The sequence below is a fragment of the Microvirga sp. Mcv34 genome (assembly GCF_024519725.1).
Lineage (GTDB): Bacteria > Pseudomonadota > Alphaproteobacteria > Rhizobiales > Beijerinckiaceae > Microvirga.
Genome location: NZ_JALJRK010000041.1, coordinates 1 through 47,145, shown reverse-complemented (window position 1 = coordinate 47,145; position 47,145 = coordinate 1). Strand labels below are relative to the sequence as shown.

Below are 47,145 nucleotides of genomic sequence, written 5' to 3'. Positions count from 1 at the left end.
TGACGCGGGGTGGAGCAGCCCGGTAGCTCGTCAGGCTCATAACCTGAAGGTCACAGGTTCAAATCCTGTCCCCGCAACCAAGACCACAAGCCCCCGCGAGACACCCTCCGGGGGCTTCGTCATGTCCAAAGCATCCCCGCCACACAACGCACAACGGACCTGCGGGACTCGGCGCTCAACGCCAAACAGCCGCCAGCTTGCGCACAAAGGGACCTCCGCGCCTCGGCATCTCAAGAGGCTGGTCTAGCAAGCTGCAGGCGATGAAAACCCTACATACTCTCACGACAAGGGCCGCGATGCTGCGCAGCCTTTGTCGAGAGAGATAGACGAAGACAATCCGCGCCGCACATTCAGCTGAATGAGTGTGGTCCTATCGACGTTTCTTGAAGTGCAGCTACGATCACATCACCCAACAAAAAGCCCTCGATGCTGCGCGCAAGGAGGGCTGTGTCGATGTGGAAGGGGATTCGGACGCGCCTGCCTTGGCGGGTTAAGCGACCTGACCGACGGGATCCAGATCGGCATTCATGGAGAAGCGCTCGAGCTGTACCGCGTAAGCCGCTTCCAAACCTTTGAGCCGCGTCTCGGGTTCGGGGACGATCCGGCCCACGGCCGAGGTGAGGCGCATGCAGAACCGGTCGGACGCGGAGACCAGGAGACGGAGCGATCTTGCATTGGGAGGATAGCCGGATGAGGCATCGCGCACCAGGGCGGCCGCCGAGGCGTAGAGATCATCCACCGCTGCCTCGATACCGGGATCGCGCTTGAGCAGGCTCATGGTGTTGATCAGGAGCACGCGCAGATCATGCAGGTCGTCTCCCCTGCCCGCCTGCGAGATGAGATTCACGACCTTCTTGACGGCTTCAATTCTCTCTTTGATCGTTTGCGTGATGCTGCTCTCGGCCATGAGCCTTCCCCCTGTCAGGCATGCGTAAAATCCCCGCGGGACTCACAAGAGCGAGAATGCGCCGTCATGGTTAATCAATCCTTACGGACCGATCGGAAAACACCTCGAAATCGTTGTTCTGCAACGCTCTCCGGCTCCCCTGAGGAAAGTTGCCGCTACGGACGTCATGAGCATTGAGATTTGGTCGGAAGCCGACTAAACCTCGCACCACTCTTGATTTGAAACCATCATGCAGCTGCAACTCACCCTCATACGACCGCAATGGTCCTCGTCGCGAAGCCTGGGCTTCGTGAGGGGTTGCAGCACTCTGCACGAGCATGAGCTGCGACCCGATCCGGGGCCATCTCCATGGTTTCCGGCGGCGCGGTCCGTCCCCACCGGCACCGTTCATCAAGTGCCCCTCCACTGCATGTCGGCTTAACGGTTTTCCGTCGCCGGCACGATCCGGCGAATTTCCTTTTTCTCCGCATTCGCTCTTCTTCTCGCGATGCAGATTCGCCGGATCCCAGCCTTGCTGCGAACTTGCTGAGAAAAGGAGAAGCCCTGCAATGAACAGGGTCTGGACTGAAGAAGAACTCGAGATTTTGCGCCGCGACCGGGAAGCCAAAGTCCCCGTTCCCGTCACCGCGGCGAAACTGGGCAGGCCCGTGCCGGCAACTTATGCGCGGGCGCGCCTGATCGGCACTCTCGTCCAACCTCACCAGACCTGGGATGAAGCCAGCGTCGTGCGCTTGCGCGATCTCGTCTCGGCAGACCCGCCGCTGACCGACAAACTGATCGCCGCCGAGCTCGGCCGGACCGTGACCCAGATCCGCTGGAAGATGCAGGATCTCGGCCTGATCGGCGTACGTGATCTCTCCAAACTGGCGAAGATCACCGCTGCGGGAACGGTCCGCCCCAAGTCGACTCACATGCCGTCTGCAAAACCGGTGATGGCGAAGCCCGCCGTACAGAAGCCGCCCCGGCCTCTCGCGCCGGAACGTCATGCTCCTGCCCCTCGGGCCGAGATGTCCGCTCCCTCGGCTGCGCCTGTACAGAGGAGAGTGCTGCCATCGCTCGACGTCCAGACGACGCTCGTCGAGGCCATCAAGGCTCTGGAAGCCTCCATGGCGGAACACCTGAAGACGATCGTTACCGAAACGGAATCGGGGATGATCCGCGCGGCGCGGGCCGCCATCGCCGAGAAGGGGCGCATCGACCAGCGGCTCGTCATTCGGGTCAAGCGCGCGGCCGAGGCCGCCGCCCGTCGCGACGCGGAGGCGAAGAAAGCCGAAGCGGAAGCCAAGCAGCGGCAGATGGAGACGTGGAAGGCAGAGGCCGAAGCCAAGCGGCGGGCCGCCGAGACGGCACGCCAGGCGCGTGAAGAGGCGGCCCGAAGAATTCGCGAAGAAAAGCTTCGTGAAGAAAAGGTGCGAGCCGAGAAGGCCCGCGAGGAAAAGGTGCTTCGTGAAAGGGTGCAGAATACGCCTCCCAGTCCTGCCCAGAAGCTCAAGGAGCCGGAGAAGAAGGCCGTCCTGCCCTCCGTGCAGGGTGTTTCCCAGGTCGCGCCTCTCCGCCCTGCCCCGCAACCCGTCGCACCGAGCACCCCGAAGATCCTCGTGACAGAAGCGCCTGCCGCTCCTCGGACCGAGGAGCCCGAAGCCGCAGGAGGACAGACGTCCGGCCGCGGCGGCTGGAAGTCCGTCCGCAGGGATCCGGCGCGCGCGCTCGCACAGGCCAAGGCGAAGGCGAAGCCCGCCAACCGTGCCGATGCGATCGACCTCGCCCAAGCCGCCCAAGCGGCGATCGAGCGTTTCATCGCGGAACGCGGCGTGACCAAATCCGAGTCGAGCGGCATTCAGTCGGTGGTGTCCCGTCTTCAGGCGCGGGGCTACATCGTGGTGCGCGACGAAACCGGCTGGACCATCGACCAGCGGCATCGCGTCGGAAGCGAATCCGAGCTGTTCGCCTTTGCCGAGGCACGCGGCATCACCTTGAGCGCGGCCGCCTGATCGCAGGCGAAAGCAGCATCCGACAACGACAATCGCGAGGAAAGGCAGGTCCACTTTTCCCCGCGATGCGCTATCTCCATGATCCGCTCCGGATCGGCAGCGGAACATGGAGATAAAGATGGAAAAGCGTCGGCTCGGCCGCTCGGACTTGATGGTTTCCCCCTTGTGCCTCGGCGGCAATGTCTTCGGCTGGACCGCCGATGAGGCGACGTCGTTCAAGGTGCTCGACGCCTATGTCGATGCCGGCCTCAACTTCATCGACACGGCCGACGTGTATTCAACCTGGGTTCCCGGCCACACGGGCGGCGAGTCGGAAACGATCATCGGCAAATGGATGAAGGCCCGCGGCAATCGCAACAATCTGGTGATCGCCACCAAGGTGGGTTCCGAGATGGCGCCGGACCGGAAGGGCCTGTCGAGGAGCTATATCCGCTCTGCCGTGGAGGATTCGCTCCGGCGTCTCCAGACCGACACCATCGATCTCTATCAGTCCCACCGGGACGATCTCGATACGCCCCAGCAGGAGACGCTCGAAGCCTATGACGAGCTGATCCGGGCCGGAAAGGTGCGGGCCATCGGGGCCTCGAATTTCACGGCGGCCCGGCTGAAGGAGGCGCTGGAGATCAGCGCCGCTCGCGGCCTGCCGCGCTACGAAAGTCTGCAGCCGAAATACAACCTGTCGGACCGCGCTGAATATGAATCCGAGCTGGAGCCGCTTTGCCGGAAGGAAGAGGTCGGCGTCATTCCCTATTATGGCCTCGCCAGCGGCTTCCTGACGGGCAAGTACCGGTCGGAAGCGGATTTCGGCAAGAGCGTGCGCGGCGGACGCATGGCGGCTTATCTGGACGATCGGGGCCGGCGAATCCTGGCGGCCCTCGACTGGATCGCCGCCCGGAAGAATGCCACACCGGCCCGGATCGCACTGGCGTGGCTGATGGCACGGCCCGGGCTCACGGCCCCGATCGCGAGCGCCACGAGCGTCGAGCAGGTAGAAGATCTCGTTCAGGCGACGCGGGTGCACCTCGACGACGCGGACATCGCTGAGCTCGACGAGGCCAGCAACCCAGCCTGACATGGTGTTTTCGCCCTGAGATATGGCGTTTTTGCATAGCAGCCTTCCGTTGCGCCACACGGAAGGCTGCTTATCTCGTATCGACCTGTATTTTGGATAATTCCACAGGATGAAACGAGGTTTTCGATGAATCCCGACGCCAATGCATTGTTCCAGCCTTTCACCCTGGGTGACCTGACCCTGCCCAACCGCTTGGTCATGGCTCCCCTCACCCGGAACCGGGCGGCGGAAGGGGATGTGGCTCGCGATATCACGGCGACCTATTACGCCCAGCGCGCCGGCGCCGGTCTCCTGATCTCGGAAGGCTCGCAGATCTCGCATCAGGGCCAGGGCTATCTGCGCACGCCCGGCATCTACTCGCCCGAGCAGATCGCGCATTGGCGCAAGGTGACCGACGCGGTCCACAAGGCTGGAGGCCGGATCTTCATCCAGCTCTGGCACGTGGGACGCGTCTCGCACACGTCGCTCCAGCCGGGCGGCGGTGCGCCCGTCGGTCCCTCGCCTCTCCGTGCTCAAACGAAGACGTTCCTTGAGGAGGGCTTCGCCGACGTGTCCGAGCCGCGCGCGCTCGAGTTGTCAGAGATTCCGGGAATCCTGCGGGATTACGAGAACGCGGCTCGCAACGCCAAGGAGGCGGGATTCGACGGCGTCGAGATCCATGCGGCGAACGGCTATCTGCTCGACCAGTTCATGAAGGACGGCTCCAACAAGCGCACCGACGCCTATGGCGGCTCCATCGAGAACCGGGCCCGCCTGACCATCGAGGCGACGGAGGCCGTGCTCAAGGTCTGGGACAAGGGTCGCGTGGGCATCCGCCTTTCCCCGGCCAAGGTGAATGATGCGGAGGATTCGAATCCGCAGGCGCTGTTCAGCCATGTGGTCGAGAAGCTCGACGGCTTGGGTCTGGCGTACATCCATGTCATCGAAGGGGCCACCCAGGGCGACAGGGATGCCGTGGCGGTGGATTACGAAGGGCTGCGCCGTTCCTTCAGGGGGGCCTACATCGCCAATAACGGCTATAGGCGCGAGATGGCGGCCGAAGCCGTTGCCAAGGGACGCGCCGATCTGGTGGCATTCGGACGTCTCTTCATCGCCAATCCGGACCTCGTCGAGCGGTTCCGGCTCAATGCGCCGCTCAACGAACCTGACCGCGCCACGTTCTATGGCGGCGGCACCGAAGGCTACACGGATTATCCGGCGCTCAACCAGGCCGCCTGAGCGTCAGCAGCCCTGGCAAATCCCCCGTTTGACCCGCTTATCGGCATCCTCGAGGAGCTTCTCCTCGCGGGAGCTGGGAGCGACGGTCGAAGTCTCACCCGGTTGTAGACGATTGCCGCCTGCGACCGTTCCGGTGGTGCCGGGCCCTGATTGGGAGCCGCCGGATCCCGCGGCAGTTCCTCCCGTGCTGCCTTCGTTGCCGGGAGGCGGCACGGTACCCGTCGTCGCCCGGCTCCCCGTTCCCGTATTCCCGGTCGAGCCGCCCATGCGGCTGGAGCTGTTTCCGGGGTCGGCACTCCCCTGCGCCCCCTGCGAGGGCGGCCGGATGGACGATCCTCCTCCAGGCTGGGTGGCGCCACTCGGTGATGCCGAGGAGCCGGTGGACGGGGAGGCCGACGAGCCGCCGGAAGCGCCGCCTGCGCCTCCTCCGCTGGAGCCTCCCGAGGAGCCTTGCGCCCATGCGGCACCGGCAATCAGGCAGCCCGCGAGCAATGCGGTCGAAATGGTGAGGTGACGCATCGGCTTCTCCCTTCGGGTCGCTGTTGCACGTCAACTCCAAGCCAACTCACGAGTCTTGGCGACCGTTCCGCCATATTGTCAGGCTTACCGGCCCCGTAGGATCGAGGATCCGGCGGGCCTCTGGCTTCAATCCATGTTTGGCTAGGATGGCTTCGGCACTCACGCCCTCCTGGCAGTCGGAGAAGACGGGCACGCCGTCAGGAATGAAGGTTCCCTCAGCGCGGGTCAGGTGGAAGGCGTCGTAGCCGATGGCGAGGAAGAGGTCGAAGACCCGACGTCCACCGGGCACAGCCACGCAACCGCCATCCGGCAGGATTGTTCGGATGGCGTGGTTCCATGGAAGCGTCTCGGGATTCCACCACCAGCCGTCCGGCCGCCGCTCAAGTCCAGGCGAGGACGAGGACAGGACCATCCGCAGCCGGCCCTTCGGGTTCGGATTGGCCTCATGGCCCAGGCGGCCCAGCACCGTCACGGCCGATTTGTTGAGTTCGGCCTGGAAATAGGCCCAATCCGCATCGTTGCGGAGCACATCGGGCGTTCGCCCGGACGCATCCGCGATGCAGTCGTTGTCCGACACGATGGCATAGCCGTGAATCTCGACCTTTGGCAAAGACCGGTCCCTTCCGTGATGAATGAGCGATGACGGCTCTGATCAGGATGCCGAGCATCGGCCATTGGCATATGAAGCGGATAAAGGGTAGTCGCCCGGAGCGCTTCATCGATAGGCATAGGGCGCAACCGTGGGGATGGCGACGAGTTCAACCTTGCCAGCCGGGGGCGAACATCCGATGAAACGGATGGGACGAACGAGCGAGAGTGACACGATGCGCATTGCCACCTGGAACGTGAACTCCATCAAGCAGAGGCTGGACCATCTCGCCACTTTCGTGAAGAGCGCGGATCCGGATGTGGTCTGCCTCCAGGAGCTGAAATGCGTGGACGAGGCTTTTCCCCGCGCCGAAGTGGAGGCCCTTGGCTACAACGTCGCCACCCACGGCCAGAAGGCCTATAACGGCGTCGCGATCCTGTCCAAGCGCCCGCTGGAGGACGTGCGTCGCGGCCTGCCGGGCGACGACAGCGACGAGCAGGCCCGCTACCTGGAAGGCGTGATCTCGACCTCGCACGGCGCCGTGCGTGTCGCCTCCATCTATCTCCCCAACGGCAATCCCATCGGCACGCCCAAATTCGACTACAAGCTCGCCTGGATGGACCGTCTCCGCGCCCATGCGAAGAACCTCCTCCTGCTCGAGGAGCCGCTGGTCCTGTGCGGCGACTACAACGTCATCCCCGAACCCAAGGACGCCATGGATCCGGCGGCCTGGGTCAACGACGCCCTGTTCCAGCCCGAGAGCCGGGCCAAGTTCCGGGAGCTGGTCAATCTCGGCTTCCTCGATGCCGTCCGCGCCTGCAACGACCAGCCCGGCCTCTATTCGTTCTGGGATTATCAGGCGGGCGCGTTCCAGCGGAACAACGGCATCCGCATCGACCACCTGCTGCTCTCGGCCCAGGCACAGGACAAGCTCAGGACGGCCTCGATCCGGAAGGAAGTACGCGGCTGGGACAAGCCTTCGGACCATGTGCCGGTGATGGTCGATCTCGATATCGAGTGACTGCGCCTTTCGAAGGGGCAAGTGGACGTCATGGCCAGCCTTGTGCCGGCCATCCCGTTAAGGCGAGGCTAGACATTTCATAAATCGAGATCACCGGCACGCGGCCGGTGATGACGTGGAGGGTATTCGCCAGCCCGCCTTACCGGCGCGACTGGATGTATTGCTCGAGCAGCGCCAGCGCCAACTTGCGGTCGCTCTCGTCCGCAGCCGCGAAGGCATCGTCATAGAGGGAGACGATCCACTGATCCTTCGGGCCCTCCGTGGAGGCCTCCCGCGCCAGGGTCAGCCACATGAGGCCCTTCGCCCGCTGGCGCGGAACGCCCTGGCCGGTCATGAGCAGATGCCCCAGCAGCGCCTGGGACGCGGTGTGGCCCTTCTCGGCCGCCAGGTTGAACCAGCGGGCCGCGTGGCGGGCGTCCTTCCGGACCCCGGTGCCCTCGAGATAGAGACGGGCGAGGTTGTACTGGGCGTTGGAGTCGCTGAAATACGTCGCCGCGTAGCTGAACATCTCGACCGCACGGGACGGATTGGCCGCCACATAGCTGTCCTTGATGCCGTCCAGGAAATAGCCGCCGAGGGCTACGAAGGCGCTGGACACGACCGACGCGTTAGGTGAATCGGGGCTCTCGTCCGCGTGCTGATCGGCGAGTTGGGAGAAATACTCGAACGCCTTCAGGTCATCGTGCTCGACGCCGTCGCCATCCGCATACATGCGCCCAAGCTTCCAAAGCGCGAGCGAATGCCCCTGCCCCGCCGCATATTCGAGCGCATGCACGGCTCCGATCTTGTCGCCGGCATAATAGTCGCGCATGCCGCTGCGCAGGGCATCGCGCGCCGAGCCGTACTTGATGCCCGGAGCGAGCGCCGGAGCCAGGGCAGGCGTGAGCGGTTGCGGACGCGGCGCGGCATCGAGCGCATAGGCGGCGCCGGCGCCGAGGGTAGCCACCCACAACGTGGCTGCGATGAGTTTAAACGTCCGCATAGGTTTCTTTTTCTGCAGCTCCGCCGGGATGGGTCACAGCCCCGTCCCGTGCCGGACCCACGGTTTGCGAATATTTCCAGAGATAGCCCGAGGTGGCGCTCGTCTCCCGCGGCTTCCATTCGGAGCGGCGCTGCGCCAGTTCCTCGTCCAAGAGTTCCACATCGATCGTGCCCTTGACGGCATCGATGGCGATGACGTCGCCGTCCTCGATCAGCCCGATGGGCCCGCCCACCGCCGCCTCCGGCCCCACATGGCCGATGCAGAAGCCGCGGGTCGCGCCCGAGAAGCGGCCGTCGGTGATAAGAGCCACCTTGTCGCCCATGCCCTGGCCGTAGAGCGCCGCCGTCGTGGAGAGCATCTCACGCATGCCGGGACCGCCGCGCGGCCCCTCGTAGCGGATCACCAGGACCTCGCCTTCCTTGTACTGGCGCTTGGAGACCGCCTCGAAGCAGGCCTCCTCTCCGTCGAAGCACCGGGCCGGGCCACGGAACGTCTGCTTTTCAGCCGGCATGCCGGCCACCTTCACGATGGCTCCTTCGGGAGCGAGATTACCCTTCAGTCCGACGACGCCGCCCGTGGGCGTGATCGGCCTGTCGGCCGGATAGACCACGTCCTGATCGTCGTTCCATTTCACGGAAGCTAGGTTCTCGGCCATGGTGCGGCCGGTCACGGTCATGCAGTCGCCGTGCATGTAGCCGTGGTCGAGCAGTGTCTTCATGAGCAGCGGGATGCCGCCGACCTCGAACAGGTCTTTGGCGACGTACCGCCCGCCCGGCTTCAAGTCGGCGATGTAGGGCGTCCGCCTGAAAATCTCGGCCACGTCGAACAGGTCGAATTTGATTCCCGCCTCATGCGCGATAGCGGGAAGATGCAGCGCCGCATTGGTCGAGCCGCCGGAAGCCGCCACGACCGTCGCGGCGTTCTCCAGGGATTTGCGGGTCACGATATCGCGCGGACGGATGTTCCTGGCGATCAGGTCCATGATCTGCTCGCCGGCGGCGGCGCAGAACCGGTCGCGAATCTCGTAAGGCGCCGGAGCGCCCGCCGAATACGGCAGGGCAAGCCCCATGGCCTCGGAAACGGTCGCCATGGTGTTGGCGGTGAACTGCGCCCCGCAGGCGCCGGCCGAGGGACAAGCGACCTGCTCGAGCTCGGTGAGATCTTCATCCGACATCTCGCCGACCGAGTACTTGCCGACGGCCTCGAAGAGATCCTGCACGGTCACCTGACGGCCGCGGAAGGAGCCCGGGAGAATCGAACCGCCATAGATGAAGATCGACGGCACGTTGAGGCGCACCATGGCCATCATCATGCCCGGCAGAGACTTGTCGCAGCCCGCCATGCCGACGAGCGCATCATAGGAATGGCCGCGCATGGTCAGCTCGACCGAATCGGCGATCACCTCGCGGGACGGAAGCGACGCCTTCATACCCTGATGGCCCATGGCGATGCCGTCGGTCACCGTAATCGTGCAGAACTCGCGCGGCGTGCCCTGGGCGGCCGCCACGCCCTTCTTCACCGCCTGGGCTTGGCGCATGAGAGAGATGTTGCAGGGAGCGGCCTCGTTCCAGCAGGTGGCGACGCCGACGAGCGGCTGCGCAATCTGCTCCTTGGTCAGTCCCATGGCATAGAGATAGGAGCGATGCGGCGCGCGAGCGGGCCCCTCCGTCACGTGACGGCTCGGCAGCTTCGACTTGTCGATCAACCGCGCATCCATGGTCCGCACTCTTCTTCCAACCGGTTCCCACGCGGAGATCCAAGTCCTTTGGAACTCTCGTGATCTGCCATGTGCTACGCCACCGATGCAATGACCCTTAGGAAGGATCAACTGAACAGCCTTAACCCGTATTCTGCCCCTGGCGTCACTACGTAAAGCTTTGGTTTTGCAGCACTTTAGCCTGCACCAGGTGTAGCGCTCCGTTTATGGCGGGATCGCGGCGGAGCTTGGGCCAAGAGAGGCAGGATGTTGAAGGTTTGAAGGTGTTGCTCCACCGCAACATTTTTGGGACAGGATTCCCCTTGCCGACGAAGGATCGAGCCCTATTGACGAAGCCGATCAGCCACGATCGCGCCCGCTTCGATCCTCCGGTTCGACGGACGAGAACCACACGTCGTCATAGACCGCGACGGCGCTGGAATCAGGCTGGCGATCGCTCCTGATCCAGACGGATCGGACCAAAGCCAGATCGGCTTCGGTCGGAACGCGGCTGATGGAAATCTTCTCGGTCGCTCCGCTGCAGGAGATGAAACCGACGCGCATCAGCGATTGCACGTCGAACCCTCGTGAACGCCGCGTCACCAAGAGCGCAGGCCCCCAGCCCTTGTGCGGCTGCCAGGGGAAGATCAGGCGCCCAGATGGATTGAGCGCCCGCAGCCATTCCACATCCGGCGCCAGAACGCCCGCATTGACATAGACGATGTCGCCCTTCGGCAATGCCCGGCCGAAGGCCGACGCAGCATGGACGGTCACGTTGGCGTAGGCACCCAGGTTCCGCTCCGCCTGGGCCGCGAGGTCGGCCTCGTACTCGAAGGCTTCGACACGCCCGTCCGGCTGGACGAGCAGAGCCAGGATGGCCGTGTAATAGCCCGTGCCCGCGCCCACATGGATAACCGTCTCGCCCGGCTGCGGGTCGATCGCATCGATCCAGGCCGCATGAAGGGCGGGCTCGCCGTTGTTGATTCCGCGGTCAAGATCGATGGCGACGAGGACGTTGTCGTAGATGTCGGCAATGTCGGAGGTTTGTGTGGCCATGCCCCTGCTGATCACGGTCCACGGCGGCGGCGGCAGAAATGTTTCCCGTGGAACAGACGCGAAGGCCTGCTTGAGGCGTCCATTCCGAACCTCCGCCAGACGCACGATCTGCCTGGCATAGGCACGACGATAATTGTCGGATCCTTCCTGCGGCATGCTTTGAAAGCGCCTTCGGGCCGCAAGAGTTCCACGCCCCGGACAGGCGGATCCGCTACATCCTGAACACGCCGAACTTCGTCTCGGGAACTGGCGCGTTCAACGCGGCCGAGAAGGCTAAGGCGAGCACGCGGCGAGTTTCGGAGGGCAGGATGATGCCGTCGTCCCAAAGGCGGGCGGTGGCGTAATAAGGCGAGCCTTCCTTTTCGTACTTGTCGCGGATCGGCGCCTTGAAGCCCTCCTCCTCGTCCGCGCTCCAGGCCTTGCCCTCGGCCTCGATGTTGTCGCGCCGCACGGTGGCGAGAACGCTCGCCGCCTGCTCGCCCCCCATCACCGAGATGCGCGAGTTCGGCCAGGTGAACAGGAAGCGCGGAGAATAGGCGCGGCCGCACATGCCGTAATTGCCGGCACCGAACGAGCCGCCGACCAGCAGCGTGACCTTCGGCACCTGGGCGCAGGCGACCGCGGTGACGAGCTTGGCGCCGTCCTTGGCGATGCCGCCCGCCTCGTACTGGCGGCCGACCATGAAGCCGGAGATGTTCTGCAGGAAAAGCAGCGGGATGCGCCGCTGGCAGCATAGTTCGATGAAATGCGCGCCTTTCTGCGCGCTTTCCGAGAACAGGATGCCGTTATTGGCGACGATGCCGACCGGCATGCCCCAGATCCGGGCGAAGCCGGTGACGAGGGTCGTGCCGTAGAGGCGCTTGAACTCGTCGAACTCCGAGCCGTCGACCAGGCGGGCGATCACCTCGCGGATGTCGTATTGCTTCTTGAGGTCGGTGGGAACGATCGCGTCGAGATCCTGGATCGCGTATTTCGGCTCCACCGGCTCCGCGATGTCGATATCGATGCTTTTGCGCGAGTTCAGCGTGCCGACGATGCGACGCACGATGGCGAGCGCGTGCACGTCGTCGGTGGCGTAGTGGTCGGCCACGCCGGAGAGGCGGGCATGGACCTCCGCTCCACCGAGATCCTCGGCCGACACCACCTCACCGGTCGCCGCCTTCACCAGGGGCGGACCTCCGAGGAAGATCGTGCCCTGGCGGCGCACAATGATCGTCTCGTCCGACATGGCCGGCACATAGGCGCCGCCCGCCGTGCAGGAGCCCATCACGCAGGCGATCTGGGGAATGCCGAGCGAGGACAGGGTCGCCTGGTTGTAGAAGATGCGCCCGAAATGCTCCCGGTCCGGGAAGACCTCGGTCTGGTGCGGCAGGTTCGCGCCGCCCGAATCGACTAGGTAGATGCAGGGCAGACGGTTCTCGCGCGCCACTTCCTGGGCGCGCAGATGCTTCTTCACCGTCATGGGGTAGTAGGTGCCGCCCTTGATCGTCGAATCGTTGCAGACGATCATGACCTCACGCCCTTCGACGCGCCCGATGCCGGTGATGATCCCAGCGCCGTGAATCGCGTCGTCGTACATGCCGTGGGCGGCGAGCGAGCCGAGTTCCAGAAACGGAGCGCCCGGATCGAGGAGCCGCATCACGCGCTCGCGCGGCAGGAGCTTGCCGCGGGCCAGGTGCCTCTCCCGCGCCTTGGCGGGGCCACCCTCAGCCACGTCCTGACGCTTGGCCTGGAGCTCATCGGCGAGTTCGGCCCAGGCGGCACGGTTCGCCCGCGCGGAATCCGATGTCAGATCGGCGGAGGTGGCGATGACGGGCACAGCGGCTTTCTCCCTCGTTCTTGGTCTCGGCTCCTTCACGGCTAAACGCCGGAGGGCCGTCCACGTCAGTACCTAGAACAAGGGAGCCGATGCAACCGGCTTCGGTCGCCTCGCGCGTCAGCCTTTGGCACGAATGACGGTTTCCTGGCGCACGACGCCCGAGCCGCAGCGATAGGCGATGCCGCGCACGAGCGACCAGTCATCGGATACCTTCTGCATGTAGAGATGCGTGCCGCCGAGCGCGACAGTCGACTGCAGCATGTCCTCGGTGGCGTAGCCGAAGCTCGAGTTGCCGAGAGTCGTGCCGAACCCGATATAGACGGGCCTGGCCGTTCCGGGTGTGGTCGGGGTCACGGGGCTGACTTCGCCCAGGCGGGTGCAGACCCGCACGTCCGCTGGCGAATCGACGATCTTGACGAGTTCCGTCGGCTCGGGCCGGTAGGCGCAGGCTGAGGCAGCCAGGGCGACGAGGGAAGCGAGTAAGGCACGTTGCATGGAAGTTCCGCCAATGATCAGCCGTTTGCTCCAGCTTAGAGCATGAAGCGGCGTTGGGGAGAAGCCTCGCCGTATCCTCTGTGAAAAACCTAGGCGCCGTGGCTCAAGAGCAACGGTCCCTCCGCCCTTTCGGTCGGCCCGAAAATCTCCTCGAAGGCCCTGCGCATCGCCGCATCGACCTCCGGCATCGTAACCGGGATTCCGAGATCGACGAGGCTGGTGACCCCATGCTGGGTTACGCCGCAGGGAACGATGCCAGTGAAATGCGAGAGATCGGGCTCCACGTTGAGGCTGATGCCGTGGAATGTCGCCCAGCGGCGGACGCGGATGCCGATGGCGGCGATCTTGTCCTCGGCGGCCTCGCCCTTGTCCGGCCGCCGCACCCACACGCCGACCCGGTCCTCCCGCCTTTCGCCACGAATGTTGAAGGCATCCAGGCTCGCGATGAGCCAGGCTTCGAGCGCCGTCACATAGCGGCGCAGATCGGGTGCGCGCCGCTTGAGGTCGAGCATCACATAGGCGACCCGCTGACCGGGACCATGATAGGTGTATTGCCCTCCCCGGCCCGTCTGATGGACCGGGAAGCGGTCCGGATCCACGAGGTCTTCCGGCTTGGCGGAGGTACCGGCCGTGTAGAGCGGCGGATGCTCCACGAGCCACACCAGCTCCCGCGCCTCCCCGGCGGCGATGGCCTCGGCCCTCGCCTCCATGAATGCGACGGCCTCCTCGTAGGGCACGAGGCCGTCCGTGATGGCCCATTCCACGGGAGGAGAGCCGCTCTCGGGCTGGAACTGAACGGCCAGGCTGTCTCGCAGGTTCGACACCGATTCACCTTGAAGCCAGGCGGGAGACAGGGCGGAATTGTCCTGCCCCCGAAAGAGCCGGAGGCATCCCCGGCGCGCCCTGGAACTTCCGCCTATATAGTGGTTGCAGCCGCTTATCGCCTAGACCGTGGCCGACAGGCGAGGCATTCGCTCACGTCAATTGGCGGATCCGATACGGAAGGGGTTGCAGCCCCCCGGTCGATCTGCTAGAGCGGCCTCCTCTTCAGGAGAAACCCACTCCTGGAACCGAGTTCGCGGTCATGGCGGAATTGGTAGACGCACTACCTTGAGGTGGTAGCGGGGAGACCCGTGGAGGTTCGAGTCCTCTTGACCGCACCAACTTTGGCACTTCGGTGCCGAAGACGAAAAGGCCCCTTTCGGGGCCTTTTTTGTTGACTGTCTCTGCCGATCCGGGAGCCAGGGCCCAGCACTCGGGCGCCTGCACCGGTCCGGCGAAAAACGACCACCGACCGATTCTTCGAAAAGTCTTTAGGGCGCATTGCGCGGGCCTGCCCCCGTGCCTAAAAGGCGACAACCCACCTCAGAGGACGGCTGATGCTGGAAGTCGAAGACAAGACGCCGCTTCCGAAGCCCGATGAGCCCGAAGCCAACGCCCTGGCCTTCAGGGACGAGGAGGGCGAGCTCAATCCGGAATTTCTGGCCGCCGCTGCCGATGCCATCGAGGCCTCGGAGGTCGAGCGCCTGCAGCAGCTCGTCGAAGGCTTCCACGAATCCGAGCTCGGCGACCTGCTCGAAGCCCTCGAACCGGACCAGCGCCCTCGTCTCATCGAACTTCTCGGCCGGTCCTTCGACTTCGCCGCCCTGACCGAGGTGGACGAAGCGGTCCGCGAGGAGATTCTCGAGGAGCTCGAAACCTCGACCGTCGCCGAGGGTGTCCGTGACCTTGATTCCGACGACGCCATCACGATTCTCGAAAGCCTTCCCGAAGAGGAGAAGGCGGAGGTTCTCGATCAGCTTCCGGCCATCGAGCGCGTCGCGCTCCAGCGCTCCCTCGATTACCCCGAGGACAGCGCCGGACGGCGCATGCAGACAGAGTTCATCGCCGTGCCTCCGTTCTGGACGGTGGGGCAGACGATCGACTTCATGCGCGAGACGGCGGACCTGCCGGAGACCTTCTACGAGATTTTCGTCATCGATCCGGCGGGCCACCTGCTCGGAGCCGTGGCGCTGGACCGGCTCCTGCGCTCGAAGCGCCCGGTCACGATCCAGGAGATCATGGACGACGAGCCGGACCGGGTGAAGGCGACCGAGCACCAGGAGGAGGTGGCGCGCCTGTTCGAGCGCTACAACCTCGTGTCCGCGGCCGTGGTGGACGAAGCGGGCCGCCTCGTCGGCGTCATCCTCGTCGACGACATCGTGGACGTGCTCGAAGAGGAGGCCGACGCCGACATCAAGCAACTCGGCGGCGTGAAATCCGACGAAGAGCTGTCGGACACGGTTCTCTATACCCAGAGAAGCCGCTTCCCCTGGCTCTTCGCCAATATGTGCACCGCCTTCCTGGCCGCGGGCGTGATCCGCGTCTTCGAAGAATCCCTGGAGCGGATGGTGGCACTCGCCATCCTGATGCCCATCGTAGCCTCCATGGGCGGAAATGCCGGCACCCAGACCATGACAGTGGCCGTCCGGGCGCTGGCCACCCGCGAACTCGGTCGCGCCAACGCCTGGCGCATCATCCGCCGCGAGGCGGCGGTCGGCATCCTCAATGGGCTGGTCTTCGCGGTTATCCTCGGGACGGTCGCGAGCCTGTGGTTTCAATCGCCCCAGATCGGCCTCGTGATCGGCCTCGCGCTCATCTCGGTCCTGCTCTTCGCGGCACTCGGAGGCATCTTCGTCCCCTTGACCCTCAACAGGTTCGGCGTCGACCCTGCGGTATCGTCCGGCCCCTTCGTCACGAGCATCACGGACATCGTCGGCTTCTTCTCCTTTTTGGGTATCGCAACACTCTGGTTTCGTCTGTAGTCTCGCTTCGCGCCACGCTCGTAAGGGCCTGTTAACGCTCTTCGGGCATCTCTGGTGCGATCCCGTTTTGCGTACAATACAGTTGAACCGATGAAGACTCGCCGCCGCTCCCCCAGCCGCTCCAAGAGTTCCGGCCTGACGACTTTCGTACGGGCTGCCCGGTTCAGCGCGCTCGCTGCAATCGCCTTGGGTCTCGCCTCCTGCGCCATCATGCCTTCGTCGAGCCGTTATCCGACGAAGGGCGACGTCAGGCCTCACGAAGGCGTCGCATCCGCTCACCAGCTCCCGATCCACGGGATCGACATCTCCAAATGGCAGGGCGATGTCGACTGGGCTTCCCTGCGCCAAGCCGGAACCCAGTTCGCCTTCATCAAGGCGACCGAGGGCGGCGACCACATCGACAGCAAATTCCACGAAAACTGGCAGGAGGCCAAGCGGGCGGGCGTTCCGCGCGGGGCCTACCACTTCGTCTACTGGTGCCGCCCGGCGCACGAGCAGGCGGCCTGGTTCAAGAGGAACGTGCCCCAGGATCCGGACGCCCTCCCGCCGGTTCTCGATGTGGAGTGGAACGGCCAGTCGGTGAACTGCCCCAAGAAGGTCCCGCGCGAGCAGGCGCTCGCCATGATCGACGTGATGCTGCGCGAGATGGAAGCCCATACCGGGAAGCGCCCGATCATCTACACCGACATCACCTTCCACAAGGAAATTCTGGAAGGCGAGTTCAACGACTATCCTTACTGGATCCGCAGCACGGCGGCCGAGCCGCATGTGCGCTACAACAACCGCCGCTGGACCTTCTGGCAGTTCACGACCACGGGCCGCGTCCCGGGCGTGAAGGGCGACGTGGACCGCAACACGTTCTACGGCACGGAAAACCAATGGCGCATGTTCGTCCAGAGCGCCTGCGATCCACGCGACCATCGTCGCCTGAGTGCACAAGGCGTCTGCCGCGACATGGATCCCGTCCAAACCGCCAGCATCGGCGAGTAGACGGGTCGACCGGCGCGAACGCTCAGGCTCCCTCACCCAAGGTGAGGGGGCTTTTCTTTATTGCATAAGACCAATTGCCCGGCCCGGGGACAGCTCCACCTCTCCTTTTGCGAACGATCCGCCCTTGATAAGGGCAGCAATGCTGACCAAAATGGCGCGATCAGAAAAGCCATCCATCGCTTCCTGCGACCATGGGAAGGCGAATGGAACCGGGAGGAACAGATGCTGCAGAATGCCGCCAAGGGCTTCAATTTCGATCTCGGCGAGACCGCTGATGCCATCCGCGAGACCGTTCGCGACTTCGCTCAGGAGAAGATCGCGCCACGCGCCGAGGAGATCGACCGGACGAACCAGTTCCCGCGGGATCTCTGGCCCCAGATGGGCGAGCTCGGCCTGCATGGGATCACGGTCGAGGAGGAATATGGCGGGGCCGGGCTCGGCTATCTCGAGCACGTCATCGCCATGGAGGAGATTTCCCGCGCCTCCGCGTCGGTCGGTCTGTCCTACGGCGCCCACTCGAACCTCTGCGTCAACCAGATCCGCCGCAACGGCAATGAGGACCAGAAGCGCCGCTACCTGCCGAAGCTGATCTCCGGCGAGCATCTCGGGGCGCTCGCCATGTCCGAGCCCGGCTCCGGCTCCGACGTGGTATCCATGCGCACCCGCGCGGAGAAGCGGGGCGACCACTACGTCCTCAATGGCAACAAGATGTGGATCACGAACGGCCCGACGGCCGATACGCTGGTGGTCTATGCCAAGACCGATCCGGCGGCCGGCCCGCGCGGCATGACGGCCTTCCTGATCGAAAAGGGCTTCAAGGGCTTCTCCACCCACCAGAAGCTCGACAAGCTCGGGATGCGCGGCTCCGACACCTGCGAGCTGGTGTTCGAGGATTGCGAGGTGCCGGAAGAAAACGTGCTCGGCGAAGTCGGCCGGGGCGTGAACGTGCTCATGTCCGGCCTCGATTACGAGCGGGCCGTGCTGGCGGCCGGCTCCACGGGCATCATGCAGGCCTGCATGGACGTGGTCCTGCCCTACATTCACGAGCGCAAGCAGTTCGGTCAGGCCATCGGCGAGTTCCAGCTCGTGCAGGGCAAGGTCGCCGACATGTACGTGACCATGAATGCCGCGAAAGCCTATGTTTATGCGGTGGCCAAGGCCTGCGACCGGGGCGAGACCACCCGGGAGGACGCAGCCGGCGCCATCCTTTACGCGGCCGAGAATGCCACCAAGTTGGCGCTCGACGCGATCCAGCTCCTCGGCGGCAACGGCTATATCAATGATTACCCGACGGGCCGCCTGCTCCGCGACGCCAAGCTCTATGAGATCGGCGCCGGTACGAGCGAGATCCGCCGCATGCTGATCGGGCGCGAGCTGTTCGCCAAGACGGCTTAGAACATCGGACCCAAAAGTGGGAACCGACTTTGGGTGAAATGATGCCGAAGACCCAGATCTTGAAGCAGCGGACGTGAACCCGAATCCACGTCCGACGCCTTAGGAATCCTTCCGGACCTTGTAGAGCTGGAACCCGCGCCCGTTATGCACGATCTTCAGGAGATCGGGCGCGGGGTTCGCCGTCTCGTCCGTATCAGTGCCAAGCACGATCAGGTAATCGTAAAACTCCGTCCAGCCGTCCCAGTAGTGGGGGCCGTCGGCGGGCGCCCCTTCGTCCTCCGCCGCCACAATGACCTGACTGATGCGCGGCGTGTCCCCGTCCTCCGTATCAACATGGCTGCGATATTCCTTCCGCGTGTGAAGGATCTGCTTCCCGGGCACGACGAACAGGCGTGAAACGAGTGCTGAACGCTCGATCACCGCAAGGTTCGGTGCATGGGACAGGGCGGCGTCGATAGCCCCCTCGGCAGGATCATCCGCCTGGGTGACGAGGAGCCGTGAACCCGAAGGCATGAGACGCAATGAGCTTTTCAGCTCCTGCAGCGGTTGAGAGATGGCCACCCAGTGGGCCGAGACGTCGACGACGCGAAAGGCGATCGCAACAAGGCAGACCGCGAAAAAAGCATTGTGGTTCTCGAGTCTTTTCAGATCGACCGAGATGAAGCCGAGCGTCATGAAGAAGATGCCCACAACGATGCGCTGATCGGCCATCCACGAGCCGAAAGCCATGCGCGGCATGACCAGGAAGGCCAGCGTCAGCACGCCGGCCACGATCAGGCCGGCCGGATGGAAGCTGACCAGGCCGCGCTTCACGGCGATTCCGATGGCAACGGCGATCAGGATCAGGAACGGAATATCGGTCACGTCCGAGTAGACCGAGAGGAACAGCGTGACGGCTTCGAACTTGCCCTGCGACTCCCAGACGATGTCGTGGGATAGTCCCCATGTCGGGCTAGTGACCAGCAGATAGAGGAAAGGAAGGAAAGGCACTCCGAGTGCGACGGCGCTCCTGACGAGAGGAGCGGGTTTCCAGGCCTTCTGGGTCCAGAGCCGCCAGAATTCGAAACTGGCGATGCCGAGGCCATAGAGGCCGAGGGCCGACAGGTGGCAAACATACAGCACCGTACAGAAGGCCAGGCTCGCCACGGCGCGGACGATGACAGGTTTCCCGCAGAGCCTGATCCAGACGGACAGTCCCAGCACCGCGGCCCCAACGCCGAACAGGTAGTTCATCAGACCCGTGAACAGGAAGCCGTTATAGACGAACAGCCCGCCTACGAGAGGCCAGGCCGACCAGCGCCCGTCGAGAGTGCGGTGCAGCAGCATCGGCCCGATGAGCATCAGGAGCAGCGTCAGGCCCACGAAAATCCGGCCGGCAGAATAGACCCCGAAGAACGGAACCAGAGGCGGGACGATCAGGTCCATGATGAGGTTGGGGATCGGCGCCCAGGCGACCTCGTAGAACCGGGACAGCGACTCGTTGCCCGGAATGCCCGCGAGCGCCTGCATCCGCGCCAGATGGTTAGGATAATCCTCGAGCGGCGGCACGACCGTGTAGAACAGAGGCAGCAGGATCAGGGCGGCCACGAGCAATGTCTGCTTGAGGACGACCCAAGGGCGCTCGATGCTCCGGTCGAGAGCGGCAGAGGCCGACAAGCCGCGATTCTGATACTCGGACATCCCCACCCCCGCATCCGCCTGGTTCATGGACGGCGCGAATCCCGTCTTATCGGACCGCATAAGAGCCTGCGCCCGTTCCAGGTCAACCTCATCTTTCAGAGGGCTCATTGAGAAATGCTAGGAATTCAGGAGATGCGACACTTCGCTCAAATCGTCCATACATCTCGGGTGATGGCTATCAGGGACAGTCCTTGTTTCCCTCGGCGGAAGATCAGGCGTAGGCTTTTCCAGCTTATCGCTGCCGCTTGGCCTTTTCCTCGCATATGCAATTCAACGACGATGCCATCGGGCGCGAAGACGTGGTTGTTGTTGATATCGTTTCCCCGCTGGCGTGGCTCGTTGTAGAGCACCTCGTCCGCCTTACGGTAATCCGCGCTCCATACGAACTCCTCGAAGTAGCGGCGGCAATCGGCCTTGATGGGATCGCCGCTGCCGTCCCACTCGCCCCAACGACGCACCCGCGGATCCGCGGCGCAGTGCTCGACCTCGGCGCGGGACAGGCGCACGTTGCTGCCGTCGATCATCACATAGGGGCTCACGATCAACCCCTTTCTGCCGACGAACGACGCCAGTTTCGTGAAATTCCGTCTTGCCAGAGCGTCCAAGACCTTCGTGACCAGGCCCTGAACGACCTCACGCGCTTCGTCAGGTTTCAGCGGCGCTGCCGAGACCGGCGGGGTAATGATGACAAAGCACAACAGCCAAAGGGCAAGCAAACGTTTCATTCAGCGTAACCAAACATGTAGGCGCGTCGACGCAGCATCCCGACATGAAACATTGATGCAGGGAATGGCAAGGTCTAATGGTGGCATTCGGGGCGGGTGGCCGCTATGAGTAGCTACCCCAACGTCAGGAAATTCTCATGACTCTCGACAAGACGATCGCCGACGCCCTGCGCGCCGCTTCCACCGCCACGATCACCACCGTGTTGCTGAAGAAGGGCGTCCGCCGCTGCTGGATGAAGGGGCCGATGCCGGCCTTCAATGCCAAGGAGAAGATGGTCGGCCGCGCCTTCACCCTGCGCTTCGTGCCGGCCCGCGAGGATCTGGCGACGCCGGAATCCTGGGCCTCCCCGCGCTCAACCCGCGCGGCTATCGAGGACATGCCGGAAGGCTGCATCGCGGTGGTCGATTCCATGGGCGTCACCGATGCGGGCATCTTCGGCGACATTCTCACCGCCCGCATGCAGAAGCGGGGCGTCGCGGCCCTGATCACGGACGGCGTGGTGCGCGATGCGGTCGGCGTCGAAGGTACGAATCTTCCCGTCTGGTGCGCGGGCGTGGCCGCTCCGCCGTCCGTGGCGGGCCTTACCTTCGTCGGCTGGCAGGAGCCCATCGGCTGCGGCGGCGTCGCCGTCTTCCCCGATGACGTGATCGTGGCCGACCGCGATGGCGTCGTGGTGATCCCCGCCGCCATGGTGGAAGAGGTCGCGAGGGCCGCCGTGGAGCAGGAGCGCTATGAGCTCTGGGTCATGCGCGAGGTGGAGAAGGGCGTTCCCCTCCCGGGCCTATACCCGCCGAACGCCGAGACCAAGGCCCGCTACGAGGCCGAGTCGAAGGTTTAATACGTCGAGAAGGATGGCGGGTGTTCTATTACGTCTCGAAAATTGCGTGGTTCTTCGCCACGCCATCCAACATTCTGATCAGCCTCATTTTAATGGGGCTGATCCTGGCTCTCTTCAAGCGGTTCCGGCGTTTTGGCGTCGGCCTGAGTCTCGTCTTCACCCTGTCTACCATCGCCTTGGGGCTTCTCCCTATCGCCAGCTATATCCTGCTCCCGCTGGAGGAGCGTTTCCCGCCCTTCCACGATGATGGGAAACCGGTCGACGGCATCATCCTGCTGGGTGGCTCCGTCGAGGCGGCGGATTCAGCCTCACGGGGCATGATCGTCTCCAATGAGTCGGCCGAGAGGGTGCTCGATACGATCCAGCTCGCCCATCGCTATCCGGGTGCGCGAATCCTGATTTCGGGTGGAGGCGGCACCGTCTTCGGGGACGGAACTGCGGAAGCCCCCATCATCGCGGCTTATTTCCAGAGCATCGGGATCGACGCGGCGCGCATGATGATCGAGGACCGCTCGCGAACGACCTACGAAAACGCCGCCTATTCCATCGAGCTCGCCAAACCTAAGCAGGGCGAGCGCTGGCTGCTCGTCACCTCTGCATGGCATATGCCCCGCGCAGTCGGCGTCTTCGAAAAGGCTGGTTTTGCTGTCGTTGCCTATCCTGTGGACTTCCGTACATCCGGTGGCTCCGGGATCAACCGCCCCTTTGCCTTCATCTCGGAGGGTCTGCGGCGGCTTGACATCGCCACAAAGGAGTGGGCTGGCCTGATCGCTTACTATCTCGCGGGCCGTACTGTAGGGCTGTTGCCACATCCTCACGGGTCTTGGATCGGCGACAGCGCTAACCGATAAGTTCCACTGAAGTCATCGGGATCGACAGGGCGACCCTTGCGGAGGATGACGATGCGTCCTTCCTTCATGAGGCGCACGGCCACCTTCCGAACCGGCTTCATCAAGGGGCCCCAACCCTCCGGCTGGTTGCCGCCGAGGGCCTGGGCCACATCGGCCGGCCCGATGGTCTTGCCGGGGCCGCGCTCCTTTAAGAGCGCCAGCATGGCCGCCTCCAGGTCTTCGGGCGTCGCGTGCTTAGACATCGGTCGACCTCAAGGCTGCATGGTGGGCATCGGACAGGAACTGGCGTCGCCACATGACGAGGAGGACGCCGGCGGTGGCTCCGATGAAGAGATAGGCGCTCACGAACCAGCCGAGATAGGCCAGCGAGAAGAAAAAGGCCCGCTGTCCACGGTTGAAATGCTTGCCGGCAACCGCATTCATCGCCGCGGCCTGGCGGGCGACCGCCAGCGCCTCCTCCCGGCTGTTATCCTTCAGCACGGGAACGGCCCCGACGATGATCGCCATGTAATTGAACAGGCGGTAGGACCAGGCGAACTTGAAGAAGGCATAGACGAAGATCACCGCGAGCCCGATGACCTTCACGTCCCAGCCCAAACGCGTCGGCGGCTCTCCGAACGGTAGATCGGCAAAGAGCGGCAGAACGGAATCCGCCGAGCGCAGGAGAGCCAGCACGCCGCCGATGGCGATCAGGGAGGTCGAGGCGAAGAACGCGGTGCCGTTCATGAGCGACGCCATGATGGTGGTGTCGACGATGCGGTTCTCCCGCACCACCATCTGCTCCATCCAGCGGTAGCGGTACTGGTTCATGATCCTGTTGAGGCTGCCCTGCCCGGCGGGCGTGAGCTCCAGCGCGGCATGATACCCGAGCCACGCGATGAGGAAGAAGGCCAGCGCCCCGTAATCGAGATTGGTGAAACCCAGCACCCGTCGTCTCCAGTTGACTCCGCCGCCATCTTGCCCAGTTTGTCCAAAGCCTCAATGGGGAGCGACCCTTCATGTCTCAGACCATCACCCGCGGCTACAAGGCCTTGCTCGACGAAGCCAACGCGAAGATCAAGACCCTTCCCATCGCCGAGGCGATGGCCCTGCACGGCCGGGACGACGTGGTGTTCGTGGACCTGCGCGATCCGCGCGAGCTCGAACGCGAGGGGCGCGTTCCCGGCGCGGTTCATTGCCCGAGGGGCATGCTGGAATTCTGGATCGATCCGGAAAGCCCCTATCACAAGCCGGTCTTCGCCCAGGACAAGACTTTCGTGTTCTTCTGCGCCGCCGGCTGGCGCTCGGCGCTCTCCACGGCGACGGCCCACGACATGGGCCTGAAGCCGGTCGCCCATGTGGACGGAGGCTTCACCGCCTGGAAGAATGCGGGTGGTCCGGTCGAGATCGGGGCTACCGCGAAGGCTTAAGCCGTTCCGCGAACCTCGAACCGAGTCGATAAATTGTACTCGGGATCGCCCTGGTCGAGGATCTCGACCTTCTCCACGCGCGAGCCGGCGGGTCCCTCGTGGCAGGCCTTCAGCATCACCTCGACGAGGTCTTCAGGCCCCGAGAACACCGCCTCGACCGTCCCATCCCGCCGGTTACGAACCCAGCCCTTGAGCCCGTGCAGTTGCGCCTGATGCTGCGTCCAGGCGCGGAAGCTCACGCCCTGGACGCGCCCGTGGATCAGTATGTGTGACGTTCGATGCGCGGTCATCATGCCCTATCGTGCACTCGGCGGACGCGGTGCAGCGCCTGCCTTCGTTCCATCCGGCGAGTGGATAATGCACCCTGCCCGCCGCAGATCCAGCCTTTCCAGGATTTCGGCGCTCTTCCCTGGCCCTCAGCGGGATCTGCGGATCGTTCCCGACGGAGCGGTCCAAAGCGGGCGGACCTTAGGCGTTTGAGGAACCGGTGCGGTGGCCTGGGTCTTGGGCAACCACGCACCCAGGCTGCGCAGATAATCCTCCGGCAGGCCCGCATCCCGGGCGGCCTCGACCACGCCTTCCATGTAGCCCGGCAACGGTGCGCCCGGCTTGGCGCTCCGCCCGATATAGACGACCGCTCGGCGCGGCCCTTGTTCCGTTACGATGGGCTGGATGACCTTGGTATAGAGACCCGTCGCGAGGCTCTCGTAGCGGTCGAGCGCGGGCACGTCCGCCAGAGCGAGATCCCAGACCATGCCCCAGACTGCACGCTGCGGATCCCGCACCACAGAGGCATAGCCTTCATCGAAGATGATGAAGCGATGCCGCATGAGCCGGCCGATGCCGACCGGCTTGGAGGCCGGGCAGCGTTGGAGCATGGCAGCCCGGTCCATGTTGGACCCATAGGCGAAATAGAGGGGCATGGCTCAGGGGCCCTTTTCCTTGCCGGTCTTGTCAGGCGCTTGTGGCCAGCTCCCCTACGTCATCACCGGCCTCGTGCCGGTCATCCCGAACCGAGAAGCGTTGCGCCTCACAAGATCGGGATGGCCGGGACAAGCCCGGCCATGACGCACGGGTTTATATCTTCCGAAAAAGACTACCGACCGAATGTGACCGCCTTACGCGAATTCCATGATCACCGCGTCCACGGCGAGGCTGTCGCCTTCCTTGGCGTGGATCTTGGAGATGGTGCCGTCGCGCTCGGCGCGCAGCACGTTCTCCATCTTCATGGCCTCGACGATGCAAAGCGGCTCGCCAGCCTTGATCTCCTGGCCGACGCTGACGCTGATCGCCTTCACCAGACCCGGCATCGGGCAGAGCAGTTGCTTGCCCGTATCCGCCTCCAGCCGCTCCGGCATGAGGGCGGCGAGTTCCGCCTCGCGCTTCGTGTAGACCCGCACCTCGGCCGAGGCGCCCGCATGGGACAGAACCACACCGTTGAGGATCGTCCGCACCTGGACGGCAACCGGCTCGCCGCCGACCGTGCCGGTCCAGACCGGCTCGCCGGGCACCCAGCCCGATGCGATGGGCCAGGCTTGGCCGTCGATCACGACCGCGAAGCCGCCCTCGATATCCTCGATCAAGACCTCGTGCCGCTCCCGGCCCAGCAGCACCACGCGCTCGCGGTCGAACCGCACGCTGGAGACAGGACGCATCTGGCCCGAGATGTGCCGCTTGCGCTCGTTGAGCAGGTGATCGATGGCGGCGCCCACGGCAGCCATCCGGAGCGCCACCTCGCCTTCCGGCGCCGGAGCCTTGAAGCCTTGGGGAAATTCCTCGGCGATGAAGCCCGTGGAGAGCTTGCCCGATTGCCAGCGCGGATGCTGCATCAAGGCCGATAGGAACGGGATGTTGTGGCGGATGCCCTCGATGGCGAAGGCGTCGAGCGCTGTTGCCTGGGCCTGGATCGCCTGCTCCCGGGTCGGAGCGTGGGTGACGAGCTTGGCAATCATCGGATCGTAATAGATCGAGATCTCGCCGCCCTCGTAGACGCCGGTATCGTTGCGGACGGTAACGCCGTGGCTCTCCCCCTCCTCCGGCGGACGGTAGGTCACAAGACGACCGGTGGAGGGCAGGAAGTTGCGCACCGGGTCTTCCGCATAGATGCGGCTTTCCACTGACCAGCCGCTGAGCTTCACGTCAGCCTGGCTCAGCCGCAAGCGCTCGCCGGCGGCCACGCGGATCATCTCCTCCACGAGGTCGATGCCGGTGATCATCTCGGTCACCGGGTGCTCCACCTGCAGGCGGGTGTTCATCTCGAGGAAATAGAACGATTTGTCTTGGCCGGCCACGAACTCGACCGTGCCGGCTGAATCGTAGCCGACGGCCTTGGCCAGCGCCACGGCCTGCTCGCCCATGAGGCGGCGCGTCTCCTCGTCGAGGAGCGGCGATGGGGCCTCCTCCATGACCTTCTGGTTGCGGCGCTGGATCGAGCATTCGCGCTCGCCGAGATAGATGACGTTGCCGTGCTTGTCGCCGAGCACCTGGATCTCGATATGGCGTGGATCGGTGATGAACTTCTCGACGAAGACCCGGTCGTCGCCGAAGGAGGACGCCGCCTCCGACTTGGCGCGGGCAAAGCCCTCGGCAACCTCATCGGCCGAATAGGCGATGCGCATGCCCTTGCCGCCGCCGCCGGCCGAGGCCTTGATCATGACCGGATAGCCGATCTCGTCGGCGATCGTGATCGCCTGCTCGGGACCTTCGATCACGCCGAGATAGCCCGGCACGGTCGACACCCTGGCGGCAGCCGCCGCCTTCTTCGACTCGATCTTGTCGCCCATGGCCGCGATGGCACCGGGGTTGGGACCGATAAACACGATCCCCGCCTCGGCGAGTGCCTTCGGGAAGGCCTCACGCTCGGAGAGGAAGCCGTAGCCGGGGTGGACCGCTTGGGCGCCGGTCGCCTTGCAGGCCTCGATGATCTTCTCGATCACGAGATAGGACTGGGCCGCCGCCGCCGGGCCGATATGGACCGCTTCGTCGGCCATCTCCACGTGCAAGGCGTCCCGGTCGGCATCGGAGTAGACCGCCACGGTCTTGATGCCCATGCGCCGGGCGGTCTTGATGACCCGGCAGGCGATCTCGCCCCGGTTCGCAATCAGGATCTTGTCGAACATGAACCCTCGAACGCTCCACCCAAACAAAACTTGGCCCCACCTCCGTTACTGCACATCCGTGCCTTGGGGAAGCGGGGCCAGGTCAGCATTTAGCGTTAGACGGCAAAACCGCCCTCGGGCGTCTCGCCTGCGCCTGCCCCTCACCGTCCCCGCCTCCCCGGTCTCGGCCCGGGCCAGAGGGAGGGTCATGACGTAAGGGCATTCGCTCCTTCAGACGATCACTTCACCTCAGCCTCGTAGATATAGAGCGTGGACTTGTCGTCCTCGGGCATGAAGTAACCGCGGATTCCGGCATCGCTCGCCTCTATCCAGACCGGGTTGTGGGTCATGTCCATGCCGGAGGCCGACCAGAGCAGGACCGGCGTCTGGAACATCGGGCGGCCATCCGCGAGATTGACGAGATCGAGCCCGCCGAGGCGGAACAGAGGGGTGTCCTGATTGACCCGCATCTCGGTGACGCCGGAGCACAGCATGCGGCTTTTGCCGGCATATTTGCAGTCCTGGTAGTCGAGATAGTGCGAGGTGTTGAGCGTCCTCAACTTCTCGGGACTTTCGCTCGCGCTCGTGGGCTTTCCGTTGTCGTCGAGCGACCAGCGGTAGAACCGGCGCGAGCCCCAGCTCACCCCATGCAGGGTTTTGTCATCGGTATTGTGCACCACGCCGCCCACATGGTCGGCGAACCGGAACATCTCCTCGGCCTTCATGGTCTCGGGATCGACCCGGTAGACGATGGAGCGGCTGTTCGGGCGGTACTCGGCCACGGGAACCCAGATGTATTTCCCGTCGTAGTCGATTCCGCCCGGATGATAGATGGTGCCTTCGCCGAGCGTGATCTCGGCAATGAGGTTGCCCTTCATGTCGATCTTGAACAGGTGACCGACGCCGGCGCCCGTGTCGCGGTCATATCCGTCCACCGGCTGAGGAAAGCGCTTCGTCGGCTCCTTGATCTCGACGGACGACACGAACAGCGTATCGCCGATCTTCACCATGCCTTGCGGGTGATGCGTCACGAAGTTGATCGGAACGGCCTCGACCGGCTTCCACTGCGTGCCGCGAGACAGCTTCATCACGCGCTCCGCCAGAACATTACGGTCGGGTTCCGCCGCCCTCAGAACCAAAGGCGCAAACCCGAGGCAGACCATCGTCAGAACCGCAGTCAGGCATTGTCTCGAAAAGCAATTCATCGCGTTCCTCCATCAGTGACGATCCGCTTCTTGAACAAGGGAGCATCGGATCGATCCGATGCTCTTAGCGAGCGGGTGATGTCACTTTAGTGTCGCGTCAGGACGCTCGGCAAATCTGCTCGATCCGTTGTGCCACGACCAACCTTGCTGTGAGGACGATCGCGTCGTGCGTGCTCTTCCACATGTACCGCGATCACTCGCGCCAACCGGTGATGAAACATTAAAACAATGATGTTACATAACGCCATCCGTTTGGAGCGGCATTTATGCGTAATATCCTGAATTACATAACGAATATCTTTGCGGTACCTGCATGCTTCTTCGGCCTCCTCCTCGCAACAATGTGGCTGTTGATCGATTCTCGAGAGTTCGGTCCGTGGAATCCCAAGTATCTGTTCCTCATTCACGGAACGACTGTCGGAAACCTAGGTCTGGTGGAGCCCGTCAACGGAAGCGTGGCCTATATGGGAGAAAGCCAAGACGGTACAGCTCCGGCCTATGCCTATGTGACATTCAAGACCACGTCTTTGCCGGGAGAGATTATCGAGACGTACAATGCCCGTTGCCAGTCCATTGGACTCGCAGCCCAACGACAGACGATCAATCCGCAGAAGTTGGGATTGACATGCGTGCGAGAGGGAGCGGAGGTCGGCGTAACCGCGTCCCGGCTCGACGATGCTACGGAAGTGAGCATCAACGGGTGGGAGTTTAATTGAGCGGTCCGAATGTTCGCGCCTTAAGAACAGAGGCGAATGATCGGCGCCTACCCCTCCAACTCCTCCCGTAGCATTTCGAGTTCCAGCCAGCGTTCCTCGGACGCGTGCAACTCCGTCTGGAGCTGGGTCAGCGCATCCATGGCTTTCTGGAAGCGGGCCGGGTCTCGGGAATAGAGTTCGGGATCGGCCAGGATCTCCTGCACCTTGGCGATTTTGGCTTCCAGCTCTTCCATGCGCTTGGGCAGGGTTTTAAGGTCATGCTGCTCGTTGAAGCCGAGCTTTCGCTTCGAGGCGGGAGAGGACGGACCCGCCTGCTTCTCGGCGGCCCTGGGTTTCGCCTCCTTCTCGACCACACGGGCCTGAACGCCGCGGCCGCGCTGGGCCACCATGTCCGAGTAGCCGCCTGCGTACTCGATCCAGCGCCCCTCGCCCTCGGACACGAGAACGGAACTCACCGTGCGGTCGAGAAAGTCGCGGTCGTGGCTGACCAGGATCACGGTGCCGGAATAATCCTGGATCATCTCTTCCAGGAGATCGAGGGTTTCGAGATCGAGATCGTTGGTAGGCTCGTCGAGCACCAGCAGGTTGGAGGGCTGGGCCAGAGCCCGGGCCAGCATGAGGCGGTTGCGCTCGCCGCCGGAGAGCACTCCCACGGGGGTCCGAGCCTGCTCGGGCGAGAACAGGAAGTCCTTCATGTAGCCGATGACGTGCTTGGTCTGCCCGCCGATGGTGACGGAATCCCCGCGCCCGCCGGTCAGCGTCTCGGCCACCGTGGCATCGGGATCAAGGCTTGCACGGCGCTGGTCGAGGGTGACCATCTGCAGGTTGGAGCCGAGCCGCACCCGCCCCGCGTCCGGTTCCAGGGCGCCGGTGAGCAGGTTGATGAGGGTCGTCTTGCCTGCCCCATTCGGCCCGATGATGCCCAGGCGGTCGCCGCGCAGGACGCGCAGGGACAGGTTCGTCACGATGGGACGGTCGCCGTAGGACTTCGAGATGCCCTCCGCTTCCACCACGAGGGTGCCGGATTGCTCGGCCTCGGCGAGGCTCAAATTGACTGTGCCGACGGCGCGCTGACGGTCCCGATATTGCTGGCGCATGGCGTGGAGATTGCCGAGGCGACGCACATTGCGCTTGCGCCGGGCGGTTACCCCATAACGCAGCCAGTCGGCTTCGGCCACGAGCTTGCGTCCAAGCTTGTGGTGCTCGGCCTCTTCCTGCTCCAGGACCTGATCGCGCCATTCCTCGAAATGAGCAAAGCCCCGGTCCATGCGGCGGGTCCTGCCCCGGTCGAGCCAGATTGTGGCCTGAGACAGGCTCTCCAGGAAGCGGCGGTCGTGGCTGATCAGTACAAGGGCGGACCGCAGGCTCTTCAGTTCGCCTTCCAGCCACTCGATGACTGGAAGGTCGAGATGGTTCGTCGGCTCGTCGAGAAGCAGGATGTCGGGCTGGGGGGCCAGCACATGGGCCAAGGCCGCACGTCGGGCCTCACCGCCGGAGAGATCTGCGGTCTTCTCCTCCCCGGTCAGCCCCAGTTGCTCCACCAGGTAGCGCGCCCGGTAGGGGTCGTCGCCCGGCCCAAGTCCCGCCTCCACATAGGCGAGCGTCGTGGGGTAAGCCGACAGATCGGGCTCCTGCGCCAGATAACGCACGGTCGCGCCTGGTTGCACGAAGCGCTTGCCACGGTCGGCCTCGATGAGGCCTGCGGCGATTTTGAGCAGGGTGGACTTGCCCGAGCCGTTACGGCCGACGAGGCAGGCCCGCTCGCCCGGGGAGACGGACAGTTCGGCGCTCTCGATCAGCGGCGTGCCGCCGAAGGTGAGAGCGATATCCTGAAGGAGAAGAAGAGGAGGAAGCGCCATTCCCGCTCACGTGACACCTCTTCGTCGCAGATGCAAGACCAGTCCCGTTCGATCCGATGCTTCCCTTAGGTCAAGAACATCGTTCCAGCGGAAAACCGGCGCAAGTTTTACGCACGATGCGCTAGAAGGGTGGACGGTCGTTGCCATTTATGGTCCCCTTCCGATGTAAAGCTGAGCGTTTTCATGACACTGACGAGGCGTCTGCTTCTTCTTGCTGTGATTTCGGTTCTTCCCGCGATCGTCATCTGGACTTACACGGAAGTCTCGCTGCGCCGCGCCCGGGAAGCCGAGGTGAGCGAACTCGCCATCAGGCAGGCGCAACTGGTGGACGCGGAGATCGAGCGGATCTTCGATGGGATCCATAGCCTTCTGTTGGCCGTGGACGAGTCTCCGTCCATCCGCTCCTTCGACACGGCGGCGTGCAGCTCCTACATGAAGGCCATTCAGGAGAAGGTGCCCTATGTGCTGTCCTTCGTAGCGATGGACATCAGTGGACACGTTCGCTGCCGCCCGACGGGGACCGTCGACACAAAGCACTATTTTGCCGACCGCTCCTATTTCCATCAAGCTCTGGGAGAGAAAGATCTGGTTGTCGGAGACTATACTCCGGTCTTCGAGGAAGGCGCCCTCGCTCCTCATCCCGTGCTCCCCCTCGCCCTGCCGATCTGGAACGACCGGGGCGACGTGGTTGGAGTCCTGGCCGCGGCGCTCGATCTCAAGTGGCTCGGCCAGAAGCTGAAGGAGCGCACCGTCCCGGGTGACGGCTCCCTGACGGTGGCCGACCGAAGAGGTATCGTTATCGTGCAGAATCCCAACCCGGAGCGCCTGATCGGGAAACTCCTGCCTCCGGAATATATGCGCCAAGCCAAGGCGAAGGGTCTAGGGACAGAGGAAATCACGAGCTTCGACGGAATCCGCCGCATCATCGGCTATATCCCGATCGCCATGCCGCCTCACGACATCTACATCAATGTGGGCCTGTCGACGAAAACCGCCTTCGCGTCCATCAACCAGGCGGCACGGCGTGGCTTCATGCTAATCGCGGCCGCGCTCGTCCTGGCCCTGTCCCTGTCCGCCCTCCTCAGCCGGGCCTTCATCACCAAGCCGTTCGAACTCGTGACCGACGGCATCCGGGCCTGGCGGCAAGGCGATTACCAGGCGCGCATCGACCTGCCGGGAAAATCCGGGGAATTCGGTATCCTGGCACGGGCGTTCAACGATCTGATGGACGACGTGGCCGAGCGCCAGAAGGCCCTTCAGGCCAGCGAGGAGCGCGCGCGCCTCGCTCTGGAAGCCGGGCACATGGGAACCTGGTGGTTCGACCCCAACAAGAATGTCGGCGGCTGGTCCACACAGGCGGCGACGATGCTCGGGCTGGCTCATCACACTGAGACAATGGACAACAAGTACTGGCTGGAAATCCTCCATCCCGAGGACTTGGATCGGGTCATCCAGAAATGGTACGATGCCGTCAAGGACCACGGTGACTACCAGGACGAGTACCGGATCCGGCTCCCGAACGGCAGCTTGCGCTGGATCAACTCCAAGGGACGCGTCTTCTACGATATCCAGAGAAGGCCCGCCTACTTCATCGGCATCTTCCAGGATATCACCGAGCAGAAGCACGCCGAGGAGCAGCAGCGCTTCTTCCTGGACGAGCTGAACCACCGGGTGAAGAACACCCTGACCACGGTGCAATCGATCGCCTCGCAGACCCTTCGCACGACGGAGAGCCCCACCCAGTTCAAGGAGGCCTTCGAGGGTCGCCTGCTCGCGTTGTCGAAGACGCATAACCTGCTGACCCGTAAATCGTGGAGAGAGGCGGAGCTGCGCGACGTAGCGGAGCAGGAACTGGCGCCCTATCGCAAGCAGGGCGACGACCGCGTCGTGCTGACAGGGCCCGATGTCAGGCTTCCGGCGCGCTATGCCATCAATCTCGGATTGGTCCTGCACGAATTGGTGACGAATGCGGCCAAATACGGGGCGCTCTCAACCAATTCGGGGCTTCTGGATGTGAGCTGGTCGGTCGTCGAGAACGAGGGGCATCCGGATCAATTGCGCATCTCCTGGACGGAACGCGGCGGACCTGCCGTGGCGCCGCCGAAACGCCAGGGCTTCGGTTCGCGCCTGATCCGCCGCAGCATCGAGGGCGAGCTCGGCGGCCTCATGGTGCTCAACTTCGCGGAAGGCGGCGTCTCCTACGACATCTCCGTCCCGCTGGCGCATACCTCTAGCGCAGCAGCATAGACAGGAGGCGGTTCATGCGGCCGCCATAGGGCGGCTTCGTCATGCCGGCGCCGTTGAAGCGTGCCTGCCGGAAAACGGACCTCGCATGGCTGAAGGTCCGGAAACCGGCCTCGCCATGGTAGGCGCCCATGCCGCTCGGTCCCACGCCACCAAAGGGCAGCTCCTCCTGCACGCAATGGAGGAGCGTGTCATTGACAGTCACGCCGCCGGAGACGGTCCGCTCGAGGATCCGGTCGATGGTTTTCCGGTCTTGGCTGAAAGGATAAAGCGCGAGCGGATGCGGCCGGGCCGCGATGAAGCGACAGGCCTCATCGAGGTCGTCATAGGGCACGACCGGCAGCAACGGACCGAAGATCTCCTCACGCATGACGAGCGCGTTTTCCGGCACGTCGGTCAGGACCACGGGCGCCATCTTTCGTCTTGTCAGATCGAACGCCTCCCCGCCGGGATTGATCTCGTGCACCCGGGCACCGCAGACCCGGGCATCCGCGACGAGGTGCCGAAGGCGCTCGAAGTGGCGCTCGTTGACGATCGCAGTGTAATCGGGATTGTCCACAAGTGTCGGATAAAGCCGCGCCGCCGCATCGCGAAAGGCTGCGATGAACGCGTCTTCCCTGTCGCGCGGCACGAGAACGTAATCGGGTGCGATGCACGTCTGCCCCGCATTGAACAGCTTGCCCACGGCAATCCGCTCGGCCGCCTTCTCAATCGGATAATCGGCCGCCACCAGGGCGGGGGATTTTCCTCCCAGCTCCAGCGTCACCGGCACGAGGTTCTCGGCGGCGGCCTGCATGACCTGGCGTCCGACCTCCGTGGAGCCGGTGAAGAACAGATGGTCGAGCGTCAGGCGCGCGAAAGCCTTCGCCACGTCCGGCCCACCCTGCACCACGGCGACCTCCGAGGAATCGAACACCTCGCCGATCACCTGTTCCAGAAGGGCGGAGGTCCGCGGCGTGCTTTCGGACGGCTTGATCATGATCCGGTTCCCCGCCGCCAGTGCCCCGGCGAGCGGGGAGAGCGTGAGCTGGACCGGGTAGTTCCAGGGGCTGACGATGCCGACGACACCAAGAGGCTGGTAAAGGACCTGGCCACGCCCCGACTGGAACATGAGCGCGATCGGCTGCCGCCGCGGCTTCATCCAGGCGCGGAAGTGTTTCCGCGCGTGGCGCAGGGCGGCTACCACCGGGTAGATGTCGGCGAGCTTCGTCTCATGGAAGGAGCGGTGCCCGAAATCGGCTGCGATGGCGCTCGCGAAATCATCGGCGCGGCGAAGGATGGCCCGCGCCAGCCCGTCGAGGCCCTGGGCCCGGCGCTCGGGTGTCAGAGGTCCATTTTGGGCCAAGGCGGCGCGCTGTGCATCGAGACAGGCCTGCAGCCTGTCCGTCACCGGGTTTGGAACGACGTCGTGCACGGGGTCGGGGCTCCTCCTGATGAGGGTGATGATATGGCGGAGCCGGCAGCATTCTCAACATGATGCGGGACAAGACGGATTGACGAAGCGGCAGAGATCGCAAGGATGAGCGTCCCTTCTCAGCGGAGCATGATGTTGAGCCCTCCCTCCCCCGTGCTGTCGATCCAGAACCTCTCCATAGGCCTTCCTGCCCTGGCCGACCGGCAGCATGCGATCAGGGACCTGTCGCTCTCCATCGCCCCGGGCGAGACGCTGTGTGTGGTGGGAGAATCCGGATCCGGCAAGTCGATGACCGCCATGGCGACCATCGGGCTTCTGCCGCCGGGCGTTGCGGTCCTGTCCGGTTCGATCGCGCTCGGCGGACGCGATCTCCTGACCCTCGATGAGACCGGCTGGTGCGACGTGCGCGGCCGGGAGGTCGGCACCGTGTTCCAGGAGCCGATGACCTCCCTCAACCCGGTGATGCGGGTGGCGGACCAGATCGCGGAAACCTTCCGGGCCCACGGCCTTTTGAACACGGCCGAACGCGAGAAGCGCGTCCTCGACCTGCTCACCGAGGTCAACCTGCCGAACCCGGAGCTGATCGCGAAAGCCTATCCGCACGAACTCTCAGGCGGCCAGCGCCAGCGGGTGATGATCGCCATGGCCCTCGCCCTGGAGCCGAAGCTCCTGATCGCCGACGAGCCCACGACCGCCCTCGACGTGACCACCCAGGCCCAGGTCCTGAAACTCATCGACAACCTCCGCAGGAAGAAGGGCACGGCGGTCCTTTTCATCACCCACGATTTCGGCGTCGTGGCCGAGATCGCCGATCGGGTCGCCGTGCTTCAGCAGGGCGAACTCGTCGAGCAGGGCTCGGCCGAAGAGGTGCTGACGCGCCCGCAGCATCCCTACACGAAGCGCCTTCTGGCCGCCGTCCCCTCGCTGACGCCGCCTGCCCCGAAGCAGTTTGCCGGACAGCCCATCACCTTGAAGGTCGACAGGCTTACGAAGACCTATGGCGGACGCGGGTTCTTCCGCAGGAGCCGCGAGGTTCAGGCCGCCGATGCGGTGAGCTTCGACATCAGGCGCGGCGAGACCCTGGGCCTCGTGGGCGAGTCCGGCTCCGGCAAATCGACCGTCGGGCGCTGCGTGCTGCGCCTGATCGAGCCGGACGGCGGCGCCATCGCGATCGGCGACGTGAATTTCAGCTCCCTGTCCCAGCGTGAGCTGCGGCCATTCCGCCGCAGGATCCAGATGGTGTTCCAGGATCCCTTCGCCTCCCTCAACCCGCGCCGGACGGTCGGTCGCATCATTGCCGAAGGGCCGATTACCCAAGGGGAAGATCCGACCAAGGCCTTGGAGCAGGCGCGCGTTCTCCTGGAGAAGGTCGGGCTGCCCGCCAAGGCCGTGGAACGTTATCCGCACGAGTTCTCCGGCGGCCAGCGCCAGCGCATCGGCATCGCCCGGGCGCTCGCCATGAAGCCGGACGTACTGGTGGCCGACGAGGCCGTCTCGGCCCTCGATGTCTCGGTCCAGGCGGAGATTCTCAAGCTGATCCGGGGACTTCAGGAAGAACTCGGCCTGGCCATTCTCTTCATCACCCACGATCTGCGGGTCGCCGCCCAGATCTGCGACCGCGTGGCAGTTATGCAAAAAGGCCGGATTGTGGAAATGGCCGAAACCGCGCAACTCTTCGCGCATCCGCGGGCCGCGTATACGCGCCAGCTCCTGGCCGCCGTGCCGGGCATGAACAAGATGATTTAGGGAGACGATATCCGTGAACGATCAGGTCAGCGCGCCCCTCGCGCCCAACATGGTGTTCCAGAACCTCATCGGAGGCCAGGAGCGCCCGGCTTCCGACGGATCGACCCTCGACGTGCTCTCGCCCGTGGACGGCTCGCTCCTCGCCCGGATCGCGGCCGGCACCGCCCACGACATCGACGAGGCCGTGAAGGCCGCCCGCGCGGCCTTCGAAGGCGCCTGGGGTCAGCTGACCGCGACGGAACGCGGGCGCCTGCTCATGAAGCTCGCGGCCGCCGTCGAGGCCCGTGCCGACGAACTCGCCATCCTGGAGAGCCGCGACAACGGCAAGCCCCTGCGCCAGTCCCGCGCCGACGCCATCGCGCTCGCCCGCTATTTCGAGTTCTACGGCAGCGCCGCCGATAAGCTGCACGGGGACGTGATTCCCTATCTCAATACCCATTTCATCGGCGTCGAGCGGGTGCCGCACGGGGTGACCGGCCATATCGTGCCGTGGAACTACCCGATGCAGATCTTCGGCCGCTCCGTCGGCGCCGCGCTCGCGGCCGGCAACGCGACCGTCGTCAAGCCGGCCGAGGACGCCTCGCTGACGATCCTGCGGGTGTCGGCGCTCGCTCGCGAAGTCGGCTTCCCGGACGGCGCGCTCAATGTGGTGACGGGACTGGGCCGCACGGCGGGTGCGGCGCTCGCCGGCCATCCGGGCATCGACTTCCTGTCCTTCACCGGCAGCCCGGAGACCGGAACCGCTGTCCAAACCGCGGCAGCCCGGAACCATGTGGGTGTCACCCTCGAACTCGGCGGCAAGTCGGCCCAGCTCGTCTTCGACGACGCGGACCTCGAACGCGCCCTCCCCGCCCTCGTGAACGCCATCATCCAGAACGGCGGCCAGACCTGCTCGGCCGGCAGTCGCCTGCTGATCCAGCGCGGCATCTTCCAGGACGTGGTCGACGCTGTCGCCGAACGCTTCCGGACGCTCCGCGCCGGACATCCCGAGCGCGAGCCCGATCTCGGACCGATGATCAATCAGGCCCAGCAGCGGCGCGTCCTCGGGTACCTGGAGCGGGGTCGCAACGAGGGTCTCGAGATCATCGGAGAAGGCGTGGTGGCGCTCGATGCCCCGACCGGCGGCTATTACGTGGCGCCCGCCTTCCTGGCGCCGGTTCCGCATGAAAGCCTCCTGTCCCAGGAAGAGGTCTTCGGCCCCGTCCTGGTGGCGACGCCCTTTGACGACGAGGCCGACGCGACCCGGCTCGCCAACGGCACGCCCTACGGCCTTGCCGCGGGCGTGTGGACGCGCGACGCCATGCGCTCGACCCGGGTCGCCCGCGCCATTCGGGCGGGTCAGGTCTTCGTGAACTGCTATGGCGCCGGCGGCGGCATCGAGCTGCCCTTCGGCGGCTTCGGGCGCTCGGGCCATGGCCGCGAGAAGGGCTTCGAGGGCCTGGTCGAGTTCACGACGACCAAGACGCTCGTCATCGCGCATGGGTAGGCGGACACGGCTCGTCCCTCCCACGTCACCGGCCTTGTGCCGGTGATCTCGATGGATTGAAGCGACGCGCCTCATCGCATCGAGAGGGCCGGCGCAAGGCCGGCCATGACGTCGTGAAACGATTCGTCCGCTTCGTTACCCCCCACAAACGGGGAAAAGCACATATTGAAAGGGAAGAAACATGAATCGCCTTGAAGGCAAGGTGGCGCTGGTCACGGGCGCCGGCTCCGGTTTTGGTCTGGGCATCGCTGAAACCTTCGCCCGAGAGGGCGCGAAGGTCGCGATCATCGATATCAACGAGGCGGCCGCCAAAGCCGCCGCGGAGAAGATCGGCTCGTCGGCGATCGGCCTTGCCGCCGACGTCTCCAAGGCCGCCGACGTGAATGATGCCGTGGAGAAGACCGTCGCGGCCTTCGGCAAGCTCGATATCGTGGTCAACAACGCGGGCATCAGCCACCGCAACCGACCGATGCTTGAAGTGGAGGAAGACGAGTTCGACCGGGTCTTCGCGGTCAACGTGAAGTCGATCTATCTCTTTGCCAGGGCCGCCGTGCCGCTGATGCAGAAGCAGGGCGGCGGCGCGATCATCAATGTGGGCTCGACCGCAGGCCTGCGCCCGCGTCCTGGTCTCACTTGGTACAACAGCACCAAGGGTGCCGTGCACACCATGACCAAATCCATGGCCGTGGAACTCGCCCCCAGCAAGGTCCGCGTCTGCGCCCTCGCCCCCGTGGCTGGCGAGACGCCGCTGCTCGCCACCTTCATGGGAGAGGACACGCCCCAGAAGCGCGAGCTCTTCGTCAACTCGATCCCGCTCGGCCGCTTCTCGACCCCCCAGGACATCGCCAACGCGGCCCTCTACCTTGCGTCTGACGAGGCGAGCATGATCACCGGCGTGGTGCTGGAGGTCGACGGCGGGCGGTGCATCTAGCACCCCTCCGACCTCATCACCGGCCTTCTGCCGGTGATCTCGATTGTTTGAAGCGTTGAGCCTCACCGTATCGGGATGGCCGGGTCAAGCCCGGCCATGACATAGAGAACCTCTGCCACAAACCAGTCTCATTAAGCCTTCCACTCGAACGGCAGCGGAGCCTCCTTGAAAGCGAAGCGGTCCAAGTGGGACGCGACGACACCTTTTATCCGCTGAAGCGTCTCGTCGTCCTCGGCTTCCAAGCTTACCGTCAGGCTATCGGGAGAAGCCGTCATCGTCGCGACGGCGGCGGGGAAGCGGACGATCCCCTCGTTCTCCGAGAGCTGAACGTCCAGCTTGTGGCTCCAGTGCTTGCAGATCTGCTGAAGGTATCGGGCACCGTGCGCGGTAGGCACCCGTGCGGTCTCAAGAGCCATGGCAAAGCCTTTCATTCCGCCCGGTATCATGAAACGGGCAGCCCCGGCGGATCTCTTCGACCTGATGCTTAAGTCTCAGAGCCGCCGAAGTTAAGTGAAGAATCGGTAATGAGCATCTTCCATCCGGCGCGGTCCTGCGTAAGCTGAGGCCACCGCGACCTGTCGCATCTCCCACTGGATGGAGTTCAAGCCCTGATGACGAAGCGCCTCCTGACTGCCGCTCTCCTTCTCACCGTCAGCGTCATCCCGGCCTTTGCCGCCAAAACCTCCCTCGTGGTGGGAATGCCCATCGAGCCGCCGGGACTGGATCCGACGATCGCCGCTCCCGTGGCCATCCGCGAAGTGACGTGGGTCAACCTCTACGAGGGCCTGGTGCGCATCGACCGGGCCGGCAAGATTCAGCCGCTGCTGGCGAAGAGCTGGGAGGTCACGCCGGACGGGCTGACCTATACGTTCCACCTTCAGGAAGGCGTGAAATTCCATGACGGTTCGGCTTTCGATTCGGCCGATGTGAAATTCGCCTTCGACCGCGCCCGCGATCCGAAATCGACCAACGCGCAGAAGCAGATCTTTGCGCCGATCACCTCCATCGAAACGCCCGATCCGGCGACCGTGGTGATCAAGCTCAAGGAGACTTCGGGCAACTTCCTCTATTATCTCGGCTGGGGCGACGCGGTGATCGTGGCGCCCGAAAGCGCGGCGAACAATGCCGCCAATCCGGTCGGCACCGGACCCTTCAAGTTCAAGTCCTGGACGCGCGGCGACCGGGTGGATCTCGTGCGCAACCCGGATTACTGGCAGAAGGACAAGACCAAGCTCGAGAGCGTCACCTTCCGTTTCATCAGTGACGCGCAGGCCCAGGTGGCGGCTCTCAAGGCCGGCGATGTGGATGCCTTCCCCAATCTCGGCGCGCCGGAACTCTTCGCCGAGTTTCAGAAGGATTCGCGCTTCAAGGCCGTGGCGGGCAATACGGAGGGCGAGATCGTCGCCGGCATGAACAATGCCAAGAAGCCCTTCGACGACGTGCGCGTACGCCGCGCCCTGATGCATGCGGTGGATCGCAAGGCGCTGATCGAGGGCGCCTATTCGGGCTTCGGACAGCCCATCGGCAGCTTCTTCTCTCCCAACAATCCGGCCTTCGTGGATATGACGGGCGTCGTTCCCTACGACCCCGAGAAGGCGAAGGCCCTTCTGAAGGAGGCGGGATTCGGCAACGGCCTGTCGATCTCCATCAAGAGCCCGCAGATGGCCTATGCCAGCCGCTCGGCGGAATTACTCTCCGCGATGCTGTCAGAAGTCGGGGTCGATCTGAAGATCATCCCGACGGAATTCCCGGCAAAATGGATCGAGGAGGTGTTCAAGGCCAAGGACTACGACATGACCATCGTGGCCCATACGGAACCGCTCGACATCGATATCTTCGCCCGCGACAACTATTACTTCAATTACAAGAACGACACGTTCAAGGCGCTGGTGGCGGACGCAGCCAAGACCACCGACGAGAAGGCGCGCTACGCGAAATATGCCGAAGCGCAGAAGATCCTGGCCGAGGATGTCCCTGCCCTCTTCCTGTTCCAGCTGCCGAAGCTCGGCGTATGGAACGCGAAAGTGCAGGGCCTGTGGGAGAACTCGCCGATCCCGTCGAACGACGTGACGGATGTTTCGTGGACGGAGTGACGCGACGCAGGGTCTTGCGCCAATTCCTGTGAAAACCCCTAGCACGCCATGGCCGTGCCCGGACTTGATCCGGGGACGGCCATCCCGATTGGAAGAACGCCTCGCTCTTCGGATCGGGATCACCGGCCCAAGGACGGTGACGATGCCATGGGTTACCCTCGATCAGCCCACCCATCTCACCCGCACTCCTGAAGGGTGGGAACGGACAGTACCTGAATGATGCTGCGTCTCATCACCTCGCGCCTCGTCTCGCTGGCGGTCACGCTGCTGGCCGTCTCGCTGGCGATCTTTCTCATCCTGGAAGTGCTCCCCGGCGATCCGGCGGCCATCATGCTCGGCACGGCCGCCCGTGAGGACACGCTCGCAGCCTTGAGGCAGGAGCTCGGCCTCGATCAGCCGGCGCTCGTGCGCTACCTGCACTGGATCGGCGGGATCCTGCACGGCGATCTTGGACAGTCGATCACCTACAAGATGCCGGTATCGACGCTCGTGGCCGAGCGCATGAACGTGACGCTGCCGCTGAGCCTGCTCGCAATCCTGATCTCCACCGCGCTCGCCTTGCCGCTGGGCGTCGCGGCCGCGGCGCGACGCGATGGGATCGTGGACCGTGCCGTGCTCGTGTTCAGCCAGCTCGGCGTAGCAGTGCCGAATTTCTGGATCGGCCTTCTGTTCATTCTCTTCTTCTCGACTTGGCTGGGCTGGTTTCCCGCTGGCGGCTTCCCTGGCTGGAGCGCTGGAGTGTGGCCGGCCCTCCAGGCGCTTCTTCTCCCGGCCGTGGCGCTCGCCCTGCCGCAGGCTGCCGTGCTCACGCGCGTCACGCGGTCGGCGACGCTCGAGGTGATCGGCGCAGATTTCGTGCGCACCGCCCGTGCCAAAGGGGTCGACAGAGGCGGTACCTTGCGCAGGCACGTGGTGCCGAATGCGCTCATTCCCGTCACGACGATCCTCGGCCTGCAGCTCTCGTTCTTCTTCGGCGGCGCGATCCTGGTCGAGAACGTGTTCAATCTGCCCGGCCTCGGACGGCTCGCCTATCAGGCGCTCAACCAGCGCGACCTCGTGGTGATCAAGGACATCGTGCTGATCTTTTCCGGACTTGTGATCGTCGTGAACTTCATCGTCGATATCGGCTATGCCATCCTCGACCCGCGCCTGAGAGGCCGGGCATGATCAAGCGTTCCCGCATCCCGCTGAACTCCGCCCTTGTCATCGGAGGCATCCTCACGGCGCTCCTGATCATCACCGCCCTCGTGTCGCTGGTCTGGACACCGGAAGTGCCGACGCGCGTCCGCATCGCCATGCGCCTGAAGGCTCCGGGAGAGGTCGGCATCCTCGGCACCGATCATTTCGGACGTGACGTCGCTTCGCTCCTCATGGTCGGAGCATGGAACTCGCTCGCCATCGCGTGGCCGGCGGTTCTACTGGGAGCGGCCATCGGTACCGCCATCGGCTGCGCGGCCGCCGCCTGGAAGGGCATCGCCGACGAGGTTGCCATGCGTGTCTCGGACGTGGTCTTCGCCTTTCCCGCCGTGCTCTCCGCCATCATGATCGGCGCCCTGGTGGGCTCCGGCCCGCTCGCGGCGATCCTGGCGATCGCAGTGTTCAACATCCCCGTCTTCGCCCGCGTCACGCGCGGCGTCGCGCTTCAGGTCTGGACGCTCGACTACATCGCGGCGGCTCGCGCCATCGGCAAGCATCCGCTGCGGATCACCTGGGAAGACGTGATGCCCAATATCGCGGGCGCGCTGATCGTCCAGGTGACGATTCAGCTGGCGCTGGCCATCCTAACGGAAGCGGGCCTGAGCTATCTGGGCCTGGGCGTACGCCCACCCAATCCGAGCTGGGGCCGCATGCTGAGCGATGCGCAGACCTATCTCTCGCAGGCTCCCCACCTCGCCATCGCGCCGGGCATCGCCATCGCACTCTCGGTATTGGGGCTGAACCTCCTGGGGGACGGTTTGCGCGATGCGCTCGATCCGACACTGAAGGGGCGTGGCGCGGCGGCTTAGGGAACGGCACCTTCCACACCCACTTACATGTCATCACCGGCCTTGTGCCGGTGATCCCGATAGCTCGAAACGCTGAGCTTCACCGTATCGAGATGGCCGGCACAAGACCGGCCATGACGGAAAGAGCTTACGCCGCCTTCTTCATCCCCTTGTGGACCTCGCTGAGAATCTCATAAGAGCGCAGGCGCTTGGAATGGTCGTAGATCGCGGCCGCGACCATCACTTCATCGGCGCCCGTCTGCGCGATGAAACCCTCCAGGCCTTCCTGCACCGTTCTGGCCGAGCCGACGAAGGAGCAAGATAGCATGTTCATGGCCTGCGCCTTCTCGTGCGGCGCCCAATAGCTCTCGATGTCGTCGATGGGCGGCTGGAGCTTGCCGCGGGCGCCGCGGAACAGGTTGGTGAAGGATTGTTGCGCCGAGGTAAAGAGATGGCGTGCCTCCTCGTCCGTGTCGGCAGCGATCACGTTGACGCCCACCATGGCATAGGGCCTGTCGAGCTGGGCCGAGGGCTGGAAGCGCTCGCGATAGACCTGGAGCGCCTGCATCAGGGCGCCGGGCGCGAAATGCGACGCGAAGGCATAAGGCAGGCCCAGCATGGCTGCGAGCTGCGCACCGAACAGGCTTGAGCCGAGAATCCAAATCGGCACGTTCGAACCCGCTCCTGGCACAGCCTGGATCACCTGATCCGCCTGGACGGGGCCGAGAAGCGCCTGCAGTTCGAGCACGTCCTGCGGGAAGGTATCGGCCGATGTGGGATCCCGGCGCAGCGCGCGCAGGGTGCGCTGGTCCGTACCCGGAGCGCGGCCGACGCCGAGATCGATACGCCCCGGGAACAGGGCGTCGAGAGTGCCGAACTGCTCGGCGATCACCAGGGGCGAATGGTTCGGCAACATGATGCCGCCCGCGCCGATCCGCATCGTCTTCGTGCCGCCCGCCACGTGCGCGATCACGACACTCGTCGCGGCGCTCGCGATGCCGACCATGTTGTGATGCTCGGCGAGCCAATAGCGATTGTAACCCCAGGCTTCAGCATGCTGCGCCAGGTCGAGCGTGTTACGCAAGGCATCGGAGGGCGTGAAGCCCTCGGGAACGGGCGCGAGATCGAGGACCGAAAAGGGAGGCATGAATCATCTTTCTAGTGCGGTTCAAAGCCGAACAAGGGTTGCCATGAGATCATCATTCCATCGGCCGGATGCAACCCTGCAGCCCCCCGTTTGAGGCACACCAGCCCTGCAACGGAAAAACCGGGCGCCTGGGCGCCGGGTTTTTCACTGAAATAATCGCTTCGACCTCAGCCGCGGGTGCGTGCGCGGATCATGTAGGTGTCGAAGGCGTATTCGGCGACTTGGAACCAAAGATATTCCTCGTTGCGGAAGGCGCGGAGCGAGTCGATCATCTTCTTGAAATCCGCGTTCTGCGCGGAGATCTCCGCATAGACCTCGTTCGTCGCCTTGTAGGCGGCGTCGAGGATCTCCTGCGAGAAGGGACGCAGCTGGGCGCCGGCGCCGACCAAGCTGCGCAGGGCGGCCGGGTTCTTGGCGTCGTACTTGGCCAGCATGTCCATGTTGGCGGCCATGCAGCCTGCCTGAAGGATCGCCTGATAGTTCTTCGGCAAGGATTCCCACTTGCCCTTGTTGAAGAGGAAGTGGAGCGTCAGACCGCCTTCCCAGAAACCCGGATAGTAGTAATACGGCGCAACTTTCTGGAAGCCGAGCTTCTCGTCGTCATAGGGGCCGATCCACTCGGCCGCATCGATGGTGCCGCGCTCCAGGGACGGGTAGATGTCGCCTCCCGCGACCTGCTGCGGGATGACGCCGAGCTTCGCCATCACCTGGCCGGCGATGCCCGCGATGCGCATCTTGAGGCCCTTCAGGTCCTCGACGGTCTTGATCTCCTTGCGGAACCAGCCACCCATCTGTGTGCCCGTGTTGCCGCCCGGCAGGGCATAGAGGTTGTGCTTCGCCATGAAGTCGTTGACGAGGCCGATGCCGCCACCGTGGTACTGCCAGGCATTGAGCTGGCGGGCATTGAGCGTGAACGGCACCGCAGCGGCTGCCGCGAAGGTCGGATCCTTGCCGACGTAGTAGTAGGCGGCCGTGTGGGCCATCTCGACCGTGCCGGCAGAGACGGCGTCCGCCGCCTGGAAGGTGCCGACAATCTCACCGGCGGAGAAGGGCTGGATCTGGAACTTGCCTTCCGTCGCTTCCGAGACGTACTTCGCCAGGAAGTCGGCTCCGCCATAGATGGTGTCGAGCGACTTCGGGAAGCCCGACGTCAGACGCCACCGGATTTCTGGGTTGGACTGGGCAATGGCGGGCTTGGCCACCGCGCCGGCAGCAAGGCCTGCGCCGGCGGTTGCGAGAAAATGACGGCGTTTCATCGGAGCCTACTCCAGTTCGAGGGCTGTCGCGCTTTGAGGAAGAGTCGGTAACAAGGGAAGGCTGATCCCGAGTAAAGTTAGACTAAAGATGAATTATGCATAGCGACCGAGCAGCCAGACGGATGCCGCACTGCCCGGGCCCTCAACAATTTAACACGCAACCTGTTGATATGTTGGGGATGTTGCGGAAAGTGACGGACCCGACAAATCAGAGAACAAGATTTCAAAAGCGTGTAGGCATGAATTCAATGCAAGGGCCGCCTGCCAAGTTTGCATAGACCGCATGGCGGATCGATAGAAGCCAGAGATTGGCTCGATTTCCGCTCCGCCTCTCCCCGCGCCGCCCAACTTCAACATGATATATAGTAAGTGAAATTAATCATCTTTTCGATAGAAGGTTCTCATCGAGTAAATAACATCTATCTGTAAAAATTACTTAAGAATGCATCAGTATCACCAAATGATACCTCTTACGAGGCATGCGTTTACTGTCCAAAAAACACATATTTGCCACATTCTTTAATTGAGCTTTACCCAAGCAAGGGGAAGAGCCAGCGTGCTCTTATAGGCCGATGAACAGAACGCTCGTTTTGCTTGGAGCTTCCATCGTTACGCTCGGAATTATTTCCAGCAGCGCGGAGGCCAGGTTGGTCCGCTACGAGATCAACGGAAAGCACTATTCCTACAGCACGAACAATCGCGCCCAGGTGGTCGAGGCCAGGAAGCGGATTGCAGCGGCAAAGGCGGCGGAAGTCGCAAAGGCCAAGGCCGAAGCGGAAAAGGCCAAGAATCCGCTTGTGGCGGCCTTCGGCTCGGCGACACAGAAGGAAGCCACGGAGGCCCATGAGCGCCTTCAGAAAATCCTGTCCGGTCCGACGGAGTACATGGCGGTCTCCCAGACCGCACGCGATTCCGATAGGAAGCCCCAGGAGAAGCAGCCCACACAGGCCTCCGCCGCCAAGCCTCAGCAGCCTGTGACAGTCGTTCGCGTCCCAGCCAAGCCGATCCTGGCCTCTGCTTCGACCGCCGTGGCCTCCCTCGTGATCGCCGAACCGGTCGACCCGCAGCGCCGGACGAAGGTGAAGTCCGTTTCCTTCGACGTCCAGAGCGGGATCAAGACGACGATCATGATCGACGGTACCATCGAAGAGGAGCCGTTCGACAGCAGCGCCCTCACCTTCCTGGCTCCCGAGCCCGAGAAGGTAAGCAGCCTCATGGCCTTCGTGAACCAGTTGCGCAGGACGGCGCCAGAGGACACGACCGGCTCGATCAGAACCAGCGTGGCCGAGCCCGAAAATACGAGCCTGATCCGCCATCGGTAGAAGCCGAAGCCATTGACTCTCGGTTCCATCGCCCAAAGAAAACGGCGCCGCGACATGCGGCGCCGCTCGTCTTACAACTCGGTGCGGGAGCTTAGAAGTCCATGCCGCCGGCCGGCATGGCGGGGGCGGCCTCCTTCTTGGGCTTCTCGGCAATCATGGCCTCGGTGGTGATGAGAAGGCCCGCGACGGAAGCGGCATCCTCGAGGGCGACACGCACGACCTTCGCCGGATCGATGATGCCGAATTTGTAGAGGTCGCCGTACTCGCCGGTCTGGGCGTTCCAGCCGGCGGCGTAATCGGACGCTTCCGCCACCTTGCCGACGATCACGGACCCGTCCTCGCCCGCGTTCAGAGCGATCTGGCGCGCCGGAGCCTGGAGAGCGCGGCGCACGATCTCGACGCCGGTCTTTTGGTCGGCGTTGGCCGGCTTCACCGTTTCGAGGGCCTTGAGGGCGCGCAGCAGTGCGACGCCGCCGCCGGGCAGGATACCCTCTTCGACGGCCGCCTTGGTGGCATGCATGGCGTCGTCCACGCGGTCCTTCTTCTCCTTCACCTCGACCTCGGTCGCGCCGCCGACGCGGATCA

Annotated in this window: 41 protein-coding genes, 2 tRNA genes and 1 pseudogene; 21 read left to right on the top strand and 23 right to left on the bottom strand. The window is 64.0% G+C overall.

The window, feature by feature from the left end; all coding sequences use genetic code 11:
• Window positions 1-3: 3 nt before the first annotated feature.
• Window positions 4-80 (top strand) — tRNA-Met (locus OC446_RS19685).
• Window positions 81-490: 410 nt separating this feature from the next.
• Here OC446_RS19685 and OC446_RS19680 read toward each other — a convergent pair.
• Entirely contained in the window at window positions 491-907 is a 417-nt protein-coding gene (locus OC446_RS19680) for a hypothetical protein (protein WP_262030715.1), read from the bottom strand.
• A 548-nt stretch (window positions 908-1,455) separates the two neighbouring features.
• On the opposite strand from OC446_RS19680, the gene OC446_RS19675 reads away from it, so the two are divergent.
• The 3 genes from OC446_RS19675 to OC446_RS19665 all read left to right on the top strand — a co-directional run bounded on the left by OC446_RS19675 (window position 1,456) and on the right by OC446_RS19665 (window position 5,188).
• Complete coding sequence (locus OC446_RS19675; RefSeq protein WP_262030714.1) at window positions 1,456-2,898, top strand: hypothetical protein; 1,443 nt, start codon at window positions 1,456-1,458, stop codon at window positions 2,896-2,898.
• A gap of 118 nt (window positions 2,899-3,016) precedes the next feature.
• Window positions 3,017-3,970, top strand: a complete 954-nt coding sequence (locus OC446_RS19670) for an aldo/keto reductase (RefSeq protein ID WP_262030713.1) — start codon at window positions 3,017-3,019, stop codon at window positions 3,968-3,970.
• A 126-nt stretch (window positions 3,971-4,096) separates the two neighbouring features.
• Window positions 4,097-5,188 carry an alkene reductase gene (locus OC446_RS19665; protein ID WP_262030712.1) on the top strand — a complete coding sequence of 364 codons (1,092 nt, stop codon included), beginning with the start codon at window positions 4,097-4,099 and terminating at the stop codon, window positions 5,186-5,188.
• Window positions 5,189-5,191: 3 nt separating this feature from the next.
• On the opposite strand, the gene OC446_RS19660 is transcribed toward OC446_RS19665, so the two are convergent.
• Complete coding sequence (locus tag OC446_RS19660) at window positions 5,192-5,707, bottom strand: hypothetical protein (RefSeq protein WP_262030711.1); 516 nt, start codon at window positions 5,705-5,707, stop codon at window positions 5,192-5,194.
• 46 nt (window positions 5,708-5,753) lie between these two features.
• On the bottom strand, window positions 5,754-6,317 hold the full coding sequence (locus OC446_RS19655) for a hypothetical protein (RefSeq protein ID WP_262030710.1): 564 nt from the start codon (window positions 6,315-6,317) through the stop codon (window positions 5,754-5,756).
• A gap of 214 nt (window positions 6,318-6,531) precedes the next feature.
• Here OC446_RS19655 and xth point away from each other — a divergent pair, with 214 nt between their 5' ends.
• Window positions 6,532-7,317: an exodeoxyribonuclease III gene (gene xth / locus OC446_RS19650; protein WP_262030709.1), complete on the top strand. Its 786-nt coding sequence runs from the start codon at window positions 6,532-6,534 to the stop codon at window positions 7,315-7,317.
• Between the two features lie 139 nt (window positions 7,318-7,456).
• On the opposite strand, the gene OC446_RS19645 is transcribed toward xth, so the two are convergent.
• From OC446_RS19645 to lipB, 6 genes are all read right to left on the bottom strand, one after another.
• On the bottom strand, window positions 7,457-8,299 hold the full coding sequence (locus tag OC446_RS19645) for a tetratricopeptide repeat protein (RefSeq protein WP_262030708.1): 843 nt from the start codon (window positions 8,297-8,299) through the stop codon (window positions 7,457-7,459).
• The gene (gene ilvD, locus OC446_RS19640; protein WP_262030707.1) at window positions 8,286-10,016 is read right to left on the bottom strand and encodes a dihydroxy-acid dehydratase; all 1,731 of its coding nucleotides are present in this window, start codon (window positions 10,014-10,016) and stop codon (window positions 8,286-8,288) included. The genes OC446_RS19645 and ilvD overlap by 14 nt, the downstream gene beginning before the upstream one ends.
• 339 nt (window positions 10,017-10,355) lie before the next feature.
• Window positions 10,356-11,207 carry a protein-L-isoaspartate O-methyltransferase family protein gene (locus OC446_RS19635; RefSeq protein ID WP_262030706.1) on the bottom strand — a complete coding sequence of 284 codons (852 nt, stop codon included), beginning with the start codon at window positions 11,205-11,207 and terminating at the stop codon, window positions 10,356-10,358.
• A gap of 55 nt (window positions 11,208-11,262) precedes the next feature.
• Window positions 11,263-12,870: a carboxyl transferase domain-containing protein gene (locus OC446_RS19630; RefSeq protein WP_262030705.1), complete on the bottom strand. Its 1,608-nt coding sequence runs from the start codon at window positions 12,868-12,870 to the stop codon at window positions 11,263-11,265.
• Between the two features lie 117 nt (window positions 12,871-12,987).
• Window positions 12,988-13,365 carry a hypothetical protein gene (locus OC446_RS19625; RefSeq protein WP_262030704.1) on the bottom strand — a complete coding sequence of 126 codons (378 nt, stop codon included), beginning with the start codon at window positions 13,363-13,365 and terminating at the stop codon, window positions 12,988-12,990.
• 89 nt (window positions 13,366-13,454) lie between these two features.
• Window positions 13,455-14,189, bottom strand: coding sequence for a lipoyl(octanoyl) transferase LipB (gene lipB / locus OC446_RS19620; RefSeq protein WP_262030703.1), 735 nt, complete (start codon window positions 14,187-14,189; stop codon window positions 13,455-13,457).
• Between the two features lie 254 nt (window positions 14,190-14,443).
• On the opposite strand from lipB, the gene OC446_RS19615 reads away from it, so the two are divergent.
• The 4 genes from OC446_RS19615 to OC446_RS19600 all read left to right on the top strand — a co-directional run bounded on the left by OC446_RS19615 (window position 14,444) and on the right by OC446_RS19600 (window position 18,554).
• Window positions 14,444-14,528: transfer RNA gene (locus OC446_RS19615), tRNA-Leu, on the top strand.
• 216 nt (window positions 14,529-14,744) lie between these two features.
• Complete coding sequence (gene mgtE / locus OC446_RS19610; RefSeq protein WP_262030702.1) at window positions 14,745-16,169, top strand: magnesium transporter; 1,425 nt, start codon at window positions 14,745-14,747, stop codon at window positions 16,167-16,169.
• Window positions 16,170-16,259: 90 nt separating this feature from the next.
• Window positions 16,260-17,159, top strand: coding sequence for a glycoside hydrolase family 25 protein (locus tag OC446_RS19605; protein WP_262030701.1), 900 nt, complete (start codon window positions 16,260-16,262; stop codon window positions 17,157-17,159).
• Between the two features lie 222 nt (window positions 17,160-17,381).
• On the top strand, window positions 17,382-18,554 hold the full coding sequence (locus OC446_RS19600) for an isovaleryl-CoA dehydrogenase (protein ID WP_262030700.1): 1,173 nt from the start codon (window positions 17,382-17,384) through the stop codon (window positions 18,552-18,554).
• A gap of 99 nt (window positions 18,555-18,653) precedes the next feature.
• Here OC446_RS19600 and OC446_RS19595 read toward each other — a convergent pair whose 3' ends face one another.
• Window positions 18,654-20,342, bottom strand: a complete 1,689-nt coding sequence (locus tag OC446_RS19595) for a hypothetical protein (RefSeq protein ID WP_262030699.1) — start codon at window positions 20,340-20,342, stop codon at window positions 18,654-18,656.
• Window positions 20,343-20,380: 38 nt separating this feature from the next.
• Window positions 20,381-20,959 carry a hypothetical protein gene (locus OC446_RS19590; RefSeq protein ID WP_262030698.1) on the bottom strand — a complete coding sequence of 193 codons (579 nt, stop codon included), beginning with the start codon at window positions 20,957-20,959 and terminating at the stop codon, window positions 20,381-20,383.
• A gap of 137 nt (window positions 20,960-21,096) precedes the next feature.
• Here OC446_RS19590 and OC446_RS19585 point away from each other — a divergent pair, with 137 nt between their 5' ends.
• On the top strand, window positions 21,097-21,798 hold the full coding sequence (locus OC446_RS19585; RefSeq protein WP_262030697.1) for a ribonuclease activity regulator RraA: 702 nt from the start codon (window positions 21,097-21,099) through the stop codon (window positions 21,796-21,798).
• A 20-nt stretch (window positions 21,799-21,818) separates the two neighbouring features.
• Window positions 21,819-22,649, top strand: a complete 831-nt coding sequence (locus tag OC446_RS19580; RefSeq protein WP_262030696.1) for a YdcF family protein — start codon at window positions 21,819-21,821, stop codon at window positions 22,647-22,649.
• Here OC446_RS19580 and OC446_RS19575 read toward each other — a convergent pair.
• Window positions 22,613-22,891, bottom strand: a complete 279-nt coding sequence (locus tag OC446_RS19575) for a DUF3253 domain-containing protein (RefSeq protein WP_262030695.1) — start codon at window positions 22,889-22,891, stop codon at window positions 22,613-22,615. The genes OC446_RS19580 and OC446_RS19575 overlap by 37 nt on opposite strands.
• Window positions 22,884-23,576 carry a DUF599 domain-containing protein gene (locus OC446_RS19570; RefSeq protein WP_262030694.1) on the bottom strand — a complete coding sequence of 231 codons (693 nt, stop codon included), beginning with the start codon at window positions 23,574-23,576 and terminating at the stop codon, window positions 22,884-22,886. Before OC446_RS19570 ends, OC446_RS19575 begins: the two co-directional genes overlap by 8 nt.
• Window positions 23,577-23,647: 71 nt before the next feature.
• Here OC446_RS19570 and OC446_RS19565 point away from each other — a divergent pair, with 71 nt between their 5' ends.
• Window positions 23,648-24,058 (top strand): rhodanese-like domain-containing protein, encoded by a 411-nt coding sequence (locus tag OC446_RS19565; protein ID WP_262030693.1) that lies wholly within the window; start codon window positions 23,648-23,650, stop codon window positions 24,056-24,058.
• Here the strand turns inward: OC446_RS19565 and OC446_RS19560 are convergent.
• The 4 genes and pseudogenes from OC446_RS19560 to OC446_RS19545 form a co-directional block, all read right to left on the bottom strand.
• Window positions 24,055-24,351 carry an acylphosphatase gene (locus OC446_RS19560; RefSeq protein WP_262030692.1) on the bottom strand — a complete coding sequence of 99 codons (297 nt, stop codon included), beginning with the start codon at window positions 24,349-24,351 and terminating at the stop codon, window positions 24,055-24,057. The genes OC446_RS19565 and OC446_RS19560 overlap by 4 nt on opposite strands.
• A 216-nt stretch (window positions 24,352-24,567) precedes the next feature.
• Window positions 24,568-24,981 (bottom strand): annotated as a pseudogene (locus tag OC446_RS19555) (gamma-glutamylcyclotransferase family protein); the annotation flags it as partial.
• 195 nt (window positions 24,982-25,176) lie between these two features.
• Complete coding sequence (locus tag OC446_RS19550; protein WP_262030691.1) at window positions 25,177-27,177, bottom strand: acetyl/propionyl/methylcrotonyl-CoA carboxylase subunit alpha; 2,001 nt, start codon at window positions 27,175-27,177, stop codon at window positions 25,177-25,179.
• Window positions 27,178-27,395: 218 nt separating this feature from the next.
• The gene (locus OC446_RS19545; RefSeq protein WP_262030690.1) at window positions 27,396-28,244 is read right to left on the bottom strand and encodes a DUF6454 family protein; all 849 of its coding nucleotides are present in this window, start codon (window positions 28,242-28,244) and stop codon (window positions 27,396-27,398) included.
• A gap of 383 nt (window positions 28,245-28,627) precedes the next feature.
• Here OC446_RS19545 and OC446_RS19540 point away from each other — a divergent pair, with 383 nt between their 5' ends.
• Window positions 28,628-29,077 carry a hypothetical protein gene (locus tag OC446_RS19540; protein ID WP_262030689.1) on the top strand — a complete coding sequence of 150 codons (450 nt, stop codon included), beginning with the start codon at window positions 28,628-28,630 and terminating at the stop codon, window positions 29,075-29,077.
• A gap of 47 nt (window positions 29,078-29,124) precedes the next feature.
• Here the strand turns inward: OC446_RS19540 and OC446_RS19535 are convergent, their stop codons facing one another.
• Complete coding sequence (locus OC446_RS19535) at window positions 29,125-30,936, bottom strand: ABC-F family ATP-binding cassette domain-containing protein (RefSeq protein WP_262030688.1); 1,812 nt, start codon at window positions 30,934-30,936, stop codon at window positions 29,125-29,127.
• 183 nt (window positions 30,937-31,119) lie between these two features.
• Between OC446_RS19535 and OC446_RS19530 the strand changes: the two genes are divergently transcribed.
• A complete protein-coding gene (locus OC446_RS19530; protein WP_262030687.1) occupies window positions 31,120-33,183 on the top strand; it encodes a sensor histidine kinase in 2,064 nt (687 codons plus the stop codon).
• Here OC446_RS19530 and OC446_RS19525 read toward each other — a convergent pair.
• Window positions 33,167-34,594: a coniferyl aldehyde dehydrogenase gene (locus tag OC446_RS19525; protein ID WP_262030686.1), complete on the bottom strand. Its 1,428-nt coding sequence runs from the start codon at window positions 34,592-34,594 to the stop codon at window positions 33,167-33,169. The two genes, OC446_RS19530 and OC446_RS19525, sit on opposite strands and share 17 nt — an antisense overlap.
• A gap of 105 nt (window positions 34,595-34,699) precedes the next feature.
• On the opposite strand from OC446_RS19525, the gene OC446_RS19520 reads away from it, so the two are divergent.
• The 3 genes from OC446_RS19520 to OC446_RS19510 all read left to right on the top strand — a co-directional run bounded on the left by OC446_RS19520 (window position 34,700) and on the right by OC446_RS19510 (window position 38,757).
• The gene (locus OC446_RS19520) at window positions 34,700-36,340 is read left to right on the top strand and encodes an ABC transporter ATP-binding protein (RefSeq protein WP_262030685.1); all 1,641 of its coding nucleotides are present in this window, start codon (window positions 34,700-34,702) and stop codon (window positions 36,338-36,340) included.
• Between the two features lie 13 nt (window positions 36,341-36,353).
• Window positions 36,354-37,826, top strand: a complete 1,473-nt coding sequence (locus tag OC446_RS19515; RefSeq protein ID WP_410055099.1) for an aldehyde dehydrogenase family protein — start codon at window positions 36,354-36,356, stop codon at window positions 37,824-37,826.
• A 181-nt stretch (window positions 37,827-38,007) separates the two neighbouring features.
• A complete protein-coding gene (locus OC446_RS19510; protein ID WP_262030684.1) occupies window positions 38,008-38,757 on the top strand; it encodes an SDR family oxidoreductase in 750 nt (249 codons plus the stop codon).
• A 131-nt stretch (window positions 38,758-38,888) separates the two neighbouring features.
• On the opposite strand, the gene OC446_RS19505 is transcribed toward OC446_RS19510, so the two are convergent.
• On the bottom strand, window positions 38,889-39,173 hold the full coding sequence (locus OC446_RS19505; protein WP_262030683.1) for a DUF2218 domain-containing protein: 285 nt from the start codon (window positions 39,171-39,173) through the stop codon (window positions 38,889-38,891).
• A gap of 195 nt (window positions 39,174-39,368) precedes the next feature.
• Between OC446_RS19505 and OC446_RS19500 the strand changes: the two genes are divergently transcribed.
• The 3 genes from OC446_RS19500 (at window position 39,369) to OC446_RS19490 (ending at window position 42,856) form a co-directional block, all read left to right on the top strand.
• On the top strand, window positions 39,369-40,850 hold the full coding sequence (locus OC446_RS19500; protein ID WP_262030682.1) for an ABC transporter substrate-binding protein: 1,482 nt from the start codon (window positions 39,369-39,371) through the stop codon (window positions 40,848-40,850).
• A 219-nt stretch (window positions 40,851-41,069) separates the two neighbouring features.
• Complete coding sequence (locus OC446_RS19495; protein ID WP_262030716.1) at window positions 41,070-42,017, top strand: ABC transporter permease; 948 nt, start codon at window positions 41,070-41,072, stop codon at window positions 42,015-42,017.
• The gene (locus OC446_RS19490; protein ID WP_262030681.1) at window positions 42,014-42,856 is read left to right on the top strand and encodes an ABC transporter permease; all 843 of its coding nucleotides are present in this window, start codon (window positions 42,014-42,016) and stop codon (window positions 42,854-42,856) included. Before OC446_RS19495 ends, OC446_RS19490 begins: the two co-directional genes overlap by 4 nt.
• A 127-nt stretch (window positions 42,857-42,983) precedes the next feature.
• Here the strand turns inward: OC446_RS19490 and OC446_RS19485 are convergent, their stop codons facing one another.
• Together OC446_RS19485 and OC446_RS19480 are read right to left on the bottom strand one after the other, a co-directional pair.
• Window positions 42,984-43,982 carry an LLM class flavin-dependent oxidoreductase gene (locus OC446_RS19485; protein ID WP_262030680.1) on the bottom strand — a complete coding sequence of 333 codons (999 nt, stop codon included), beginning with the start codon at window positions 43,980-43,982 and terminating at the stop codon, window positions 42,984-42,986.
• Window positions 43,983-44,149: 167 nt separating this feature from the next.
• Window positions 44,150-45,238 (bottom strand): TRAP transporter substrate-binding protein, encoded by a 1,089-nt coding sequence (locus OC446_RS19480; protein WP_262030679.1) that lies wholly within the window; start codon window positions 45,236-45,238, stop codon window positions 44,150-44,152.
• 647 nt (window positions 45,239-45,885) lie between these two features.
• On the opposite strand from OC446_RS19480, the gene OC446_RS19475 reads away from it, so the two are divergent.
• Window positions 45,886-46,560: a hypothetical protein gene (locus tag OC446_RS19475; RefSeq protein WP_262030678.1), complete on the top strand. Its 675-nt coding sequence runs from the start codon at window positions 45,886-45,888 to the stop codon at window positions 46,558-46,560.
• Window positions 46,561-46,651: 91 nt separating this feature from the next.
• Here the strand turns inward: OC446_RS19475 and OC446_RS19470 are convergent.
• Window positions 46,652-47,145: TCP-1/cpn60 chaperonin family protein (locus tag OC446_RS19470; protein WP_315986522.1), on the bottom strand; the 494-nt coding region annotated here is incomplete at its 5' end.

Bases quoted from the DNA above. Each gene is read 5' to 3' on its own strand.
- OC446_RS19645 (WP_262030708.1), bottom strand. From the start codon at position 8,299: ATGCGGACGTTTAAACTCATCGCAGCCACGTTGTGGGTGGCTACCCTC.
- OC446_RS19485 (WP_262030680.1), bottom strand. From the start codon at position 43,982: ATGCCTCCCTTTTCGGTCCTCGATCTCGCGCCCGTTCCCGAGGGCTTC.
- OC446_RS19595 (WP_262030699.1), bottom strand. From the start codon at position 20,342: ATGAGCCCTCTGAAAGATGAGGTTGACCTGGAACGGGCGCAGGCTCTT.
- OC446_RS19680 (WP_262030715.1), bottom strand. From the start codon at position 907: ATGGCCGAGAGCAGCATCACGCAAACGATCAAAGAGAGAATTGAAGCC.
- OC446_RS19675 (WP_262030714.1), top strand. From the start codon at position 1,456: ATGAACAGGGTCTGGACTGAAGAAGAACTCGAGATTTTGCGCCGCGAC.
- OC446_RS19505 (WP_262030683.1), bottom strand. From the start codon at position 39,173: ATGGCTCTTGAGACCGCACGGGTGCCTACCGCGCACGGTGCCCGATAC.
- OC446_RS19565 (WP_262030693.1), top strand. From the start codon at position 23,648: ATGTCTCAGACCATCACCCGCGGCTACAAGGCCTTGCTCGACGAAGCC.
- OC446_RS19545 (WP_262030690.1), bottom strand. From the start codon at position 28,244: ATGAAGCTGTCTCGCGGCACGCAGTGGAAGCCGGTCGAGGCCGTTCCG.
- OC446_RS19530 (WP_262030687.1), top strand. From the start codon at position 31,120: ATGACACTGACGAGGCGTCTGCTTCTTCTTGCTGTGATTTCGGTTCTT.
- OC446_RS19520 (WP_262030685.1), top strand. From the start codon at position 34,700: ATGAGCGTCCCTTCTCAGCGGAGCATGATGTTGAGCCCTCCCTCCCCC.
- OC446_RS19590 (WP_262030698.1), bottom strand. From the start codon at position 20,959: ATGAAACGTTTGCTTGCCCTTTGGCTGTTGTGCTTTGTCATCATTACC.
- OC446_RS19500 (WP_262030682.1), top strand. From the start codon at position 39,369: ATGACGAAGCGCCTCCTGACTGCCGCTCTCCTTCTCACCGTCAGCGTC.
- OC446_RS19480 (WP_262030679.1), bottom strand. From the start codon at position 45,238: ATGAAACGCCGTCATTTTCTCGCAACCGCCGGCGCAGGCCTTGCTGCC.
- OC446_RS19660 (WP_262030711.1), bottom strand. From the start codon at position 5,707: ATGCGTCACCTCACCATTTCGACCGCATTGCTCGCGGGCTGCCTGATT.
- OC446_RS19635 (WP_262030706.1), bottom strand. From the start codon at position 11,207: ATGCCGCAGGAAGGATCCGACAATTATCGTCGTGCCTATGCCAGGCAG.
- OC446_RS19495 (WP_262030716.1), top strand. From the start codon at position 41,070: ATGCTGCGTCTCATCACCTCGCGCCTCGTCTCGCTGGCGGTCACGCTG.
- OC446_RS19560 (WP_262030692.1), bottom strand. From the start codon at position 24,351: ATGATGACCGCGCATCGAACGTCACACATACTGATCCACGGGCGCGTC.
- OC446_RS19605 (WP_262030701.1), top strand. From the start codon at position 16,260: ATGAAGACTCGCCGCCGCTCCCCCAGCCGCTCCAAGAGTTCCGGCCTG.
- OC446_RS19510 (WP_262030684.1), top strand. From the start codon at position 38,008: ATGAATCGCCTTGAAGGCAAGGTGGCGCTGGTCACGGGCGCCGGCTCC.
- OC446_RS19540 (WP_262030689.1), top strand. From the start codon at position 28,628: ATGCGTAATATCCTGAATTACATAACGAATATCTTTGCGGTACCTGCA.
- OC446_RS19670 (WP_262030713.1), top strand. From the start codon at position 3,017: ATGGAAAAGCGTCGGCTCGGCCGCTCGGACTTGATGGTTTCCCCCTTG.
- mgtE (WP_262030702.1), top strand. From the start codon at position 14,745: ATGCTGGAAGTCGAAGACAAGACGCCGCTTCCGAAGCCCGATGAGCCC.
- OC446_RS19585 (WP_262030697.1), top strand. From the start codon at position 21,097: ATGACTCTCGACAAGACGATCGCCGACGCCCTGCGCGCCGCTTCCACC.
- OC446_RS19490 (WP_262030681.1), top strand. From the start codon at position 42,014: ATGATCAAGCGTTCCCGCATCCCGCTGAACTCCGCCCTTGTCATCGGA.
- OC446_RS19550 (WP_262030691.1), bottom strand. From the start codon at position 27,177: ATGTTCGACAAGATCCTGATTGCGAACCGGGGCGAGATCGCCTGCCGG.
- OC446_RS19665 (WP_262030712.1), top strand. From the start codon at position 4,097: ATGAATCCCGACGCCAATGCATTGTTCCAGCCTTTCACCCTGGGTGAC.
- OC446_RS19535 (WP_262030688.1), bottom strand. From the start codon at position 30,936: ATGGCGCTTCCTCCTCTTCTTCTCCTTCAGGATATCGCTCTCACCTTC.
- OC446_RS19575 (WP_262030695.1), bottom strand. From the start codon at position 22,891: ATGTCTAAGCACGCGACGCCCGAAGACCTGGAGGCGGCCATGCTGGCG.
- ilvD (WP_262030707.1), bottom strand. From the start codon at position 10,016: ATGGATGCGCGGTTGATCGACAAGTCGAAGCTGCCGAGCCGTCACGTG.
- OC446_RS19600 (WP_262030700.1), top strand. From the start codon at position 17,382: ATGCTGCAGAATGCCGCCAAGGGCTTCAATTTCGATCTCGGCGAGACC.
- OC446_RS19625 (WP_262030704.1), bottom strand. From the start codon at position 13,365: ATGCAACGTGCCTTACTCGCTTCCCTCGTCGCCCTGGCTGCCTCAGCC.
- xth (WP_262030709.1), top strand. From the start codon at position 6,532: ATGCGCATTGCCACCTGGAACGTGAACTCCATCAAGCAGAGGCTGGAC.